Origin of the sequence: Nocardia sp. NPDC057353 (assembly GCF_042667085.1) — a bacterium.
Classification (GTDB): Bacteria; Actinomycetota; Actinomycetes; order Mycobacteriales; family Mycobacteriaceae; genus Nocardia.
The window spans coordinates 1-54225 of the sequence record NZ_JBHVAK010000028.1 but is presented as its reverse complement, the minus strand read 5'-3'; the positions used below and the strand labels follow the sequence as shown (position 1 = coordinate 54225).

Genomic DNA, 54225 nt, shown 5'->3' with positions numbered 1-54225 from the left:
GAAGAACGCCATCGACCGGGTGCGCACGCTCAAGGAGGAGCTGGAGACGCTGCGCGGCGAGTCCGAGCGGGCCGAGCGCGACGGCGACCTCGGCAAGGCCGCCGAGCTGCGCTACGGTCGCATCCCGGCGCTGGAGAAGCAGCTCGCCGAGGCCGAGCAGACCTCGGACGCGGGCGCGGGCGAGCTCATGCTCAAGGAGGAGGTCGGCCCGGACGACATCGCCGAGGTGGTCTCCGCGTGGACCGGCATCCCGGTCGGGAAGATGCTGGAGGGCGAGACCCAGAAGCTGCTCCGGATGGAGGACGAGCTCGGCAGGCGGGTGGTCGGCCAGGTCGAGGCGGTGCAGGCGGTCTCCGACGCGGTGCGCCGGGCCAGGGCCGGGGTCGCCGACCCGGACCGCCCCACCGGCTCGTTCATGTTCGTCGGCCCCACCGGCGTCGGCAAGACCGAGCTGGCGAAGGCGCTTGCGGACTTCCTGTTCGACGACGAGCGGGCCATGATCCGGATCGACATGAGCGAGTACAGCGAGAAGCACGCGGTGGCCAGGCTGGTCGGCGCTCCCCCCGGCTACGTCGGGTACGACCAGGGCGGCCAGCTCACCGAGGCGGTGCGCAGGCGGCCGTACACGGTGGTGCTCTTCGACGAGATCGAGAAGGCGCACCCGGACGTCTTCGACATCCTGCTGCAGGTGCTCGACGAGGGCAGGCTCACCGACGGCCAGGGCCGCACGGTCGACTTCCGCAACACCATCCTCATCCTCACCTCCAACCTGGGTGCGGGCGGGGACAAGGAGTTCGTCATGAACGCGGTGCGCTCCGCGTTCAAGCCGGAGTTCCTGAACCGGCTGGACGACGTGGTCATGTTCCACGCCCTGGACGAGGTGCAGCTGCAGCACATCGTCGACATCCAGCTGGAGCAGCTGCAGAAGCGGCTGGCCCAGCGCAGGCTCACCCTGGAGGTCACCGATTCCGCCCGCTTCTGGCTGGCGGTCCGCGGCTACGACCCGGCCTACGGCGCCCGCCCGCTGCGGCGGCTGATCCAGCAAGCCATCGGCGACACGCTGGCCAGGGAGCTGCTGGCCGGTGAGGTCGGCGACGGCGACACGGTCAAGGTGTCGGTCAGCCCGGACGGGGACGGACTCCTGGTCGGCCGCTGAGAACGACAGGGGCGCGGTGACCCATACGGGTGACCGCGCCCCTTCCAGTTCGTACCCTGTAAGCATGACGAACCCGAAGGACCCCTGGGGGCAGCGGCCGGATGACAGTCCGACCCAACACCTCGGTGCGCCGGGTGCGTCGGGCGCACCGCCAACGAACGTCTTCGGTGGCTCGGCGGGCGGGTACGGCGAATGGACGCCGCCGCCGCCCCCGGACGCCACCCGCGAATTCCCCTCGTACGACAGCCAGTGGGGCCCGTACGAGGGCACCGCGCAGCAGCCCTACCAGCAGCAACCGCCGCCGACGGCGGCATACGCCCAGCCGCAGCAGCAGAATTGGGGCAACCCGCCGCCGCCCGGCTACCCACCGCAGCCGCCGCAGGGCACCCCGCCGCCGCCCCGGCGCAACACCGGGCTGTGGATCGGCCTCGGCCTCGCCGTCGTGCTGCTGATCGGCGTGGTCGGCGTCTTCGCCGGGCTGTACTTCACCGGCGGCGACGACGATTCGACCGCGGCCGGGACCACGACGACCACCCGCCAGCCCGCGCGCACCACCGCGCCGCCGTCCGGCAACCAGACCACCCCGTCCTTCCCGGCGCTGCCGAGCGAGATCCCCGGGCTGCCCGGGCTGGAGGACCTGGGCAGCGCCATGGGCTCGATCACCGCGAACAACGGCGGCACCCTGACCCTGAGCACCCTGGACGGCAAGACCGTCACCGTGCGCACCGACGCCCGCACCCAGGTGATCTCGCTCGGCGTCACCACCGCCGCCGACCTGCCGGTCGGCGAGATGATCGTGGTGCAGGGCGACAAGGGCGCGGACGGCAACATCCTCGCCGAGATCATCATCAGCACCGGGCTTTCCGGGGGTGGCCGATGACCGCGCGGAGCACCGTTCCGGCCGCCACGAGCCGAGGGTGCGGGGCAATCACGGGATCGGCTGGTTAGGCTGTGCGGCGATGACGGAGATGTGGTTCGGGCTGGCGGCGATCGCCCTGGTGGGCGCGGTCGTCCTGCTGTACTTCGACCGGGCGCAACGGCAGCGGACCGGTCACGCGCGCCAGGTGTGGGCCAAGGCCCAGGGGTACACCTACGTATCGGTGGAGCCTGCGCTCCCTTCGACCTGGCGCCGCGGGGCGCTGGCCAAGCTCGGCTACCTCTCCGCGGTCGACGTGGTCTCCGGTATCCGCAAGGGCGAGAAGTTCGTGCTCTTCGACCTGGAGGACTCGGCGACGCTGATCGCGGTGCGCAGGCAGATCGGCTCGGACATCGACGTGGACATGCGGCTCAAGACCGCGTCCCCGCCGAAGGACGCCGACCTGGAGCTGCTCGGCGCCATCGGCGACCGGGTGGTCTTCGCGACCAACCCCGAGATCGCCAGGCACGCCGTCGATCAGCGGATGGTCGCGTTCATCGAGTCGCTACCGGACACCGTGCAGATGCTGTGGAGCGAGGGGAACTGGACCCTCGGCATGCTCTCCATCGGCACCGGCTCGCGCGACTGGGAGAGCTCGATCGACGCGGTCCTTCGCCTTTCCGGCCTGCTGCACGTGCTGCCGCCGGAGAGCGACACCTACGGCGAGGGTGATTTCGGCCGCACCGGCGGCCGGGCCAAGCCGCGGCGCGACGACGACGGCCCCGACGAGCCCGCCGGGAACCGGGATGCCGCAGGCGATTCCGACGACCGGCCGCGCGCCGAGGAGCGGCCGCAGGCCGAGCCCGGCGCCGAGCAGGCGCAGCGCAGGCCGAGCCTCGCGGTGGTGCCCGGCAAGCGGGACGAGCCGCGCCGCCAGGAGCGCCCGCCCGCCCGCGAGCAGGACGAGGACGGCGACGATCAGGGCGACCGCCCCGGCGGCCCCTTCCACCCCGGCTTCCGCCCGTACCAGGGGCCGGTGCCGCAGTAACCGGCGCCCCCGCCGGGCACGTATTCTGCATCCGAGGGTTGGTCCGTGGTCCGGCCGTGGCCGGATCGCGACGACAGCCGGGATCGTGGCTGCGCAGTCTCGACGGCTGCGCGCGCGTACCCGGAGACCGCGACCGGCGGACGCTCGTGCGACAGGCGCGCCGGATTTTTGTCCGACGCACGCGAAAGGACGCGAGACGAGATGATCGACCACGCCATCGAGACGGCTGCGCACCGCTCCGGCTCCGCCGACCGGGGTGAGCTGGCGCGCCTGGTGCGCGAGCTGGCCGTGGTGCACGGCCCGGTGACCCTGTCCTCCGGCAAGCACGCCGACTACTACGTCGACCTGCGCCGCGCCACGCTGCACCACCGGGCGGCGCCGCTGATCGGCAGCCTGCTGCGCGACCTGGTCGCGGATTGGGACTTCGAGGCCGTCGGCGGCCTCACCATGGGCGCCGACCCGGTCGCGCTCGCCGTCATGCACGCCCCGGGCCGCCCGATCAACGCCTTCGTGGTGCGCAAGGCCGCCAAGGAGCACGGCATGCAGCGCCGGATCGAGGGCCCCGACGTGGCGGGCCGCCGGGTGCTGGTCGTGGAGGACACGACGACCACCGGGAACTCCCCGCTCACCGCGGTGCGCGCACTGCGCGAGGCGGGCGCCGTCGTGGTCGGCGTCGCCACCGTCGTGGACCGGGAGACCGGCGCCGACCAGGTGATCGCCGCCGAGGGGCTGGAGTACCGGTCCATCCTCGGATTGGCCGATCTCGAGCTGGGATAGCCTGATGAGCGGTTTGTCCTGCGTTTCGAAGGGTCGTGTGAGTCACCCGTGGTGAGCATTGCTGTCAACAAGGGTCGAGAGAATGTGGCGATGCTCGGTATCGGTGCCTATCGACCCACCCGCCTCGTGAGCAACGACGAGGTCTGCGAGGTACTCGACTCCACCGACCAGTGGATCTTCGAGCGCAGCGGCATCCGCAACCGGCGCTGGATCAGCGGCGAGGAGACGGTGCGCACGATCGCCGTCGCCGCCGCCGAGCGGGCCATCGCGAGCAGCGGGATCGACCGCGCGGAGATCGGCACCGTCATCCTGGCGACCGGCACCTGGCCGTACAAGACCCCGCACGGGGCGCCCTCGATCGCCTACGACCTCGGCATCAACGGGGTGGCGGCGTTCGACCTGGAGAGCGGCTGCGGCGGCTTCTGCTACGGCCTCGGCGTCGGCGCCGACCTCATCCGGGCCGGTTCGGCGAAGTACGTGCTGCTCATCGGGGTCGAGACCATGTCGGTCGGGATGGACCCGCACGACCGGGGCACCGCCTTCATCTTCGGCGACGGCGCGGGCGCGGTGGTGATCGGCCCGAGCGAGGAGAACGGCATCTCGCCGACGGTCTGGGGCAGCGACGGCGAGAACGCGCTCGCCATCTCGCAGAACTACGACATCCTCGCCTACGAGGACCGCGCCGAGGAGCTGCAGGGCACCGACCCGGAGGCGGACCCGGTGGGCCGCATGGTGATCCGGATGGAGGGGCCGCGGGTCTTCCGCTGGGCCGCGGTGACGTTGCCGCGCGCGCTCTCCACCGCGCTCGAGGTCTCCGGGGTCTCCAAGGACGAGCTCGAGGTGTTCGTCCCGCACCAGGCCAATGCCAGGATCAACGAGCTCATGAAGAAGAACCTCGGGCTCGCCGACGAGATCCCGATGGCGAACGACATCGAGAACACCGGCAACACCTCGGCCGCCTCCATCCCGCTCGCCATCGAGGAGATGCTGGTGACCGGGAAGGCCAAGGGCGGCCAGACCGCGCTGCTGCTCGGCTTCGGCGCCGGGCTCAGCTACGCGGGCCAGGTGGTCACGCTGCCGCCCGCGCCCAAGGAGCCGAGCTTCTGATGCGGCCGTTCCGGGCCGGGTTCATCGCCGCCGCCGCGCTCACCGTCGCCGGTGCCGTCACCGGGCGCGAGCGCTGGCAGTGGGTGGGCAAGCCGCTGCTCATGCCGCTGCTCGCCGCCGACGTCGCGGTGGCAGGGAAGGCCATCGAGCCGGGCGAGCGCAGCGCGCTGCTCGCGGCGCTCGGCGCCGCCACCGTCGGCGACGTGCTGCTCATCGACCCGGACGACGACCGCAGGCTGGTCGCGGGCGCCTCGGCGTTCGGGGTCATGCAGGGCTGCTACGCCGCGCTGTGGTGGCGCCGCGGGGCCCGCCCGACCGCCGCCGTCGCGGTGCCGCGGCTGCTGGCCTGGGCCGGCGCCGCCGGGCTGCTGCGGGCGCAGGCGCCCGCGGTGGCGGCGCCGCTCACCGGGTACGGCCTCGCGCTCGGCGCGGCCGGGGTGCTCGCCTCCGACCCCGACCTGGCGCCGAACTCGCCCACCGTGGCCGGGGTGGTGCTGCCGGACGCGGACCCGCGCAGCAGGCTCGGGCTCGGCGCGCTGCTCTTCACCGTCTCGGACGGGCTGATCGTGCTGCGCAGGCTGCTGCTGCGCGGCGAGCGCTCGCGGCGGCTCGCCGAGGGCACCATCCTGGCGACCTACGCGGCGGCCCAGTACCTGCTCGCCGACCCGGCCGCGCACGCGCCGCGCTCACCCGCGTAGCCGGAGCACCGCGAGCACCCTGCGGTGGTGCGTGTCCGAGGGCGGCAGGTCCAGCTTGGTGAAGATATTGCCGATGTGCTTCTCCACCGCCCGCTCGGTCACGTGCAGCGCGGCGGCGATGGCGGCATTGCTCAGCCCCTGGGCCATCCGCTCCAGCACCTCGCGCTCGCGCGGGGTGAGCCGGTCGAGGCCGCCGCGGCCCGCGTTCATCAGCTGGCTCACCACCTCCGGGTCGAGCGCGGTGCCGCCCGCCGCCACCCTGGCGAGTGCGTCCACGAACTCGCCGACATCGGCGACCCGGTCCTTGAGCAGGTACCCGACCCCCGCCGCGCCCGCCGCGAGCAGCTCGGTGGCGTAGCGGGTCTCGATCCACTGCGAGAACACCAGCACGCCGGTGTCCGGGTGCCCGCGGCGCAGTTCGAGCGCGGCGAGCAGCCCTTCGTCGGTGAAGGTGGGCGGCATGCGGATGTCGACCACCGCCACGTCGGGGCGGTGCTCGGTGACGGCGGTGATCAGCGCCTTCGCATCGCCCGCCATGGCGACGACCTCGTGGCCGTGGTCGGCGAGCAGGGCGGCGAGGCCGTCGCGCAGGATCGCGGAGTCCTCCGCGATCACCACCCGCAGCGGGGTGCTCACGGCAGCTTCGCCGGTGGAACGGTCGCGGTTCGCGACCGCTCGGCCCGCTCGGCGGCGCGTGCAGGCCGGGACCTGCCGCTCACTCCGGCACCGCCACGGGCAGCGTCACCGTGACCACGGTCGGCCCGCCCTCGGGGCTCAGCACCGTGAGCTCGCCGTCCACCGAGCGCGCCCGGGCCGCGAGCCCGGCCAACCCGCCGATCGGCTGCTCGGTGACCACCGGCGGCAGCACCCCGCCGCGCCCGGCGTCCCGGACGAGCAATTCGAGCGTCTCCGCGTCGCCGCACACCTCCACCGCCGCCGCCCCTGCCCCCGAGTGCTTCACCACGTTGGTGAGCAGCTCCGCCACCGAGAAGTAGGCGATCGCCTCGATCGAAGGACTCGGCCGCACCGGAAGCGCGCACGCCAGCTCGACCGGCACCGCGCACCGCGCGGCCAGCGTCTCCAGCGCCGCCTCCAGCCCGAGCTCCAGTGCGGGCGGGTGGATCCCGCGTACCAGCTCGCGCAGCTCCACCAGCGCCTCCTTGGTCCCGGCGTGCGCCGCGGTGACCAGGTCGCGGGCATCGCCGCCGGACGCCAGCCGCTGCTCGGCGCGGCCCAGTTCCATGGCGATGGTCACCAGCCGCGCCTGCGTCCCGTCGTGCAGGTCACGCTCGAGCCTGCGCAGCGTCACCGTCGAATCGTCGACCGCGGCGCGCCGCTTCGCGGCCAGCTCGGCCACCGCCCGATCCCGCCCGGTCGGCGCGAGCAGCCCGCGCACCAGCAGCCCGTGCAGCAGCGCGGTCCCCCGGAGCAGCCACGGCGCCGCGAAGCAGCAGAGCACGCCGAGCGCGCCGAAGAGCAGCACCCGCGGCCACGAGTCCACGTAGTACTCGCCGAACTGGATGAACGAGCGGTGCTCGACCCCGTTCGCGTCCACATTGACCGGGTCGGCGAGCAGCCAGATCAGCGGCGTCAGCGCGAAGAGCACCGCCAACCCCACCGCGAGCAGCACGTTCCAGCCCACCACCGTGCCGAGCGCCACCTGCAGCAGCAGGAAGAGCAGCGCCCGCCACGACGTCCGGTCGCCGAACGCCCCCGCGAGGAACCCGAGCGGCCCCGGCCTCGGCGCGAATGGCGGCGGCTCCGGCACCGCCACCCCGAGCAGCGCCCGCGCCAGCACGCGGTACCCCCGCGCCCACACCCGCCCGCCGAGCAGCAGCAGCGCCACCAGCGGGACCCCGACCAGCAGCACCGTCATCGGCAGCCCGATCCCGTACCCGACCAGCAGGTACAGCCCGGCCAGCCCGCCGAGCGGCACCGCGAGCACGACGAAGGCCAGTTCCCGCCAGGTACGGGCGCGGAAGGGGGCGAGCAGGAGGGCGCGGGCCGGGTTCTCGGTCATGGGTTCCATGCTCGCCCGCCGCGCACCCCGCGGGCGAGGAGGCGAGCCGCCGTCTTCCCGGTGTAGCCAGCACCACCCCGTACGATCTGCGCATGACCTACCCTCCGCCCGGGTATCAGCAGCCCTACTTCCAGCCGCCGGACCACCCGCAGGCCACCACCATCGTCATCCTCGGCGTGCTCGGCCTGGTGCTCTGCCAGCTCCTCGGCCCGGTCGCCTTCGTCATGGGCGGCAGGGCACTCAAGGAGATCGACAACTCCGGCGGCGCCATCGGCGGCCGCAGCACCGTCCTCGCCGGCTACATCTGCGGCATCATCGCCACGGTCATCGTGGTCATCGCCATCCTCGTCGTGATCGCCGCCGTCCTCATCGCCCTCGTGGCCGGAACCTCAACCACCTCGACGTACTAGCATGTCCGGGTGCCAGACCCCGAGACGCCCGAGCAGGTGGGACCCACCGAGTGGGGGGAGCATCCGCACGGGTTGGGGCCGTGGCGGGCGGAGTACGGGAGCGAGCCGCCGGACGATCCGCGGCTGGACCCGGAGCTGCTGGCGACCGGCGACCGGCGCAATGTGGTGGATGCGTACCGGTACTGGCGGCGGGAGGCGATCGTCGCCGACATCGACGCGCGCCGACACCCGTTCCACGTGGCGATCGAGAACTTCGGCCACGACGCGAACATCGGCACCGTGGTGCGCACCGCCAACGCCTTCGCCGCCGCCGCGGTGCACATCGTCGGCAGGCGCCGCTGGAATCGCCGCGGCGCCATGGTGACCGACCGCTACCAGCACCTGGAGCACCACGAGAGCACCGCCGAGCTCGCGGCCTACGCCGAACGCACCGGCCTGCGACTGGTCGCGGTGGACAACGTCCCCGGCGCGGTCCCGCTGGAGACCGCCGCGCTCCCGCGCGACTGCCTGCTGCTCTTCGGCCAGGAGGGCCCCGGCGTCACCGACTCCGCGAAGGCGGCGGCCGCGCTGACCGTCTCGATCGCCCAGTTCGGCTCCACCAGGAGCATCAACGCGGGCGTCGCGGCGGGCATCGCCATGCACACCTGGATCCGCCAGCACGCCGACCCCGCCACCGCCTGGTGAGCCCCGCCGGACCCGACCGGATCGGCGGGGATTGCGCAGCGCCTCCGCGCCCCCACCTGGCACCATGGAGGGCATGACCTCGCGGAGCGGCCGCCCCCAGTCCGAATCGAGCGGCGCTGCCACCCCCGCGCTGTGGTCCGAGCGCGCGGACATGGCCGAGTCGGCGATCCTCTCCAGGCACCTGCGGTCGGTCTGGGTGCTGCCGCGCACCGCGCTCGGCGTGGTCGGCTGGCCCGCGACCCGGCGCGAGCGCGCCTTCTTCAACTGGCACTACTGGTGGCAGGCGCACCTGATCGACTGCGCGGTGGACGCCGCCAACCGGGTCCCGACCCCGGCCCGCCGCCGCCGGGTCGCCGCGCTGGCCCGCAGCCACCGCCTGCGCAACCTCACCGGCTGGACCAACAAGTACTACGACGACATGGCCTGGCTCGCCATCGCCCTGGAGCGCGCCGAGCGCACCCAGGACCTGCCCGCCCGCCGCGCCCTCCGCGCCCTGGAGAAGGCGCTCTACGACGCCTGGGACCCGGCCCGCGGCGGCGGCCTGCCCTGGCGCATCGGCTCCGACTTCTACAACGCCCCCGCCAACGGCCCGGCCGCCATCGCGCTGGCCAGGCTCGGCTACAAAGCCCGCGCGCAGGAGATGTCGGACTGGCTCGACGCCACGCTCCGCGACCGGGAGTCCGGGCTCATCCTGGACGGCATCCACCTGCCCTCCGGCGAGATCGAGCGCCCCATCTTCAGCTACTGCCAGGGCGTCGTCCTCGGCCTGGACGCCGAGCTCGCCGCGCACACCGGCGACCGGCGGCACCTGGACCGGGTGCACCGGCTGCTCGCCGCGGTCCGGCACGCCATGTCGACGAACGACGTGATCAACGGCGGCGGCGGTGGCGACGGCGGGCTCTTCAACGGCATCCTGGCGCGCTACCTCGCGGTGGTCGCGGTGGTCCTGCCGGGCGACGACCGCGAGCAGGAAGAGGACCGCAGGACGGCCGCCGCGCTGGTCACCGCCTCGGCCGAGGCGGCGTGGGCGAACCGGCTCGAGGTCGAGGGCGAGCCGCTCTTCGGCAACGACTGGAGCAAGCCCGCCCGGCTGCCCGGCACCAGCGGCGGCGCGGGCCGCTTCACCGCGGGCGGCTCGGTCACCGCCTCCGCCGTCCCGGAGCGCGACCTGGCGGTCCAGCTCTCCGGCTGGATGCTCATGGAGGCGGCGTACCAGGTCGCCGCCGCCGGGCTCTAGCGCTCCCTGACCGCCTGCATCGGCATGGTGTCCAGGTCGTAGTCCTCGATCGGCCGCGCCATCTCCTGCCGGTACTGCCGGACGCCGAAGACCGTGCCGAGCACCAGCGCCAGCACCAGCCCGACCACGACCACCGGGAGCAGCCACGGCAGCCGCTGCAGGAAGCCGCCCGCGTAGTAGCCGATCAGCAGCAGCACCGGCGCCCAGATGATGGCGCCGAGGGTGCTGGCGATCGTGTACTTGCGGTGGTCCATCCCGGCCGCGCCCGCCACCATCGGGCAGAGCGTGCGCACCCAGGGGATCCAGCGGGCGACGAGCACCGCGAAGAAGCCGTGCTTGCGGAGCAGGTCGCCGACGCGCTGCAAATTCTTGGCATTGATGTAGCGGCCGTTCTTCCTGGCCACCATGTGGTGCCCGGTGCGCCTGCCGATCACGTACCCGACCTGGTTGCCCGCGATGGCGGCCACCATCGCCCCGCCGGAGAGCGCCCACACGTGCGCCTCGCCCGAGGCGTGCGACGCCATCACGATCCCCGCGGTGACCAGCATGGAGTCACCGGGCAGGAAGAGCCCGAGCAGGACCGCGCACTCCAGGAAGACGAAGGTGAGGACGACCGTCCACACCACGGCCGGACCGGCCGAGACGAGCGGGTCGAAGGTGCCTGCCGCCAGAAATTGCTGCACTCCGGACACCTGCTAGCGAATCCGCTCGACCGGTGGGCGGGAACACGTCCCCGCGCCCCGAGTTCCCATTGTGCCGAGAGCCACCAGCGAAATCACCTTGACAACAGTACCGGTTTCCCGGAGTTTCGCTCGCGCAGCGGCGGCACCTCCGCTGCCGGGCGCGAACCTGCCCTGGCCTAGGGTGGTACGCGACATATGTGTCTCTTTCGCCGCACTCAGCCAGTGCCGCTCAACACGGAGGTCTCACCAGTGCCTATCGCGACTCCGGAGGTCTACGCCGAGATGCTCGGCCGGGCCAAGGCGAACTCCTTCGCATTCCCCGCCATCAACTGCACGTCGTCGGAGACGATCAACGCCGCCATCAAGGGCTTCGCGGACGCGGGCAGCGACGGCATCATCCAGTTCTCGACCGGCGGCGCGGAATTCGGCTCCGGCCTCGGCGTCAAGGACATGGTGACCGGCGCGGTGGCGCTGGCGGAGTTCGCGCACGTGGTGGCCGCGCGGTACGACGTGACCATCGCGCTGCACACCGACCACTGCCCGAAGGACAAGCTGGACGGCTTCGTCCGGCCGCTGATCGCGATCTCCCAGGAGCGCGTCAACGCCGGGCAGCACCCGCTCTTCCAGTCGCACATGTGGGACGGCTCCGCGGTGCCGATCGACGAGAACCTGGAGATCGCCCAGGAATTGCTGAAGGCGACCGCCGCGGCCAATATCATTCTCGAGGTCGAGATCGGCGTTGTCGGCGGCGAGGAGGACGGCGTCGAGGCCGAGATCAACGACAAGCTCTACACCACCCCCGAGGACTTCGAGAAGACCATCGCGGCGCTCGGCGCGGGCGAGAACGGCAAGTACCTGCTCGCCGCCACCTTCGGCAACGTGCACGGCGTCTACAAGCCGGGCAACGTGAAGCTGCGCCCCGAGGTGCTGGCCGAGGGGCAGAAGGTGGCCGCCGCCAAGCTCGGCCTCGGCGCCGACGCGCAGCCCTTCGACTTCGTCTTCCACGGCGGCTCCGGCTCGCTCAAGTCCGAGATCGACGCGGCGCTGAACTACGGCGTGGTCAAGATGAACGTCGACACCGACACCCAGTACGCCTTCACCCGCCCGGTGGCGGGCCACATGTTCGCCAACTACGACGGCGTGCTGAAGATCGACGGCGAGGTCGGCAACAAGAAGACCTACGACCCGCGCAGCTACCTGAAGAAGGCGGAGACCTCGATGGCGGCGCGCGTGGTCGAGGCGTGCAATGATCTGAAGTCCGCGGGGAAGTCGATCAGCGCCTGACCCCTGACTCCACACGAGGGCTTGAGCACATGAGTCTCGATGTGCGCGTGCTCGGGTCCGTCGAACTGCTCGTCGGCGGTGCGCCGGTGGCGTTCGGCGGGCCCAAGCCACGGGCCTTGCTCGCCGCACTGGCGGTGAACCGGCGACGGGCCGTCTCGTCGTCGGCGCTCGCCGAGATGGTGTGGAACGAGGACCCGCCGGACTCCTACTCCGCCAGCCTGCAGGTCTTCGTCTCCAATCTGCGCAAGGCGCTGCGCAACTCCGGCATCGACCCGGCGCTCGTCCTGCGCACCGAGGCCTCCGGCTACCGGCTGGAGGTGCCGGAGGAGGCCTGCGACCTCGGCCGCTTCCAGGCGGCGCGGGAGGCGGGCGCGCGGGCCGCCGAGGCCGGGGACCACGCGGGCGCCGCCCAGCACTACGCCGCCGCGCTGCGCGAGTGGCGCGGCCGGGCACTGGCCGACCTGGCCGGGCTGCAGTTCGCGGACAGCTTCGCCACCGCCATGGAGGAGGAGCGGCTACTCGCCGCCTCGGCCCGGTTCGACGCCGAGATCGCCTGCGGCCGCGCCTCGTCGGTGATCGGCGAGCTGGTCGCGGTGACGAACGAGCACCCGCTGCGCGAGCCGCTCTGGGGCCAACTCATCACCGCGCTCTACCTCGCGGGCCGCCAGGCCGACGCGCTGGACGCCTGCCGCCGGGTGCGCACCGTGCTCGCCGACGAACTCGGCATCGACCCCGGCCCCGCGCTCATCGAACTGGAGCAGCGGGTGCTGCGCCAGGAGCCGCTGCACGCGGGCGAGGCCAGGCGCCCCGACCAGCTCGCCGCGGCGATGACCGAGACGGTCACCGAGACCCCGCGCACCGTGCGCAGCGGGCAGCTCCGGCTCGCCGACGGCCGCGCGGTGGTGATCCCGCCGAGCGGCATCCGGATCGGCCGGATGACCGACAACGACCTGGTCCTGGACGACCCCAAGGCCAGCCGCTACCACGCCGCGATCACCCCGACCAGGGCCGGGCTGCTGATCAAGGACCTGAACTCGGCGAACGGCGTCTTCATCAACGAGGAGGCGATCGACGAGGGCACGCCGCTGGCCGACGGCGACCGCATCCGGATCGGCAGCACCGTGCTGAGCTTCCACGCCGACCGCTGAGCCGCCGAACTCAGCCGAGCCGGACCTCGGCGACCGCGCGGCCGAAGAGCTTGCGCCCCTCCGAGGTCCCGGAGAGCAGCAGCGTCGCGGCGCGCCGCTCCGGATCCAGTGACTTGACCCGGCCGCCGAACTCGACCGTCGCGGGCGCCGTCGTGTGCACCGGGACGAACCCGGAGAACCGCACGCTGAACTTCTCGATGGCGGTCGGGTCGCCCAGCCACTCGGTCAGGTAGCCCGCGGCCAGCCCCATGGTGAGCAGGCCGTGCGCCACCACCGTCGGCAGCCCGGCCAGCCTGGCCGCGTGCTCGCTGAAGTGGATCGGGTTGGGGTCGCCCGCTACGCCCGCGTAGTTCGCCAGGTCGCCCCTGGTGAGCCGGGCGGTGCCGACCGGAAGCTCGTCGCCCTTGGCCAGCGCCGCGAAATCCGGTGCGGTGCGGGGCGCCCGCGCCCGCCGCGGCGGGTTGGCCGGGGCCGGGCCGGGGCCGAGCGGGATCAGCACGTCGCTCTCCAGGAGCGAAGCGGCCTGGTCCTGCGGGCGCGAGTGCATGACGATGTTCTCCACCGCCGCCACCAGGTCGGGGTCGACCTCGGCGCCCCGGCGCGCCACGATCGTGGTGGTGCCGGAGACCGCGACCTCGTCCCGCTCGTTGATCAGCGCGAAGCGCACGTTGATGAAGTCGTTGTCGCCGAAGTTGCGGATCGAATCGATCAGCAGCTCGCTGGCGACCGAGTCGCCCGCCAGCACCGGGCGGTGGATCTCGAAGACCTGGTCGGTCTGCAGGATCTGCGAGATGTCGTACTCGGTGAGCACCGAGTCGAGCAGCGCGCGGGTGGCCGCGAGGCCGATCACCGAGGAGAAGGTGGGCGGGGCCAGCACCCGGTCGTAGCCGAGCGCCGCCGCGTCCGCCTCCCGATGGTGGGCGCCGTGGCCGTTCTGCACCGCCCGCGCGAACTCCCTGATCTTCTCGCGCCCCACCTCGTAGCGGTCCCTGACCCGGAACCGCTGACCAGTGAGCGTCTGTGTCTGCGCCACGTCCTCAACTCCCGAAAGCGTCGTCGTCTGATCGCGCATGATGCGGAAATGCTACTGGCGTGAACGGACGACGACCGCCCGGGGTTCAGGAGGCGCCGGTGGGCGGCTCGCAGACCTTCCAGCCCGCGTCGGTGCGCTGCAGGTCGAAGGTGCGCTCGGTCTTGGTGTTCGGGTCCGAGCGGATGAACACCGTGGCCTGGGCCAGCGCGGTGCCGTCGGTGACCCGCACCGCGTCCACCTTCTCCACCACCGGGATGCTCCCCGACTGCTGCGAGACCTCGTGCACGCCGGCGAAATCGGCTTCGGAGATGCCCTGGTAGTAGTCGTGCAGCGCGCCGCAGGTGGAGTCGCGCAGCCCGGCCAGGTCGCCCTGGTCCAGCGCCGAGGTGTACTGCGAGATCGCCGCCCTGACCTGGGTCTCCGGCGAGTCCCCTCCGCCGCCCGCCAGCGCCGCGATCACCGCGACCAGCGCGACGATCACCACCACCGCCGCGCCGCCGATCAGCAGCAGCTTCTTCGAGCCGCCCTGCTGCGCGGCGGGCTGCGGCTGCGGCTGCGGCTCGATCCGCTGCGGCGGGGCGATCGGGCGCTGCTGCTGCTGGGCCGGGCGGGTCGGCTGGATGTCCGCGGGGGAGGGGGCCGAGGCAACCTGGCGCGGCTCGGCCGGGCGCTGCGGGTCCGACGGGCGGGTCTCCTCGACCTGGTTGGGCCCGGTCGGCCGCTGCGCCCCCGCCTGCTTCGGCCCCGGCGCCGGACGCGGGGTGCTCGGCGGCTTGCTCAGCGGGACCGCGCCGGGAACCCGGTCGGTGCGCTGGATCCGCTGCGTCACCCCGTCCGGGTCGCCCTGCTGCTGCACCGCGAACGCCTGGGTCGGCGCGTCCGCGTCCCCCGGCGCCGGGACGGTGCGCATGGCCACGGTCTCGTCGGCGGAGTTGTCCGCCTGCTCCGGGCGAGCGATCTTCTCGGTCCGGTCAGCGGACCCCTGCGCCGCAGCAGCGCCACCCGCCGCCTGCGCCCCCACGCCACCCCCGGCCCCCTGAGGCGAGCCGCCCCCGGACCCCTGCGACGGTTTGGGTCCGCCGGGTCCCTGGGCAGGCCGGCTGCCGCCCGGCCCCTGCGGTGGCTGGCCGCCACCCGGCGCCTGCGGTGACTGTGCGCCACTTGATGCCTGCGGTGGCTTGGCGCCACTCGGCGCCTGGGGTGGCTGGCCGCCCCCCGGTCCCTGCGGTGACTGTGCGCCACTTGATGCCTGCGGTGGCTTGGCGCCACTCGGCGCCTGGGGTGGCTGGCCGCCACCCGGCGCCTGCGAAGGCTTGGATGCAGCAGGCGCCTGCGGGGGCTTGGATCCGGCTGGGTCCTGCGGTGCCTTGGTTCCAGTCGGCGCCTGCGGCGGCTGGGTACTGCCCCGCCCCTGGGGAGACCCGGTGCCCTGCGGCGCTTTCACGCCCCCGGCCTGTGCAGGCTGTTCCCCACCCGGCCGCTGGGCTGCGCCGACAGCCGGACCCTGCGGCGGCTTCGAGTCAACAGGTGCCTGTGCCGCACCGGCTCCACCCGCGCCTTGCGGCCCGGGTCCGCCGGGTACCTCCGGCGGTCGACCACCAGCCGGTCCCTGGGGCGAGCCGCCACCAGGCGCCTGCGGTGCCGCGGCGCCACTCGGTGCCTGCGGCGGTTCACCACTGCCCGGCCCCCGGGCAGACCCGGCGCTCTGCGGTGGCTTGACGCCGTCGGGCGCCTGCGGCGCTGGGGTGCCACTGGGCGCCGCGGCAGTCCCGGCTTGCCCCGGACCCTGCGGAGCCTCGCCCCCCGGCTTCGCACCCTCCGGCGCACTGCCCACCGAACCCCCGGTGCCCGGCTGAGCGCCGCCCGCCCCATCACCGGCCGCCTTCTGCCCAGCCACACCCTGCGCCGCCCCGCCGCTCGTTTCCGCCCCGGCAGCACCCGAGGAACCCCCCTGCTCGGCAGAACCCGAATCCCTCTGCTGCGCAGGAGAAGCCGCTAAATCCACCTTCTCGGTGACCGCATCACCCCCCTGAGCGGGAATAGCCTCTGTCGGCGCGGAATCTCCGGACACCGGGTTCGTCTCGTCGTTCGGGTGGGACACCTACTACCCCTCGTTCCAGGCCGGGTCTTCTCAGTTGCGCGCCAGCCTATCGAGCATTTCCGGGAGCGGTGCACAATGTCCCCATGACCTCGTTCGGTGATCTGCTCGGCCCGCAGCCGGTCCTGCTTCCGGAACTCCACGACGCGGAGGACGCGCTGGACGGCGGCGCCGACCCGGTGGTCGTCGCGGCCGCGCACCCGTCGGCCTCGATCGCCTGGGCGCACCTGGCCGAGGCGGCGCTGGACCGGGCGGGCGACGGCGCGGTGAACCACGACGTGGTCGCCGCCTACGCCTTCGCCCGCACCGGCTACCACCGCGGCCTCGACCTGCTGCGCCGCAACGGCTGGAAGGGCTTCGGCCCGGTCCCGTGGAGCCACGAGCCGAACCGCGGCTTCCTGCGCAGCGTCGGCGCGCTGGCCAAGGCGGCACGGGCGGTCGGCGAGAGCGACGAGTACGCGCGCTGCCTCGACCTGCTCGAGGACTGCGACCCGAGGGCGGCCGCCGAGCTCGGCCTGGACTGACCCGCCGGTGGCGGCGACGCGCGATCGGGTCAGGGCGGCGGGGAAGAGCGGCGCGGACCGCTTCCGCAGCTCCGCGGAGCGGCTGCGCAACTCGGCGCTGCCGATCCTGCAGTGCTCGGTCGGCGCCGCGCTGGCCTGGTTCATCGCGCACACCGTGATCGGCCACCCGCAGCCGTTCTTCGCCCCGACGGCGGCGGTGGTCTCGATCGGCATCTCGTTCGGCGCCAGGGTGCGCCGCTCGGTGGAGCTGGTGGTCGGCGTCGCGGTCGGCATCGGCATCGGCGACGTCTTCATCTCCCAGGTCGGGACCGGGGTCTGGCAGATCGCGCTGGTGGTGGCGGTCGCCATGGCACTGGCGATCTTCCTGGACGGCGGCTCGATCATCTCGATCCAGGCCGCGGGCTCGGCCGTGCTGGTGGCGACGCTGCTGCCGCCCGCCTCCGGCGGCGACCTCTCCCGAATGATCGACGCCCTGGTCGGCGGGTTGGTCGGGGTGCTCGTGGTGGCGGCGATCCCGCTGCACCCGGTGCGCCGCGCCCGCAACCACGCCGCCGACGTCCTCGCCGTCACCCGCGACGCGCTCCTGCAGGGCGCCGAGGGGCTGCTGGAGCAGGACCCGGAGAAACTGAGCACCGCGCTCGCCGCCATGCGCGCCACCCAGCCGCAGATCGACGCGCTGCGCTCCACCCTGGAGGGTGGGAGGGAGATCAGCCGCATCTCCCCGCTCTACTGGAACTCCCGCGCCCGGCTGGAGCGGGTCGGCGCCACCGCCGACCCGCTGGACAACGCGGTGCGCAATGTCCGCGTCCTGCTGCGCCGCTCGCTCACCCTGATCCGGGACGACGAGATCCTGGACCAGCGGCTGATCGACGCCGTCGAGCAGCTCGGCCACGCCGTCGAGGTCGTGCGCCGGATGATGCTCGCCGACCCGGGCGAGCAGCCCGACCAGGCCGAGGCCGCGCGGGTGCTGCGCACCATCGCCAAGGCCGCCCGCCCGGAGCTGGTCGCGGGCGCCGGGCTGTCAGCGCACGTGGTGTTCGCGCAGCTCAGGTCGGCCGTCGTCGACCTCATGCAGGTCTGCGGGGTGAAGCGGATCTCGGCCATCGCGCTGCTGCCGCCGACGGTGGAGAACCCGTACGTGCGCCCCGCGGAGTGATCGAGTAGTCCGCTACTCGCGCTTCGGCGGCGCCGAATCCCTAACGTTCTGGTCGGGCCGAGCCACGAGGGGTGCGCGGCCCGATACTTCGGTCGGCGGGGCCGCGCTCCCACCTCGGTGGGATCCCGCCGGCCGAACAGGGTCGCCCGGCTCCTCCCCGGTGAGCCGGGCGACCCGCCCTCAGGTCCAGAACCGCGTGAGGTAGCCGCCGTAGCGGGACCAGGTGTCCGGCACGCCGGAGAGTTCGAAGAGCCAGTACACGGCGTCGAAGAAGACCGCGTTCACCGCGGGCGTGAAGAGCAGCGCGAAGACCAGCAGCATGCCGAACGGCTCGAACTGCTCCAGCCCGCGCCGGGTGCGGTAGCTCAGCGAGGGCTTGAGCACCCCGTACCCGTCCAGCCCCGGAATCGGCAGGCTGTTCAGCACCGTCGCGGTGACCTGCAGGAACGCCAGGAAGCTCAGCCCGAACCAGAACGCCGCGTGCGCGCCCGAGCTGCCGAAGACCCGGACGATCACGAGCAGCAGCACCGCGAACACCAGGTTCACCAGCGGCCCCGCCGCCGAGATCAGCCGCTGCACGCTCTTCGACGCGAAGTCGGTGCGCACGTAGACCGCGCCGCCCGGCAGCCCGATCCCGCCGAGCGCGATGAACACGATCGGCAGCCCGATGGAGAGCAGCGGGTGGCTGTACCTGAGCGGGTTCAGCGTCAGGTAGCCGCGGATCTCGACCTCCCGGTCGCCCGCCCGCCATGCGGCGTAGGCGTGCGCGAACTCGTGCACGCACAGCGTCACCACCCAGCCCGCCACCACCAGCGTGAAAACCCCGGCCTTGGCCTGCACGGAGTCCAGCTCGGCGGTCCACGCCAGCACCCCGCCGCCGATCGCGACCGCGAGGACGAGCAGGAAGATCGGGCTCGGGCGGACCGCGCGCCGCGCCGTCGGCAGGCTCATCGCACCAGCAGCCACGGCTCGTGGTGCCGGTAGAAGCTCGCGCGCTTGACCACCCGGTCGCTCGCGATGCCGTCCCTGGTCACCACCGCGCCCGGCGTGCCGAGCTGCGCGGCCCTGCCCTCCAGCCAGCGCCGCCGCCGGAAGCGGCGCCGCACGCAGGCCCGCACCCCCGGCTCCGCCAGCGCGGGCGAGACCAGCAGCGCCGGGACCGTGCCGGTGAAGAGCCGCTGCTCGTCCACGTAGACCTCGCCCTCCAGCGCCGCGCCCTCCGGGCCGGTGAGCGTGGCGCGCCCGACCAGCACGGTGCCGGTGTCGTCCCGGATCAGCGGCGTCTCGCCTGCCCTTCCCTCCAGCGCGCGCTTGGCCGCGGCATTGCCGGTGCCGGTTTGGTAGGCGCGAGAGCCGTAGGTCTTCTCCACCGGCACGTAGCCGATCTCGACGTGTAACCGCTCGGTCCGCATGAGGTGCGTGAGCACCGCGGCCAGCGCCGCGTCGGCGCCGAGCACGATCAGCCGGGGCTGGCTGTCCGCGGCGAGCACCGGGAGCAGCCCGTCCACCACCGAAGTGGCCGGGACCGAATCGGTTTGGGTGGTCGGCTGGGAGGCGAGCGCGATCGGGACGGGCGCGTCCGCGCAACGGAGAACGTGGGTACTCACCCTGCCGCACACCTTCCTCGGTCCGAACGCCCTGGCTGCGCTCCGCCCGCCGCGACCGGCCGTTCGTCGGTCCGCACCGTGCGAGCTTAGCCGCGCGCGGCACAGCGTGGAGAACAGCGGTTCCGGGCCGCGCGGGGTCGGTCGGCTAGACTGTCCTCCCGGCCACCGCCCCAGTACGGCAGGTAGCTGCAGCACAGCGGGTGCTGCGCCTCGAACCGTAGGAGTCAGCACCATGCCGGCAATCGTCCTGATCGGCGCCCAGTGGGGCGACGAGGGAAAGGGCAAAGCGACCGATCTGCTCGGTGAGCGGTTGCAGTGGGTGGTCCGGTACCAGGGCGGCAACAACGCAGGCCACACCGTTGTACTTCCGAACGGTGACAAGTTCGCGCTGCACCTCATCCCGTCCGGCATCCTGACCCCCGGCGTCACCAATGTGATCGGCAACGGGGTCGTGGTCGATCCCGGCGTGCTGCTCGACGAGCTGGCCGGGCTGGAAGAGCGCGACGTCGACACCACCGGCCTGCTGCTCTCGGCCGACGCGCACCTGATCATGCCGTACCACGTCGCCATCGACAAAGTGACCGAACGCTTCCTCGGCAACAAGAAGATCGGCACCACCGGCCGCGGCATCGGCCCCTGCTACCAGGACAAGGTCGCGCGCGTCGGCGTCCGGGTGGCGGACGTGCTGGACGAGAAGATCCTCACCCAGAAGGTCGAGGCCGCACTGGAATTCAAGAACCAGGTGCTGGTCAAGATCTACAACCGCCGCGCGCTCGACCCGCAGCAGGTGGTCGACGAGGTCCTCGCCAAGGCCGCGGGCTTCACACACCGCATCGCCGACACCAGGCTGCAGCTGAACGAGGCGCTGGAGCGCGGCGAGACCGTGCTGCTCGAGGGCTCGCAGGGCACCCTGCTCGACGTCGACCACGGCACCTACCCCTACGTCACCTCGTCCAACCCCACCGCGGGCGGCGCCGCCGTCGGCGCGGGCATCGGCCCCAACCGCATCGACACGGTGCTCGGCATCCTCAAGTGCTACACCACCCGCGTCGGGTCAGGCCCCTTCCCGACCGAGCTCTTCGACCAGTACGGCGAGTTCCTCGCCAAGCAGGGCGGCGAGGTCGGCGTCACCACCGGCCGCGCCCGCCGCTGCGGCTGGTTCGACGCCGTGATCGCCCGCTACGCCACCCGCGTCAACGGCATCACCGACTACTTCCTCACCAAGCTCGACGTCCTCTCCAGCCTGGAGCGCGTCCCGATCTGCGTCGCCTACGAGGTCGACGGCGAGCGGGTCGAGCAGATGCCGACCACCCAGACCGGGTTCCACCACGCCAAGCCGATCTTCGAGGAGATGCCCGGTTGGTGGGAGGACATCTCGCACGCCCGCACCTTCGAGGAGCTGCCCGCGAACGCGCAGGCCTACGTGCTCCGGCTGGAGGAGCTGTCCGGGGCGCGGATCTCGTGCATCGGGGTCGGGCCGGGGCGGGATCAGACGATCGTTAGGCACGACGTCCTGAGCTGATCTCCGTTGCACTTGTATGTGTAGCGGCCTACGCTGGTCCCATACCGCTACGGAAGGGGGCCGACAGTGGAAGCGCTACAGCGGGACGATCGTGCCACGGTGACGGTTGGGCAGCGCGAGGTGGAGCAAGCCCGCGAACTCAACGCTTTCCTGGCGGATCGGAAACCGAACGAGGCCGTCGTGACCGTGGGCGTCGGCGCCGATCAGCACCTCGAACTGCCGCCGGAGCTGACCGAGATCGTGCTCACGCTGGTCGAGTTGGTCGGCCGGGGATCAACGGTAACCGTCGGCAGCATCCCCACCGCGATCACCACGACGGTGGCGGCGAACATGTTGCGCATGTCACGGCCTTCTCTGATGAAACTCGTCCGTGCGGAACAGATCCCCTCCCACAAGGTCGGATCGCATACCCGGCTCTTCACCAGGGATGTGCTGGCCTTCCGCCGACAGCAGTTGGAGCACCAGAGCGAGGCATTCGATGAGCTGCGCGCTCTCGAGGAGGAGTGGGGCGTCGTCGACTGAGTTCGGCTGCACCCAGCGGACGGTCCCCTACGATGGGCCGAGTGGGGGATGGTCGATTTCAGCGGGTTCTTGTCGACGCCAATGTGCTGTACTCGCGCACTTTGCGGGACTGGCTCAGTCTGCTGTATCTCCGGGGTGGGAATGGGATGTTCCAGATCTTCTGGACCGAGGACGTCATGGCCGAAATGCTCTATCGGCGGCGCAGGAAGAACCCATTCCTCTCGGAGGAACAGATTGGCGGAACCCGGCGCGCGATCGCGCGAACGTTCGGGCCGGAGAGCGTGATCACCGGATACAAAATCGACGAGACCGTTCCGTACCCGGACGTATTCGACGCGCACGTGCACGCCGCTGCCGTCCACGGCAGGATCGACAAAGTGGTGACCGGTGACCTGACGGGATTCGCCTTCGCGGGCCTCGACGACCTGCCGTACGAGGTCTACAGCGCGGACGACTTCTTCGAACTCGTCGACGACTCCGCACCGCACCTGGTGCGGCAGGTCATGGAGGAACAGCTGCGCTACTGGGTGCCGCGCAAAGGCAAATCGCTACCTGAAGCGCTGCGCGCGGCATCGGCTCCCCGGTTCGGAGAGCGAATCCGCGTCTATCTACAGGCCACAGACCTGGGGAGGGTTCTCGGTCCCGGAACTTAACGCTACGGTGTATGCCCACGCAGGAGGGAGGGGACACGATCGTATCGCTACGAACAGCCGGTCGGTGGACGCTTCCATTGCTGGCATCCGCGGTGCTTCTGCTCGGCTGCGGCGCACAGCAAGACACCGTCACGGTGACGTCCGAACCCCCGACCTCGACCGAATCGGTCCATGACCGCAACCTCCGCATCCGGGAACAGCTGCTGCAGCTCGGCTGCACCACCAATTCCTGCCTGCAGACCTACTTCGCCTGCCAGGACGGCACCCTCACCGGCGACCCCTGCCTGTTCTACCGGGAGCACCCACTGCCGTGACCCCGGCATCCGCGAAGAAGGTCCGTCGAGGGTTGGCGTTGTTACTCGGCCTGTGCCTACTGGCCGGGTTCGGGTTGTACGCGAGCAGTCGGGCGATGGATTACGTGCTCGACCAGATGACGGTGCCCGACGTGAAAGAGTCGACCAGCCCAGAATTCGTGCGCGAAGCGCTGGCATACGGAGATTGGGTTCTCCCGGCCGATGCCACCGTTCTACGCGCCGAGCGCGAGATCGTCCGCGATCGGAACTATCGGATCGCCGTGCGAACGTCACCCGCAGGCTTGGCTTTCATGCTCCGGCAATCCCGATTCCCCTACGCTCTGGATCCCTGCACACCATCCTGCTCCCTCGACAGGGAAGCGGTGGGACAGGAAGCCTGGTTCACCTCGTCGTCGGGAAGGGTGATGATCCGCGAGATCACCGTCTACGGACGAGACGAGAACACCCGGATCGTCCACATCGAATTCCGCGGCGTCTAGAACAGCGTCGGCTCCCCGAACCCCGACGTCCGTTCGATAGCCAGCATCCGCTGCTTCGTATTGATCCCACCCGGCGCCGAAAACCCGTGCAGCGCATGATCGGCGGCAAGCACGCGATGGCACGGAATGATCAGCGGAATCGGATTACGCCCCATCGCCCGCCCCACGGCCTGCGCCCCGCGCGGCGCCCCCGCCAGGGCGGCGACCTCCCCGTACCCGATGGTCCGCCCCGGCCCCACCTCCCGGATGATCCGATAGATTTCCCGATGGAACTGCGGAACCCCGGCCAGATCCAGCGCGATCCAGCGCAGGTCGTCCAACTCCCCGGCGAGATGGCCGCGAACAGCGGCGACCGCGGCCGCAATCGCCCCGGCCGGAGCCTCGCTCAGCGGCGGCGCACCGTCCCGCTCGGTGAACCGGGCCCGCAACCGCTCCGGATCGGACTCCGGCAGCGCGAACCCGGTCACCGCGTCGCCGCGCCAGCTGAGCGCACACGCACCCAGCTCGGTCTCGAAGACGACGGTCGGCATGCCCCCAGTCTGCCGGTACGCACCGACACGTTCGGCGCGGACCGGCCCGACGAAAATCAGGCCACTTCCCGGCGAGTGGACCTTTCGGTTCCCTGATCCGGCGCCTCGGCAGAACTGGACTGGTTCGTCTCCTCCCTGGCTCGAAGGGCGGCCAGATCGGCCAGCTGCCGGTGCATGTCGTAGGAGGACGGCCCGGGATCGTCGCCGGGGAAGGGGCGGAATCGCCCCGGGTACCAGGGCGGTTCGCCGTCCCGAGGCGCGTAGTAGTAGGCCAGCAGGCCGAAGGTGGTCAGGGCGAAAAGCGTGATCAGTGCGGTCATAGGAATGAGAATCCGCCAACTGGACTTGCCGATACATAGCCACTTACCGAATACTGGACTTTATGGCGACACGAGTGATCGGTGCGGCGAGCCTCACCCGCGACCTGGGCAACTGGCGCAGTGCGGGCGACGACGCGGAGGGGAAGCGCGGCTCCCGCCCCGCCTACCTGGCCCTGGCCGAGGGCATCCGGCTGCTCATCCACGACGGCCGCGCCCCGCTCGGCGTCGCGCTGCCCAGCGAACGTGACCTGGCGACCACGCTCGGCGTCAGCCGCACCACCATCACCTCGACGTACGCGCTGCTCCGCGAGCACGGCTACCTGATAAGCAGGCAGGGCTCGCGCAGCACCGTCGCGCTCCCCGCGGCGGTCCAGCACGACGGCAGCAAACCGTCACGCAGCATCCTCGCCATGATGACCCAGCCGGAGCTGCCCACCATCGACCTCACCTACGCCGCCATGACCGCCCCGCCGGAGATGCGCGAGGCCTACGCCGCCGCCCTGGACGGCATCCCGTCCTTCCTCGGCACCCACGGCATGGACCCGGTCGGCGTGCTCGCGCTCCGCGAGGCCATCGCCCGCCGCTACACCGAGCGCGGCCTGCCCACCGGCCCCGACCAGATCCTGGTCACGCTCGGCGCCCAGCACGGCCTGCGCCTGCTGCTCAACGTCCTCACCTCGCCCGCGGCCCGCGTCCTCATCGATCACCCCACCTACCCCAACGGCATCGAGGCCATCCGCGACGTCGGTGCCCGCCCCGTCCCGGTTCCGCTCCGCCCCGACGAGCCGGGCAAGGCCTGGGACCTCGACGGCATCCGCAGCGCCGCCAGGCAAACCGCCGCCACCCTCGCCTACCTGGTCCCCGACTTCAACAACCCCACCGGCCTGCGGATGGATGCCGAGGATCGCGCCGAACTCGCCGCCATCGCCCGCGAAACCCGCATGACCGTCGTCGTCGACGAATCCATGGGCGAGCTCGACCTCAGCGATTCCGAACCCCCGCCGCCCGCAGCGGCTTTCGCGAAGGGATCGGAGATCATCACCATCGGCTCGGCCTCGAAATCCTTCTGGGGCGGCCTGCGCGTCGGCTGGATCCGCACCAACCAGGCGCTCATCACCAAGCTGCTCGGCATCCGCTCCACCGTCGACCTCGGCACCCCCGTCATGGACCAGCTCGCCCTGGTCCACCTCCTCGGCATCTCCGACACCCTGCTCGACCGGCGCCGAAGCCACCTCCGCGCCCAGCGGGCGGCGCTGCTGGAGGCGATCGCCGAGGAGCTCCCGGACTGGAAGGTGGCGCCGAGCACCGGCGGCATGTCGGTCTGGGCCCAGCTCCCCGCGCCCGTTTCCACGGCACTGGCGGCGACCGCGCCCAACCACGGCGTGCTGCTGACGGCCGGTCCGCGGTTCGGTGTGCAGGGCGCGTTCGAGCGTTTCCTGCGGTTGCCCTACACCCATCAGGAAGCGGACCTGCGCTTGGCGGTGAAGTCGATCGCCAGCGCCTACGAAGCCCTCACGCCCCGCGCGGCTGACCCTCTTCAGCCGCTTACCTATTGATGCTTCGGGGACTACCAGTCCGTCCACCAGGGGCGCAGCACGACAAAAATGAACACCAGGAGTCCGAGCACCAGTGCAAAAAGGGCACACATGGTCACTCGTACTCGAATGCTTGTGGATTGGACAGGAACGCGAGTGCCGCGAGCAGTGGACCGCACGTCGGCTCGTGGTCGTGCAGGCGCAGGATCAACAGTGCTGTGTGCTCACTGAGCTGAACCGGATCCTGATCGCAGTCGTACCGACGCCGATCACTGGCGGCCATGTACACCACCGGGCGTAGTGGCCCACTTCGCGAGGGCGTCAGCGGTGCGAACAAGCAGATCGAGTGGCGGCCGTTCGACCTCGCCCTTCGGGTACGCATGGGCAGCCGGAATCCGCTGCGGTAGTTGATGCATGAGTGACCCCCTGAGTGGATTTCCCCTGATGGAGGTCAATGCTGCGCGCATCGCCGAAAGTAGGCCACGGCGCGTGGACCGCACCTACGATGCGTTTATGCGCAGACATCGCCTGATCGACGCTCGGAAGGCGACCGGCAAGACCCAGGAACAGATCGCCACCGAGGTCGAAGTGGACCGGACAACGCTCGGCCGATGGGAACGGAACGAGGGAACACCGCATCCAGCGCAACGCGCGAAGTACGCTGACGCGCTCGGTATCACCATGGATGAGCTATCGGCGATGTTGAGCAGCGTGCCATCGGTCGAAGGTGAGGTGCCGGAGTGGTTGTCGACGTACCTCGGCATGGAGCAATCCGCTACCACGATCCGGACTCACGAGCCCAGAGCGGTCTACGGACTGCTCCAAATACCGAGCTACGTCGAAGGGTTAGTGAGCCGGATCGGCGTATCCGGTGTCTCCGACACGTACGTCCAGCAAGCTGTCGATCAGCGACTGCATCGACAGAAGCGAGTGCGATCGGGCGAACTCGAACTCGATGTCATCATGCCGGAGTCGGCGCTACGGCTCAGGGTCGGCACGCCGGCCGTCATGGTCGAGCAATTGCGTTGCCTCGCAGAGCTATCAGAGCTGCCGAACGTCACGGTCAGAATCACTACCTACGATGCTGGGCAGTACGAGGCGAGACGGCTGAACTGCTTCTCGATCATGACCCACCCCTGGGGCTCGCCGAGGGTGCACTTCGAAAGCTACGCAGGCGGGCGATTCATCACCGAAGCCGAAGAAGTGGGATACTTCGCAAGCGCGTTCGATCATGGGGCGAAGGTCGCTCTGAACCCGAAGGAGTCGCGCAAGTTCGTTCTCGAGCTGGCAGAAGAATGGGAGACCCGGAGAAGTGGATGACCTCAATGCGCTCGATTGGCATGTGTCGAGCTTCACCGACAACGGCACCTGCGTAGAGGTCGCCGGCACCCCGAGCACTGTCTACGTACGCAATAGCAACGCTCGCGAGGCAGGGGCGGTCGCATTCACCCGTGCCGAATGGAGTGCGTTCCTGAAGGGTGCCGCTGCAGGAGAATTCGATCAGTTCGGCTGAGCCGGTGCCGGCAGGGCAACGCCCCCGGTGAATTCTGCCGGGGGCGGGCGCTGACCTCAGTTGGTCACCGCCTCACCAAGGCCAGGTCCCACTGCCCGTGCGGATCCTCCCAGACTGCGACCACATCACCGAGCGGACCATCCTGCCCGGGAGCCTCCTCGAGCCGATCGAGTTCGGCCCCCTCTTCGATCTCCTCGATCCACCGCAGCGCATCCGCCTCGGTCCCGTCGGTGACGAGGTGCAGGTACCCGACGCGCCAGTCGCCGTTCGGCGCGGTGAGATCGCGACCCAGGACATACTCACCGTCCACGAGGAACCAGCTCGTGCTCGCATCGACCCGCAGCGCGAGATCGTCGTGGAACACCAGGAACGGATTCTCGAAGATCAGCTTCCCGCTGAGGACATCCGGTGCGATCCACTCGCCGAGCCGATCCAACTCGGTCTCCTGGATGAAATTGCCCGACGCGTAGAGCGCGTACGTATTCGCCTGTGCCACAGCGGGAACAATAACCGGTGGCGCGGACAACTCTGCGCCACCGGGGAAATCTAGTCCGCCCAGACCTTGTCGATCGGCGTCGCCTCGGTGGGCGGCGCGCTCGGCACCTCGGGCGGGGTCCGGGAGAAGCGCGGGGCGGGTGCGTGCTGCACCACGCCGTCGATGTCGACCAGGCTGTTCCGCGCCACCAGGTGCGGGTTCTGCTCGGCCTCGGTGAAGGTGAGCACCGGGCTGGTGCAGGCGTCGGTGCCCTCGAAGACCGCGGCCCACTCGTCTCTGGTCTTGGTCTTGAACTTCTCGGTGAAGAGCTTCCGCAGCTCGTCCTGCGCGTTCGGGTCGATCTGGTGCGGGAGGCCGGCGGGGTCGATCTCCAGGCCCTTCAGCAGCTCGGCGTAGAACTGCGGCTCGATGGCGCCGACGGCCATGTACTTGCCGTCGGAGGTCTCGTAGGTGTCGTAGAACGCCATGCCGGTGTCGAGCAGGTTGGTGCCGCGCTCCTCGGACCAGAGCCCGACGCCGCGCATGCCCCACATCATGTGTGAGAGCGAGATCGCGCCGTCCACCATGGCCGCGTCGATGACCTGGCCCTTGCCCGAGCTCTGCCGCTCGACCAGCGCGGCCAGGATGCCGAAGACCAGGTACATCGAGCCGCCGCCGAAGTCGCCGGCCAGGTTCAGCGGCGGCACCGGGCGCTCGCCCTTGCGGCCGATGGCGTGCAGCACGCCGGTGATGGAGATGTAGTTGATGTCGTGGCCGGCGCGGTCGGCGAGCGGGCCGTGCTGGCCCCAGCCGGTCATCCGGCCGTAGACCAGGCGCGGGTTGCGGGCCAGGACCTCGTCCGGGCCGAGGCCCATGCGCTCGGTGACTCCGGGGCGGAAGCCTTCGATCAGCACGTCGGCCTTCTCGACCAGGTCGAGCACCTTCGCGATATCGGCCGGGTCCTTGAGGTTGGCCTCCACGATGGTGCGGCCGCGCCACTGCGGGCGCTCCATGTGCCCGGGCAGCTGATTGGGGCGCTGCACGCGCACCACGTCGGCGCCGAGGTCGGCGAGCAGCAGTGCCGCGTGCGGGCCGGGGCCGATCCCGGCCAGTTCGATGACCTTGATGCCCGCGAGCGGGCCCTGCTTGCCGGTGGTTTCTGTGCTCACGCCCTACCTCGGTTCGTCGTCGCAGCTGTGCGTATTGACAGTAGGACAACAAGGGGTTGGAGGTCTATGCGCCCCTGTCGGGGTGGTGCGGTCACACCTTCCGGACGAGCACCGTTGGCGGCAGCAGCCGCTCCAGGTCATCGACGTCCGAGGTGAGGACGGTGACGAAACCCGGCTGGTTGATCGCCACCACCGCCAGCGCGGCGTCGATCGCGTACTTGTGCCCGTGCAGCCCGGCGGCGCCGAGCAGTTCGCGTGCGGCCCGCGCCTCGTCCTTGCCGATCGTGGCGACCCGCATGCGGGAGACCACCCAGTTCCACCGTGCCGACGGGGTGCGCGGGTCGTGCGCCTCGATGAGCGTCATCGGGGAGGTGATGACGTCGACGCGGCCTTCGCGCGCATTGGTCAGCCGGGCCAGCATGGCGCGGTCGCCGCGGACGGCCAGAGCCAGTGCTTCGCTGTCGAGGACGAAGGTCTGCGGTACCGCCTGTGGTCGGCGGGCGGGGGTCACGCGGCGCCCTGGCCGCCATGGGCTGCCCGGCGGCGCAGGTGCTCGGCGTGCAGGTCGTCGAGTTCGCGGTCGGCTACCGCGGCTTCCTCGGCGGTGACGGCTCCGTGTTCCTGCTCCAGCCAGTCCGCCAGCTCGCCGATGAGGTCGCGATCCCGTTGCGCGCGAACCGCTTCGGTGATGTATGCCGAAAGGCCGCGTTCGGCGATCTCCGTGCGGACCTCTTCCAGGAGCTCCTCCGGGATGGTGACGGTGATCTTCCTCGTGGCCATACTTATTACCATACTCCGGTAGGTACTGCGTTCGACCCGGACATCGGCGACAATGCGTCCGTGAGCGTATGGGGCGAGGTCCTTGTCGGCCTGGTGATCCTGGTCGGCCTGATCGGCATCATCGTGCCGATCCTGCCGGGCGTGATCCTGATCTTCGGCGCGATCGCCGTCTGGGCGTTCCTGACCGGCGGGGCGACGGCGTGGACGATCCTGGCGATAGCCGGTGTGCTGCTGGTGATCTCGGGGGTCGTGAAGTACACGTGGCCGGGGAAGAACATCAAGGCGGCCGGGGTGCCGAACCGGACGTTGCTGATCGGGGCGGTGCTCGGCATCGTCGGGTTCTTCGTGGTGCCGGTGATCGGGCTGGTGCTGGGGTTCGTGCTCGGCGTCTACCTGTCGGAGCTGCAGCGGCTGCCGGACGGGGAGCAGGCGCGCAGGTCGACCGGGCACGCGCTGAAGGGCGTCGGGCTGTCGATTCTGATCGAGCTGTTCGGGGCGCTGCTCGCTACCGGGGTGTGGCTGATCGGGGCGGTCGTGGCCTGACGCGGCCACCCGATCGGTGATCGGGGAGCCGGTTACTCGATCACCGGTAGCGGGAGTGTGGCGTTGGGGTCGAGCCGGGGGAGCTGGTCGCGGCGCAGCGGCAGGGTGGGCGGGTCCTCGGGGGCGGCGCGCCAGCGGCCGGGGCGGGGGTCGGAGCCCGCGGGGCGGTGCCGGGCGGGGAGTTTGTAGAAGGCGCGGGCGTTGTTCTCCAGGACCGCGTGCATGTCGGTGCCGACGACGTCGCAGAGCAGGTCGACGTCGGAGTCGCGGAAGGGGCGGCCCGCGCGGGTGCCAGGCAGGTCGGTGCCGAACATGAGGGCCTGCGGGTTCACGGCGTGGATGCGGCGCAGGGTGTCGGGGACGCGCATCTGGACGCGGCCGAAGCCGGTGGCCTTCACGCGGGCGCCGCGGTCGACCAGGTCGAGCAGGTACGGCACGGCTTCGGCGGACATGCCGAGGTGGTCGACGGAGAGCGCGGGCAGCTTGGTGACGACGGGCTGCAGCGAGGCGAGCATCGAGCCGTCGATGTAGAGCTCGACGTGCCAGCCCGCGATGTCGTGCGCGCGCACCGCCTGCTGGGTGAGCTGGGTGATGTCGCCCGCCGCGCGCTTCAGGTTGAAGCGCAGCGCCCGCACGCCGATCTTGTTCAGCTCCTGGATCTCCTCGTCGGAGGCGTCCAGGTCAAGCCGGGTAACCCCGACCCACCCGGTGCCGAGCTCGGCGAGCGCGGCCTTCAGGTAGCTCTGGTCGGTTCCCTGGAACGACCCGCTGACCACGGCGCCGCCGCTGATGTCGAAGCGCCGCATGCGCTTTCGGTAATCGGCGACGGTGTAGGCGGAGGGCAGGTGTCCCTCGTTCTCGGCCAGCGGGAACCGCGGGTCGAAGATGTGGACGTGGGCATCGAACACGTGTACAGAATGCCTCGAGGTGGGTGCGGCTGTCGCCTGCCGGACTCCTACGTTCCGGCAGGCGACGCGCGCTAGACCTTGTTCGGCTCGCTGGCGCGCAGCATGTCCTCGCGCTCCACGACCTTGACCCGCTCGCGGCCCTCGGGCTCGCCCAGCGAGCGCTCGTGCGCGTCCAGGCGGTACCAGCCCTGCCAGGTGGTGTAGGGCACGCCCTTGCCCTCGAGGAACTCGATCACGGCCTCGGGGTGGGGGTTCTCGGCGCGCGGGAAGTCCTTGCTGTCGTCCAGCAGGCAGGCGACGGTCTCGTTGGCATCGCCCTTGGTGTGGCCGATCAGCCCGACCGGGCCGCGCTTGATCCAGCCGGTCACGTAGGTGCCGGGCAGGTAGCGGGCCTTGCCGTCGGCGTTCTCGTCGATCAGGACGCGGCCCGCCTCGTTCGGCACGGTGCCCGCCTGGTCGTCGAAGGGCAGCTGGGTGATGTTCTGCGACAGGTACCCCACCGCGCGGTACACGGCCTGCACCTCCCAGTCGCGGTACTCGCCGGTGCCCTTGACGTTGCCGGTGCCGTCCAGCTGGGTGCGCTCGGTGCGCAGCCCGACGACCTTGCCGTCGGCGTCGCCGACCACCTCGGTCGGCGCCTCGAAGAAGTGCAGGAAGAGCTTGTGCGGCCGGTTGCCCTGGTCGCGGATGGCCCACTGCTCGAGCGTGTTGGCGACCATGTCGACCTGCTTGGAGTGGCGGCGCGCGGCCTCGGAGCCCTCGTCGTAGTCGATGTCCTCGGGGTCGACGATGACCTCGATGGTCGGCGAGTGGTCAAGCTCGCGCAGCTCCAGCGGGGTGAACTTGGCCTGCGCGGGGCCGCGGCGGCCGAAGACGTGCACCTCGACGGCCTTGTTCTGCTTGAGCCCCTCGTAGACGTTCGGCGGGATCTCGGTCGGCAGCAGCTCGTCGCCGGTCTTGGCGAGCACGCGGGCGATGTCCAGCGCGACGTTGCCGACGCCGAGCACCGCGACCTTCTCGGCCTCCAGCGGCCAGGTGCGCGGGACATCGGGGTGGCCGTCGTACCAGGAGACGAAGTCGGCGGCGCCGTAGGAGCCGTCCAGGTCGATGCCGGGGATGGTGAGCGCGCGGTCGGCGTTGGCGCCGGTGGAGAAGATGACGGCGTCGTAGAAGCGGCGCAGGTCGTCCAGGGTGATGTCGGTGCCGTAGTCGATATTGCCGAGCAGCCGCACCTGCTCCTTGTCCAGCACCTTGTGCAGCGCGGTGATGATGCCCTTGATGCGCGGGTGGTCGGGCGCGACGCCGTAGCGGATCAGCCCGAACGGCGCGGGCATCCGCTCGTAGAGATCGATGGAGACGTCCGCGTCGGACTTCATCAGCGCGTCGGCGGCATAGATCCCGGCCGGGCCTGCACCCACGATCGCAATGCGGAGCGGCCGAGCCGCCTCACTCTGTTCGGTCATGTTCACGCGCACCTTCGGTCGATACGTTCATCTGGCGTCTACTTAGCCCAGGCTAACCTGAGATCGGTACGGGACCGCGCTCCGATTCTCTCCGGAGCATCGGAAGGCGGCTCCGGCACGAGTCGCAAGCTCCCATTCTATCGGCCCTGCTCCACGCGGGCCGCGACCCGGGTGGGCAGCGCGTATCCTGCCGGGGCCGGTGCGCCGACGGCCCAGGTCATCGGTGATCATCGAGGGATGAGCGAGCAGCAGCCCAACGATCCGGAGCCGGAAGTCCGCTCGATCGTCCCGTTCGTGGCGGCCGGGGTGGTCGCGGTGCTGGTCCTGGTGGGGATCGTGCTCGCCGGGGTGCTGTCGCCGGTTGAGAAAAATGTCACAGAGGCGGACAAGATGTCGGCCGCGGTGCGCAACTACGCGGATGCCCGCGGCCGCACCGACGCGGTCCCCCCGCCCGGCACCGCCTGCGATGGCTTCGACGAGGCCGCCTCGCCGCTGGCCGAGCAGCTCGGCGGGCCGGAGACGCGCACCGAGATCGAGGTCGGGGCACTGGCGAACCCGGTGGTCGAGGGCGACCGTGGCCGGATCACGGTGACCACCCGGGTGAACGGCAGGGAGGCCACCGCGACCTGGACCCTGACCAGGGACGGCGACCGCTGGCTGGTCTGCGGATGACGCGCCCGGACGCGGGGAAACTCGTGTTGACAGCGGCCGCCGCGCCGGGGCAATCTCGGTTCGCAAGGTCATGAGAACCAGCGTCAAGCCCCGGCTCGGCTGGTCGGCAACCCTCCTCCGCGGCGGGGTGCTCCGGGTGACGACCTGGCCGTATGCGGCGTTCCCATGCGGCAAGCGTGGATTCACAGGAGGTTCGACATGAGTTATGCCGGTGACATCACCCCCAAGCAGGCGTGGGAGCTGTTGCGCGACAATCCGTCCGCCGTGCTGGTCGACGTGCGCACCGAGGCCGAGTGGCGCTTCGTCGGCGTGCCGGACACCACCGAGCTGGAGCGCCCGACCGCGCTGATCGAGTGGGTGGACGGCACCGGCTCGCCCAACCCGGCCTTCCTGGAGCAGCTGCAGCGCGCGCTCGACGGGCGTGACCCGGAGGCGCCGGTGGTGTTCCTGTGTCGCTCCGGCCAGCGCTCGGCGAACGCCGCCGGGCTGGCGACCGGCGCCGGAATCGCCCCCTCCTACAACGTGATCGACGGCTTCGAGGGCCCGATCGACGGCGCGGGCCACCGCGGCTCCGCCGGTTGGCGCGCCGACGGCCTGCCCTGGCGGCAGTCGTGATCACCGGCGGCGCCTTCGACCGGCCGCTGCCGGAGAACGTCGGCCCGGCCACGCTCGGCGTGCGCGGCGGGCTGCGCCGCTCCGGCTTCGAGGAGACCTCCGAGGCGCTCTACCTCACCTCGGGCTTCGTCTACGAGAGCGCCGAGGCGGCCGAGGCCGCCTTCACCGGCGATGTCGAGCACTTCGTCTACTCCCGCTACGGCAACCCGACGGTCGCCGTCTTCGAGGAGCGGATGCGGCTGATCGACGGCGCCGAGGCGTGCTTCGCCACCGCCAGCGGCATGGCGGCGGTCTTCACCGCGCTCGGCGCGCTGCTGAAGGCCGGTGACCGGCTGGTCGCCGCGCGCAGCCTCTTCGGCTCCTGCTTCGTGGTGGCGAACGAGATCCTGCCGCGCTGGGGCGTGCAGACGGTCTTCGTCGACGGTGAGGACCTGGACCAGTGGGAGCAGGCGCTCTCGGTGCCGACCCAGGCGGTCTTCTTCGAGACCCCGGCCAACCCCATGCAGAACCTGGTGGACGTGCGGCGGGTCAGCGAGCTCGCGCACGCCGCGGGCGCGAAGGTGGTGCTGGACAATGTCTTCGCCACCCCGCTGCTGCAGCGCAGCCTGGAGCTCGGCGCCGACGTGGTGGTCTACTCCGGCACCAAGCACATCGACGGCCAGGGCCGGGTGCTCGGCGGCGCCATCCTGGGCGAGCGCGAGTACATCGACGGCCCGGTGAAGACGCTCATGCGGCACACCGGCCCCGCGCTCAGCCCGTTCAACGCCTGGACTCTGCTCAAGGGGTTGGAGACCATGCCGCTGCGCGTTCGGCACTCCACCGCGGCGGCGCTCGAGGTCGCCCGCTTCCTGGAGGGCCACCCGGCGGTGGGCTGGGTGCGCTACCCCTTCCTGGAGTCGCACCCGCAGCACGAGCTGGCCACCACCCAGATGAGCGGCGGCGGCACGGTGGTTACCTTCGAGTTGGCCGCCCCCGACGGCGAGGGCAAGAAGCGCGCCTTCGAGGTGCTGAACCGGCTGCGCGTCATCGACATCTCGAACAACCTCGGCGACGCCAAGACGCTGATCACGCACCCGGCCACCACCACGCACCGGGCCATGGGCGCGGAGGGGCGGGCCGGGATCGGGCTCACCGACGGCGTCGTTCGCATCTCGGTCGGCCTGGAGGATGTCGAGGACCTGATCGCGGACCTGGACCACGCGCTCGGCTGAGCTATTGACAGCATCCTGTCATGTTTGACAGGATGCTGTCATGACTTCGGAACCTCGCATCGTGTACACGGCGGTCTACGACACCCTGGCCGACTGGGAGGTCGGGGCCGCCATCGCGTACCTCAACAACCCCGAGCTGCAGCGCGAACCCGGCTCGCTCGTGGTGCGCACGGTCGGTCGCGGCACCGAGCCGGTGACCACCGGCGGCGGCATGCGCATCCTGCCCGACGTCGATCTGAGCGCGGTCGACCTCGACCGGGCGGCCGCGCTCATCCTGCCCGGGGCCGCGCTCTGGGATCAGGGCGACGAGTTGGCGGCCTTCGCCGAGCTGGCCCGCGGGTTCCTCGACGCCGGGCGGCCGGTCGCGGCCATCTGCGGCGCTACCTTCGGGCTCGCCAAGGCCGGGCTGCTCGATACCAGGGCGCACACCAGCAACGACCCCGGCTACCTGGCGTCCAGCGGCTACGCGGGCGCCGCGCGCTACCGCGACGAGCCGGCGGTCACCGACGGCAATGTCGTCACCGCGACCTCGCTGGCGCCCTTCCACTTCGCGCACCAGCTCTTCGCGGTGCTCGACGTCTACGAGCCGCAGGTGCTGGACGCCTGGTTCCGGCTCTTCGCCGAGCGCGACCCGAGCGCGTACGCGGTGCTCGCGGAGCACGGCGCGTGACCGAGCAGGAACTCTTCAGCACCGCCGCCATCACCTCGTTCGCGCTGAACGGCCGCTTCCTCGCGGTCGCCGAGAAGCTCGCCGCCCCCGCCGGGCTCACCGCCGCCTGGTGGCAGGTGCTCGGCGCGGTGCTGCGCGAACCGCTCCCCGTCGCGGGCATCGCCAGGGCCATGGGGATCACCAGGCAGAGCGTGCAGCGCATCGCCGACCTGCTGGTCGAGAAGGGGCTCGCCGAGTACCGGGAGAACCCGGCGCACCGCCGCGCCAAACTGGTCGCCGTCACCGACGAAGGCCTGGCGGCGGTGCGCCGGATCGACCCGCAGCACGCGCAGGTGGCGCACCGGCTCGCCGCTGAGCTCGGTGCCGAGCGGTTCGCCGAGATCGTCGCCGCGCTCACCGAACTCGCGGCGACGATGGACCGGCTGGAGCTGGATTCCTAGCCCAGCTTGCGCAGCCGCGGCGCGAGGTCGCGCTGGAAGAGGTCGAGGAAGCGGCGCTGGTCGTGGCCGGGGGCGTGGAAGACCAGGTGGTTCAGGCCCGCGTCGAGGTAGGGCTTGATCTGCTCGACGGCCTCGTCGGGGTCGCTGGCCACGATCCAGCGCTTGGCGATCTGCTCGATCGGCAGCGCGTCGGCGGCGGCCTCCATCTCGATCGGGTCGGTGATGGAGTGCTTCTGCTCGGGGGTGAGCGAGAGCGGGGCCCAGAAGCGGGTGTTCTCCAGCGCCAGTTCGGGATCGGTGTCGTAGGAGATCTTGATCTCGATCATCTTGTCGATGGGGTCGAGGTCGCGCTCGGCCTTGGCCGCGCCCTCGGCGACGGCGGGCAGCAGCTTGTCGGTGTAGAGCTCCATGCCCTTGCCCGAGGTGCAGATGAACCCGTCGCCCGCGCGGCCCGCGTACCTGGCCACGACCGGGCCGCCCGCGGCGATGTAGACGGGGATGCCGCCCTCGGGGACGTCGTAGATGGAGGCGCCGACGGTGTGGTAGTACTCGCCGTCGTAGTCGACCCGGTCACCGGTCCAGAGCGCGCGCATGAGCGCGACCGACTCGCGCAGGCGGGCGAAGCGCTCCTTGAACTCGGGCCACTCGCCCTTGTAGCCGGTGGCGATCTCGTTCAGCGCCTCGCCGGTGCCGACGCCGAGCATGACCCGGCCCGGGTAGAGCACGCCCATGGTGGCGAAGGCCTGGGCGATCACCGCGGGGTTGTAGCGGAAGGTGGGGGTGAGCACCGAGGTGCCGAGCTGGATCCGCTTGGTGCGTTCGCCGACCGCGGCCATCCAGGCCAGCGAGAAGGGGGCGTGGCCGCCCTTGTGCCGCCAGGGCTGGAAGTGATCGCTGACGGTCGCGCTGTCGAGGCCGTGCTCCTCGGCGAGGACGGCGATCTCCACCAGTTCCCGCGGTCCGAACTGCTCCGCCGAGGCCTTGTACCCGAGCTTGAGGTCTGCCATGTGCGCCACTCCTGTCGCCACGTTGCCGCGGGCACTTCGTGCCGGGCGCCCGCCTGCATCGACCATAGAGGAGCGGGGTTACCCGGTGCCGGGCGCGGGGTCGGGCAGCGCGCCGGGCGCGGGGTTGCGCGGTGCGCCGGGCGCTGGGTTCGGCAGCGCGCCGGGCGCGAGGTCGAGCGGCGTGCCGACTGCGGGGTCGCGCAGCAGCGGGTGCCGCGTGTATTCCGCGGGGACGGCGGTGATGGGCGGGTCCGGTTCGACGTCGGTGCGGCGACGAGCGACCGCGCGCACGTAGCCGAGGTGGGCGCCGCGGTCGGCCTCGAGGGCGGCGATCTCGACGGCGTTCTCCGGGTTCACCGCGTACTGCCAGTCCAGCCAGCGCTGCCAGCCCTCCGGCATGGCGTCGGCCAGCTCGGCCTCGAGCAGGCCACTGCGCTCCCAGTGCGCGTGCCACCACTCCGGCGTGTGCAGGCAGGCCAGCGCGGGCTCCCACCAGGCGGCGAGGTGGTCGGGGACCGGCCACCCCGGGTCGGCGGTGAGTCCGGCGCCCGCGATGCCGAGCTGGCCGCCGGGGCGCAGGAAGCGGGTCAGGTACTGGGCGTACAGGTCGTCGGTGCCGTAGTAGACGAAGGAGTCGATGCTGAGCACGGCGTCGAAGAAGCCGGGGGCGAAGGGCAGCGCGCGGGCGTCGGCGTGCAGCGCGTAGACCGCGTCGGCGACGCCCGCGTCCCGGAAGCGCCGCGTCCGCTCGGCCGCGTCGAACCACAGGTCGACCGCCCACACCTCGACGCCGAACTCGGTGTGCAGGAACACCGACGAGGCGCCGCGGCCGCAGCCCAGGTCGAGCACCCGCATGCCGGGCCGCAGCTCGACCGCCTCGGCGAGCCACTCGGTGAGCCACAGCGGGTTGGCGCCGCCGCTCACCGCGGCGCGCAGCCAGTCCGGGTGGTAGCGCGCCGAGCGCGGGAAGCGGGGGTGCGTCGGGTCGGTCATCGCCGGGGCTCCTGTGCGTCGGCCGGACGGCAGAGCGCGCGTTCGGCGGTGGTGGTGATGCGCTCGATCGCGGCCTCGACATCGAGGCCGCGGCCGGTGAGCAGGTGGTCGAGGGCGTCGAAGCCGGTGAGCGCCCACAGCACGTCGGCGGCCCATTCGGCGCTGACATCCGCGCGCAGCACGCCGCCATCGGCCAGCCGTTTCGCCAGGTGCTCGACGCCTGCGCGGCGGTCATCCTCCATGTGCCGCACGGCATCTCCGGCCGAGGCGGGGTCGAGCCGGTCCATGGCGTGCAGCACCCGGTAGATCTCCAGGTCGCGGCTCTTCATCCGGGAGGCGGCGGCGATCGCGGCGCGCAGGTGTGCGCGCGGCTCGACGTCGGTGACGGCGGCGCTCAGCTCGCCGAGCCCGGTGCGCTCCCAGAGGTCGCGCACGAAGGCGTCGAAGAGCCCGGCGCGGGAGCCGAAGTCGGCGTAGATCGTGGTCCTGGAGACCGCGGCGAGCTTGGCCACCCGGTCCAGGCTCACCGGCTCGGCCGGTGCCTCGCGCAGCCGCTGCGCCACGGCGTCCAGGATCCGGCGCCTGGTCTGCTCGGCGTTCTCCGCCCGTGCCACCTGTTCGTACTTGCGTGTGCCCACGTCGTCATCATCGCACATTTGGCTTGACAATCTGTCCGTTCGAATTCACTATTCGACTGTACATCATGTTCGGTGAATAGTGCCGTTGACATTCCTGCCGCCGGAACCGATTCACCTCCGCACCCCCTTCGATCAGCGAGGACCCCGAATGACCCGCACCACCGACCCCCGCGCGCTCTGCCTGCGCAGCATCGAGATCATGGCGACCGGCGTCGAGGCCGACTTCCACGCCGTCGTGCACCCCGAGGCCGTCAACCGCGAGGCGAAGGACGAACCGCCCGCCTGCCGCGTGCCCGGCCCGGCCGGGTTCCACGCCACCGCGCTGTGGCTCCGCGCCGCCTACTCCGACCTGCACTGGGAGGTGCACGACACGGTGGTCGACGGCGACCTCGTCGTCGTGCACGCCACCATGTCCGGGCGGCACACCGGCCCCTTCGTCACCTACACCGCCGAGGGTGGGGTGGAGCAGGCCTTCCCGCCCACCGGGCTGACCTTCGCCACCACCCAGACGCACTGGTTCCGGGTTACCGACGGCCTCGTCCGCGAGCACTGGGCCAACCGCGACGACCTCGGCACCGCCAAGCAGCTCGCCTGGGTGCCGCCCACCCCGGCGTATCTGTTCCGGATGGCCAGGGCCACCAGGGCGGCGCGGCGCGCGGAAAGGACGAACGCGCGATAATTGCTCCGTGATGGCCAACGACGAACCGATCCTGTCCTACCTGACCGACATGGACGGTGTCCTGGTGCACGAGGACCACCTCATCCCGGGCGCGGACACCTTCCTGCGCGAGCTCGGGGAGAACGAGATCCCGTTCCTCGTGCTCACCAACAACTCGATCCGCACGCCGCGCGACCTGCAGGCGCGGCTGCGGCACTCGGGGCTGGACATCCCGCAGGAGGCGATCTGGACCTCGGCGCTGGCCACCGCGACCTTCCTGGACGACCAGCGCCCGAACGGCACCGCCTACGTGGTCGGCGAGTCCGGGCTGACCACGGCGCTGCACGAGATCGGCTACGTGCTCACCGACAGCGACCCGGACTACGTGGTGCTCGGCGAGACCCGCACCTACTCCTTCGAGGCGATCACCACCGCGATTCGCCTGGTGGAGCGGGGTGCGCGCTTCATCGCGACGAACCCGGACGCCACCGGCCCCTCGCGCGACGGCGTGCTCCCCGCGACCGGGTCGGTGGCGGCGCTGATCACGCGGGCCACCGGCCGCGACCCGTACTACGTCGGCAAGCCGAACCCGCTCATGATGCGCTCGGCGCTGCGCAGGCTCGGCGCGCACTCGCAGTCGACGGTCATGATCGGCGACCGGATGGACACCGACGTGATCTCCGGGCTGGAGGCGGGGATGCGCACCATCCTGGTGACCTCGGGGATCTCCACCGTCGCGTCGGTGGGGGCGTACCCGTACCGGCCCACCGCGGTCATCGACTCGGTGGCCGATCTGGTGGGCCGGACCCGCACCCCCTTCGACGAATGACACCGTTCGCGGTGCGGTTGCCGACAGTTCAGGTCCGCGCCGCTCGCACCCGGCGTTCCGTCCGGTTCCTTCACTAAGCTCGTGCGCATGGCCGACCACGATCCGTCCACCGTCTACATCGCCTCCCCGGAGGGCGACACCGGGAAATCGACGGTGGCGCTCGGGGTGCTGCAGATGCTGTGCGCCACCGCGGCCAGGGTCGGCGTCTTCCGCCCGATCACCCGCTCCGCGACCGAGCCTGACTACATCCTGGAGCTGCTGCTGGAGCACAGCACCGCGGACATCGACTACGCGCAGGCGGTCGGCGTCACCTACGACCAGGTGCACGCCGACCCGGACTCCGCGATCAGCGAGATCGTCATGCGGTTCCACGAGGTCGCCGCGGTCTGCGACGCGGTGGTGGTGGTCGGTAGCGACTACACCGACGTGGCCAGCCCGAGCGAGCTGCGCTTCAATGCGCGGATCGCGGTGAATCTCGGTGCGCCGGTGCTGCTCGTCGTGCGCGGTGCAGGCCGCAGCCCGGACGAGGTGCGGCAGCTGGTCGAGCTGTGCAGCAGCGAGCTGCAGGCCGAGCACGCGCAGTCGGTCGCCATCGTGGCGAACCGCTGCGACCCGGACGAGCTGGGCGAGATCCGCGCCGCGCTCGCCGGTTTCGAGGTCCCGAGCTGGACGCTGCCCGAGGTGCCGCTGCTGATCGCGCCGACCATGGCCGAGCTGTGCACGGCGCTCGGCGGCGAGCTGTGGAGCGGCGACCCGGAGCTGCTGAACCGCGAGGCGCTGAGGGTGATGGTGGGCGGCATGACCGCCGAGCACATCCTGGAGCGGCTCACCGAGGGCGTGGTGGTGATCGCGCCGGGCGACCGCTCGGACGTGCTGCTCGGTGTGGTGGCCGCGCACGAGGCCGACGGCTTCCCGTCGCTGGCCGGGATCATCATGAACGGCGGCATGCTGCCGCACCCGGCCATCTCCCGGCTGATCACCGGGCTGCGCCCGCGGCTGCCCATCCTGACCACGCAGCTCGGCACCTACGACGCGGCGGGCGCGGCGCACGGCACCCGCGGGCGCATGTCGTCCGGGAACTCGCGCAAGGTGGACACCGCGCTCGCCCTGATGGAGGAGCACGTCGACGCCGCCGAGCTGCTGGCCCGGATCGAGCTGCCGCGCACCGAGATCGTGACCCCGCAGATGTTCGAGTACCAGCTCATCGAGCGGGCGCGGGCCGACCGCAAGCGCATCGTGCTGCCCGAGGGCACCGACGACCGCATCCTGCGCGCGGCGGGCCGGGTGCTGCAGCGCCGGATCGCGGACCTGGTGATCCTCGGCGACGAGCAGAAGATCAGGGCCCGCGCCGCCGAGCTCAATGTCGACATCTCCGCCGCGGAGGTGCTCGACCCGCTCGGCTCCGAGCACCTGGAGCGCTTCGCCGAGATCTACACCGAACTGCGCAAACACAAGGGCATGACGCTGGAGCGGGCCCGCGAGACCGTCACCGATATCTCCTATTTCGGCACCATGATGGTGTACGAGGGGATCGCGGACGGCATGGTCTCCGGTGCCGCGCACACCACCGCGCACACCATCCGGCCCTCGCTGGAGATCGTGAAGACGGTGCCGGGGGTCTCCACGGTGTCCAGCGTTTTCCTCATGTGCCTGGCCGACCGGGTGCTCGCCTACGGCGACTGCGCGGTGGTCCCGGACCCGAGCTCCGAGCAGCTCGCCGACATCGCCGTCTCCTCGGCCGCCACCGCGCAGCGCTTCGGCATCGAGCCGCGGGTCGCCATGCTCTCCTACTCCACCGGCGAATCCGGCAGCGGCGCCGACGTGGACAAGGTGCGGATCGGCACCGACCTGGTGCGCGAGCGCGCCCCCGAACTCCCGGTCGAGGGGCCGATCCAGTACGACGCGGCGATCGAGCCGACGGTGGCCGACGCCAAGCTGCCGGATTCCCAGGTGGCGGGACGGGCAACGGTTTTCGTGTTCCCCGACCTGAATACGGGCAACAACACCTACAAGGCCGTGCAGCGCAGCGCGGGCGCGGTCGCCATCGGCCCGGTGCTGCAGGGGCTGAACAAGCCGGTGAACGACCTGTCCAGGGGCGCGCTGGTGGCCGACATCGTGAACACGGTGGCGATCACCGCCATCCAGGCACAGGGATAGGTGGGAGTGCGATGTCGACGGTCCTGGTCCTGAACTCGGGTTCCTCGTCGCTGAAATACCAGCTGCTGCACCCGGAGTCCGGCGAGGTGCTCGCCTCCGGGCTGGTCGAGCGGATCGGCGAGGGCGACGGGCGGGTCGAGCACCGCGCCGGGGACCGGCGGGTCGAGCGCGCGGCGGCGATCCCGGACCACGAGGCCGGGCTGAAGGTGGCCTTCGACCTGTTCGCCGAGACCGGGCAGGACCTGGCGGCGGCCGGGTTGACCGCGGTCGGGCACCGGGTGGTGCACGGGGGCGAGGTGTTCTACCGGCCGACGCTGGTCGACGACGCGGTGCTCGGCACCATCTCGGAGCTGGCCGAGCTGGCGCCGCTGCACAACCCGGCCAACCGCACCGGGATCGAGAGCGCGCGCAGGCTGCTGCCCGAGGTGCCGCAGGTCGCCGTGTTCGACACCGCCTTCTTCCACGGGCTGCCCGCCGCCGCGCGGACGTACGCGCTGGATACGGCCACGGCCGAGCGGTTCGGGATTCGGCGCTACGGGTTTCACGGGACGTCGCACGAGTACGTCTCCGGGCAGGTGGCGCTGCTGCTCGGGCGGGAGCCCGCGGAGCTGAACCAGATCGTCTTCCACCTGGGGAACGGGGCGTCGGCCGCGGCCATCCGCGGGGGCCGCGCGGTGGACACGACCATGGGGCTGACGCCGCTGGAGGGGCTGGTCATGGGCACCCGCGGCGGGGACATCGACCCCGGGGTGCTCACCCACCTGCTGCGCAACGGGCTCGGGGTGGACGAGGTGGACCGGCTGCTGAATCGGGAGTCCGGGTTGAAGGGGCTCGCCGGGGTGAACGACTTCCGGGAGCTGCGCAAGCTGGTCGAGGCCGATGACGCCGCGGCGCGGCTGGCCTACGACGTGTACGTGCACCGGCTGCGGCGGTACCTCGGGGCGTACCTGGTTGAACTCGGCGCGGTGCAGGCGATCACGTTCACCGCCGGGGTCGGGGAGAACGATCCGGGGGTGCGGGCGGATGCGCTGGCCGGGTTGGAGCGGTACGGGATCGCGGTCGATCCGGAGCGGAACATCGCCTCCGAGCGCGGGGCGCGGGTGATCTCGCCGGAGGGGGCGGAGGTGGCGGTGCTCGTCGTGCCGACCAACGAGGAGTTGGCGATCGCCCGCGCCGCGGTCGCCGTGGTGACGGGGTAGGGCGGCATCCGCCCCGGTCGCGGGGGCGTGCGGCAACCGCCATCAGTCGTCGGTGGACCGGCGCGGTTCAGAACCAGGTCTTGGCGCGGACGGTGTTCGCCAGGTCGACCAGGGCGTAGCGGTGGGTGCGGGTGGGGGCGGCGCGGGCGAGGGAGCGCAGCTCGGCCTCGGTGGCGTCGCGGAGGGCGCGCTCGGTGAAGGGGGCGCCGAAGAGGGTGTCGCGCTCCGGGGTGTTCCCGGCCTGCAGCCAGGTGAGGGCGGCGCCGAGCACCAGGACTCGGAGCTGGGTGGCGCGGGGTTCGCCCTCCGGCAGCGCCTGCACCCTGGCGGCGGCGTGCTGCAGGGTGCTCTCGTCCAGGTCGGCGGGCGGGTGCGCGGTGAGCAGCAGGACCACCGCGGTGGTGCGGGCGGTGGCGTAGTGCCGCGAGGTCGGCGGGACCTCGTCCATGGCGCGCACCGCCTCCGCCGTCCGGCCGCGCGCCGACCACTGCCTGGCCAGGCCGAAGGCGGCGCTCACCACGGCGCGGTCGGTGCGCCAGACGGTCTCGTAGTAGCGGCGGGCGAGCGCGGCGAATTCTCGGTGCTCGGTCGCGCCGGGCGATTCCGGCGGGTCGGCGGTACTCGCCGCGGGCGAAGTCGGCACGGCGGTGTTCGCCGCGGGCGGCTGCCCGGCCTGCGCGGCGGATGCGGCGGGTGTGGCCTGCGCGGCGGATGCGGCGGGTGTGGCCTGCGCGGGCGCGGCGGGTGTGGCCTGTGCGGCGGGTGTGGCCTGCGCGGCCGGTGCGGCCTGTGCGACGGGTGCGGCGGTGCGGGTGAGCAGCTCGGCGGTGGCGGCGAGGGCGAGTTTGGGGGCGATCTCACCGGGGAGCAGGCCGTAGACCTGGTCGAAATCGCGGTAGGCGGCGGTGTGTTCGCGGTCGAGGAGCTGCGCGACGCCGTGGAACCAGGGGATCCGCCAGTCCTCCTCGCCCCCGAGCCGGGCGAGCGCCTCGCGAGCACGGGCCGCCTCCCCGCGGTCCAGCCAGACCTTCACCTCGGCCAGGGTGAGCTCCAACTCGATGGTCTCCGGGGCGTTCTCCGGGTCGGCGGCGGCACGCTCGCGGGCGTCCCGCAGCGCGCGGACGGTCTCCTCCGGGTCCGGGTGCACGGTGGCGGCGAGCAGCGGGGCGGAGGGGTCGGCGGGGTCGAGCAGCGGGACCGGGAGCGCGGCCGCGATCTCGGCGGCGTCCAACGTCTCCGTCCTGGCGATGCCGTCCAGGTAGGCGTCGGTGCGGCGGACGGTGCCCTCGGTGCCGAAGGCGGCGCGCGGCGGGCTGAAGACCGTGGAGAGTTGGGGGTGCTCGGCGCCGGTGTCGAGCGCGAGGATCTCCCGCAGCACGCCGGTCAGCTGCGCCGCCATCGTCCGCGCGGAGGGGAAGCGGTGCTCCGGCTCGGGGGCGGTGGCGCAGCGCAGCAGGCGGTCGAAGGACGGGTAGCGCCGCAGCACCTCGTGCTCGTCCGGGTCCGGGATGCCGTCCTGGTAGCGGCCGCCCTCGGTGCGCAGCCGCAGGGTGAGCACGGCCAGCGTGCGGCCGACGGTGTAGATGTCGGAGGCGACGGTCGGGCCGGTCTCGGCGATCTCCGGGGCCTGGAAGCCCTTGGTGCCGTACAGGTTCCCGTATGCCTCGATGGGGGCGACGGCGCCGAGGTCGATCAGCTTGACCTGGTCCTCGGTGATCATGATGTTGTCCGGCTTGAGGTCGTTGTAGGTGAGCCCGGTGGCGTGCAGGTGCTCCAGCGCGGGCAGGATCTCCAGCACGTAGGCGATGGCCTCGGCGACCGGCATCCGCTCCGGGCGCGGGCGGTCGTCCAGCACGTCGCGCAGCGAGCGGCCGCCGACGTACTCCATGACGATGTAGCCGATGCGCTCGCCGCCCGCGGCGGTGTGCTCCACGAAGTTGTGGATCTTGACGATGCTCGGGTGCGCCACCTCGGCCAGGAAGCGGCGCTCGGCCATGGCGACCGCCTGTGCCTCGGCGTCGCCCGCGTGCAGCAGACCCTTGAGGACCACCCAGCGGTCGTCCACATTACGGTCCACCGCGAGGTAGATCCAGCCGAGGCCGCCGTGCGCGAGGCAGCCCTGGATCTCGTACTGGCCCGCGACCATGTCGCCGCGGTGCAGGGCGGGGCGGAAGTCGTAGCCTGCGCCACAGGTCGGGCAGGTGCCCGCGGTGCCGCCGTCCTGGCCCCGGCCGACCGGGGAGCCGCAGCGCCAGCAGAAGCGCTTGCCCTCGGCCACCACCGGGTCGTCGAGGACGGCGTCGAGCGGGTCGGCCGGGGGGACCGCCGGGATGGTGACCAGGCCGGCGCCGAGTTTCCGCACGGTCGGGCGGGTGCGCACGGTGCGGGTGCTTCGCCCCGACGCGGTGCGGCCGGAGACCGTTCCGGTCGGGACCAGCGCCCCGGTGGCGGGCCCCTCCGCCCGCTGCGTCCCGGGGGCGTCGTCGTCGCCGAACGACACGCGCTGGGTCTCCGGGCTCGCTTCGCCGGATCCCCTCTCGTCGGGGATGGGCACGCGCTGTGTCTCGGGCGCCGCGCCGGCGGGATCGACCTCGTTGCCGGTGAAGGGCACGCGCCGCGTCTCGGGGGACGCGCCGTCCGGGGGCGGGGCAGCGGGGGCGGGCATGGCGCTCAGTTCTGGTAGGTCGGAGCGGGCGGGGCGGGGGAGGGGCCGAGGACGGCGAGCCAGCGGCGGTGGATCGCGGTCCAGGTGCCGTCGGCGCGGATCCGCTCCAGCGTGGCGTTGACCGCGCGCACCAGGTCGTCGTCGCCCTTGGGGATGCCGATCCCGTACGGCTCGTCGGCGATGCCCGGCCCGACCACGTGCGTGTACGGGTCCTGTGCGGCCAACCCGGCCAGGATGGTGTCGTCGGTGCTCGCCGCGTCCACCTGCCGCTGTTGCAGCACGACCAGGCAGTCGGCCCAGGTGGGGACGGTGAGCACGGTGGCGGCGGGCTGCTGCAGCCGGATCCGGTCCAGCGAGGTGGTGCCGCGGACCACGCAGACCCGGCGCCCGGCCAGGTCGCCGATGCCGTTGATCCCGGAGTTCTTCAGCGCCAGCACCCGCTGCTGCGCCCGCAGGTACACGCTGGAGAAGGTGACGCTGCGCCGCCGCTCGCAGGTGATCGTCATGGTCTTGGCGACCAGGTCGACGGTGCGGTCGACCAGCGCGCGCTCCCGGTCCGCGGAGCCGAGGCTGCGGAACTCGATGGCGTTCGGGTCGCCGAGCAGGTCGCGCGCGATCTCCCGCGCGATGTCGGCGTCGAAGCCGACGATGCTGCCGGAGACCGGATCACGGAAGCTCAGCAGGTTGCTGCCCGCGTCGAGCCCGACGATCAGCCTGCCGCGGGCGCGGATGGCGTCCACCGCGGGGCCGCTGAGCGCGCCGGTCGGGCGCAGGCTCGCGGTCGGGTCGCCGCAGTCGGCGGCGGCGGGGCTCGGCGGCGGGGCGCCCGGCGTGATCGGCACCGCCTGGGCGGGCAGCGGCGGGTCGGTGTACTCGGCGGTGCGGCTGATCACCGCGGGCGCGGTGGGCTGCGCGCACCCGACGACGGTGCTCAGCGCGAGCAGGAGCAGCAGCGGGATCGTCGCCCTCATCGGTACTCCCGCAGCCGCGGCCAGAGCCCGAGCACGACGCAGACCGCCGCGAGGACGCCGAGCAGGTACGCGCCGGGCGCGAGCAGGTTCAGCGCCCGCAGCGCCGTCCCGGCCTCGCCGCGCAGCCGGTCCCTGGTCTCGGTGACGGCCTGCTCCAGCGCGGTGTCGAGCGCCTGCACCTGGGCCGCCGAGTCGTCCTGGCCCGGCCCGGTCGCGACCACCGCGGCGCCGACCCAGTCGCCGCGGTTCAGCGTGTCGTTCATCCGCTGGTGCGCGGCCTGCCAGCGCGCCAGCGCGGTTCGGGCCGCGGCGATGTCGCCCGCGGCGGGCGCGTCCGGCGGGTAGCCGTCGAGCAGCTCCGCGAGCCGGGTGATCCCGGCCTCGTAGCTGCGGTCGTAGTCGCCGGTGGCGTCCCGGCGCACCAGCTTCACCGTCTCCGCGGCGCGCGCCTGCTGGACCAGGATCCGGCTCTCGGTGAGCCGCGATCCCGGGACCGCGCCCTGGTCGCGGCCGTGCACCATGGCCGCCGCGGAGATCGAGCCCGCGACCACGGTCCAGGCGAAGAGCCCGAGCAGCAGCACGCTGGCCGCGAGCAGCCCCGGGTTGAGCGTGCGGCGCCAGCGGTGCGCGATCTCCCGCTGTGCCCAGAGCAGCACCAGCAGCGCGCCGACGAGCAGCAGGATCGCCTTCCACGGTGGGCGCACGTGGTCGCGCTGGGCCTGCACCACCGCGGCCGAGCGGTGCTCGTGCAGGTCGCCCGCCATCGGCAGCAGCACGTTCTGCATCTGGTTGGAGGCTTCGCTGAGGTAGGCGGCGCCGACCGGGTAGCCGCTGCGGTTCGCGGTGCGCGCGGTCTCCACCAGGCCGGTGTAGACCGGAAGCCCGGTGGCGATCTCGGTGCGCAGCGTGGTGTCCGGGCCGTCCACCGGCTCGGCGCTGTGCCCGGAGCGGGCCACCAGCTCGGCGGCGGCCTCGCCGACCGCCTGGCTGTACCGGTCGCGTACCGGCTGCGGTTCGAGGCCGCCCGCGATGAAGGCGGTGCCCGCGGCGGCGTCGGCCACCGAGAGCGCGGTGTAGAGGCTGTGCGCGGAGTAGGCGTCCGGCTCGGCGTCGGCGAGCAGCGTGCGCAGCGCGTCCTGCCGCTCGGCCGCGACCTCTGAGGTGGTGAGCCCCGCGGTCAGGCAGACGAGCACCAGCAGCATCCCCATCGCGAGCAGCTTGCCGGGCGAGGAGGATACGAAGGCCCGCACGTCGGCATGCACCGGCGTCATCTCCACCTCCAGTCTCGGGTGAGCGGCTGCGCGCGTGTTCGGAGTTTATTGTGGTCGTACGGGAGCCGCGGCGCGGGCAACGCCCCCGGGTGGAGCGCTGCGGCCGGACGAGAGCGGGTTGTGCGGATGCGTGGTGACGGGGACGGCTGGACGCGCGGCCCGGACGGCCTGCAGCACTGGGGCCGCTTCGGCGCCGCGGGGCTGCTGCTGCGGGCGCCGCTGCCCGGCGGCGGCTCGGCGGTGTTGCTGCAGCACCGGGCGCTCTGGAGCCACCAGGGCGGCACCTGGGCGCTGCCCGGCGGCGCGCGGGACAGCCACGAGACGACGGTGCACGCGGCGGTCCGCGAGGCGGGGGAGGAGGCAGGCATCCGCCCGGACGACGTCCTGGTCCGCGCCGAGCGGGTGACCGCGGAGGCGGCCAGCGGCTGGACCTACACCACCGTCGTCGCGGACGCGCCGTCCACGCTCGCCCTCACCGGGAACCCGGAGAGCACCGAGCTGGCCTGGATCCCGGAGGACGAGGTCGCCGACCGCCCGCTGCACCCCGGCTTCGCGCTGGCCTGGCCCGGGCTGCGGGCCGCCCCGGCGTGGATCGACCCGACCTGCCTCGCCGCGGACGACCGGCTCGCCAAGGCGCTGCCGCGCACCCTCGATCTGGCCGACCGCGGCTTCGTCTGGCTGCACGCCGAGCCCGCGGGCCCCGGCGAATTCGCCAGGATCATCGACCCCGACCCCGAGGCGCGTAACACCGACACCGACGCCGCGGCGCGGGAAGCCGACCCCGGCGCCGCGGCGCGGGAAGCCGACCCCGGCGCAGTGGCGCGGGAAGCCGCAGCCGCGGCCGGAGCCGCGCCGGGCACGCCCACAGCCGTCTTCGCGCTCACCCGCTGCCAGGTGCTCTCCTGACCGCACGGCTCAGGCGTTCGCCAGCAGCGCGGACTTGAGCGCGCGGGCGGCGGCCTCCGGGTCGGCGGCCTCGGTGATCGCGCGGACCACGACCACCCTGGACGCGCCCGCGGCGAGTACCTCGGGCAGCCGCTCGGCGTCGATCCCGCCGATCGCGAACCAGGGCCGGGTCGGCGCGGCCGCGGCGGTGGCGCCGACCAGCTCCAGCCCCGCGGCCTGCCTGCCCGGCTTGGTCGGGGTGGTCCAGACCGGGCCGGTGCAGAAGTAGTCGATGTGCTCGTCCAGCGCGGCCACCCTGGCCTGGTCGCGGTCGTGGGTGGAGCGGCCGAGCACCACGTCCGGGCCGAGGATCTTGCGGGCGTACCAGGGCGGCAGGTCGTCCTGGCCCAGGTGCAGCACGTCGGCGCCCGCGGCCAGCGCGACATCGGCGCGGTCGTTCACCGCGAGCAGCGCGCCGTGCCTGCGGGCGGCGGCCTTCAGCTCGGCCAGCGCGCCCAGCTCCTGCTTCGCCTCCAGCGGGCCGAACTCCGCCTCGCCCGGCGAGCCCTTGTCCCGCAGCTGGATGATGTCGACCCCGCCCGCCAGCGCGGCGTCGGCGAAGCTCGCCAGGTCGCCGCGCTCGCGGCGGGCGTCGGTGCAGAGGTAGAGCCGGGCGGTGCCGAGCCGGTCCCGGGGCGGAACGGGCCGGGCTGGGGTGAGCGGCGGAACCGGGTGGCCGGGTTGCATGGATAAGGACGGTAGTCACCGCGCTCCCGCCCGTCGACTCGGTACCGCCCGCCGGGCGGGCCGTCGGCGGGCGGGCGGTGCTCCCCGCGCTACCGTGGATACCGACAAGGAGGCAGGTGGAGCGGATGCGGACTCTGGCCGTCGTCGGCGGCGGGGCCATCGGGCTGGCCGTGGCGTGGCAGGCCGCCGAGGCCGGGTGGTCCGTCACCCTCTTCGACCCGGAGGTCGCCGCGGGCGCCTCCTGGGTGGCGGGCGGCATGCTCGCCCCGCTCTCCGAGGGCTGGCCCGGCGAGGAGCGGGTGCTCGGCTTCGGCGCCGCCGCGCTCGCGCGCTGGCCCGGCTTCGCCGAGCGGCTCACCGCGCGCACCGGCATCCCGCTCTTCGTCGCCGAGCAGACGCTGACCGTCGCGCTGGACCGGGCCGACGCCGCCGACCTGCGCACGGTCGCCGACTTCGGCGCCGAGCACGGCCACGAGCTGCGGCTGCTGGACCGCGCCGGGGTCAGGGAGCGGGAGCAGGGGTTGGCCCGCACGGTGCGCGCCGGGCTGCTCACCGACGAGCCCGCGATCGACAACCGGGCGCTGGTCACCGCGCTGCGCGCCGCCGCCGAGCTGGCCGAGGTCCGGGTGCACGCCGACCGGGTCGACGACCTCGCCGCGCTCGACGCCGACCGGGTGGTGCTCGCCGCGGGCGCCGCCTCCGCCCGGCTCTGGCCTGGGCTGCCGGTGCGGCCGGTGAAGGGTGAGATCCTGCGGCTGCGGCACCGGCCGGGTGCCGCGCCCGCGCCGGGCCGGGTGGTCCGGGCCAGGGTGCACGGGCGGGCGCTCTACCTGGTGCCGCGCGGCGACGGGATCGTGGTCGGCGCCACCCAGTACGAGGCGGGCTTCGACACCGCCGTCACCGTCGGCGGGGTGCGCGACCTGATCGCCGACGCCGAGGCGGTCTTCCCGGCCATCGCCGAGTACGAGTTCGCCGAGGCGAGCGCCGGTTCCCGGCCGGGCAGCCCGGACAACCTGCCGCTGATCGGCGCGCTGGACGACCGGGTGCTCGCGGCCACCGGGCACGGCCGCAACGGCATGCTCGCGGTGCCGCTCACCGCCGACGCGGTGCTCGCGCTGCTGGCGGGCGACGCGCTGCCCGAGGCCGCGGTCGCCGAACCGGGGCGGTTCCGCGCCGGAACCGCGGCGGGCAGCGCCCCCGTAGGCCGGGCGCCACGCGCCGGGGAGCTTGCCACCGCCGGTGCGGCGCCACGCACCCCAGGGCCGAGCGGCGCAGCCGGGACGCCGCACACCCGAGAGCCGGTGCCCGCGGTCGCCGATCGGCCCGGCCGCGGGTCACCGACAGACACAGGAGGAATCGGATGACGACATCCATCCCGATCGGAGTCACCGTGAACGGCGCCGATCACGAGTTCGCCGAGCCGCTCTCGGTGCGCGAGCTGCTGGACCGGCTGGAGCTCCCGACGCAGGGGGTCGCGCTCGCCGTCGACGGCGCGGTCTTCCCCAAGTCGCGCTGGGACGAGCCGGTCGGCCGCGGCTGGTCCATCGAGGTGCTGACGGCGGTCCAGGGTGGCTGAGCTCGCCACGCCGGAGGCCACCGCGGTCCAAGCCGCCGAGTTCGAGCCGCTCCGGATCGCGGACCGGGAGTTCGACTCCAGGCTGGTCATGGGCACCGGCGGCGCGGAGAACCTGACCGTGCTGGAGGAGGCGCTGCTCGCCTCCGGCACCGAACTCACCACGGTCGCCATGCGCCGGATCGATGCCGCGGGCGGTACCGGCGTGCTCGACCTGCTCAAGCGGCTCGGCATCGCCCCGCTGCCGAACACCGCGGGCTGCCGCACCGCCGCCGAGGCGGTGCTCACCGCGCAGCTCGCCGCCGAGGCGCTGGAGACCGACTGGGTGAAGCTGGAGGTGGTCGCCGACGAGCGCACCCTGCTGCCGGACCCGGTCGAGCTGCTCAGCGCCGCCGAGCAGCTGGTCGACGCGGGCTTCACCGTGCTGCCCTACACCAGCGACGACCCGATCCTGGCGCGCAGGCTGGAGGAGGCGGGGTGCGCCGCGGTCATGCCGCTGGGCTCGCCGATCGGCACCGGCCTCGGCATCGGCAACCCGCACAACATCGAGATGATCGTGGCCGGGGCCGGAGTGCCGGTGATCCTGGACGCCGGGATCGGCACCGCCAGCGACGCCGCGCTCGCCATGGAGCTCGGCTGCTCCGCGGTGCTGCTCGCCACCGCCGTCACCAGGGCCCGCAAACCGGCGCTGATGGCCGCCGCCATGGCCGACGCGGTGCGCGCCGGGCACGCCGCCCGGCTGGCCGGGCGCATCCCCAAGCGGTTCTGGGCGCAGGCCTCCTCCCCCGAGCTGTAGTCGGGGGGCGGGTCCTCCGCGAGGATGACGCGCCTCGCGACTTGCTGCCGACGCGCGGAGCGCCCCGGATGCGGAATGCTTGGCCGCATGATCGAACTGAAGGGCCTGACCAAGCGGTACGGCCAGACGGTCGCGGTGCGGGATCTGACGTTCACCGTCCGGCCAGGGCAGGTGACCGGGTTCCTCGGGCCGAACGGTGCGGGCAAGTCGACCACCATGCGCATGATCCTCGGCCTCGACACCCCCACCTCCGGGACCGCGCTGGTCAAGGGCGTGCCGTACCGGCAGCTGAAGAATCCGCTCCGCACCGTCGGCGCGCTCCTGGACGCCAAGTGGGTGCACCCGAACCGCTCCGCGCGGGCGCACCTGCACTGGATGGCCGCCTCCAACGGCATCGGCAAGGACCGGGTCGAGGAGGTGCTGCGGCTGGTCGGCCTCTCCGAGGTGGCGAACAAGGCCGCGGGCGGCTTCTCGCTCGGCATGTCGCAGCGGCTCGGGCTGGCGGGCGCGCTGCTCGGCGACCCGGAGGTGCTGCTCTTCGACGAGCCGGTGAACGGCCTCGACCCGGAGGGCATCCTCTGGATCCGCCGCTTCATGCAGCGGCTGGCGGGCGAGGGCCGCACCGTGCTGGTCTCCAGCCACCTGCTCTCGGAGATGGCGCAGACCGCCGACCACCTGGTGGTGATCGGGCGCGGTGAGCTCATCTCGAACTCCACCACCCAGGAGTTCATCGAGCGCGCCTCGGAGGCGACCGTCCGGGTGCGCAGCCCGCAGCTGGACCAGCTGCGCAGCCTGCTCACCTCGGCGGGGATGACGGTGCGCGAGGACGGCGCCGCGCAGGACGGCCCCGCGCTCGTGGTCGCCGGGGTCACCAGCGATGCCGTCGGCACGCTGGCCGGGGAGAACGCCATCACCCTCCTGGAGCTGGCGCCGCAGCGCGCCTCGCTGGAGGACGCCTTCATGCGGATGACCGGTGGCGCGGTCGAATACCACGGCAGCGGCATCGAACAGGTGATGGGAGGTGCGCTCTGATGGGCGTGCTGGCAGCGGAACGGATCAAGCTCACCTCGACCAGGTCGCCGTGGTGGTGCTCGGCGGTGATCGTCGCGCTCGGGATCGGCCTCGCGGCGCTTTTCGCGCTGGTGGTGCGGAGCTCGGCGGGCGACCCGGAGGCGGGGATGCCCGCGCTCGACGTCGGCTTCGCGACCTCGGGGGTGACCGGCTTCGGGGTGATGGTGCTGATGATCCTGGCGGCGCTCACCGTCACCAGCGAGTACCGCTTCGGCGTCATCAGGACCACCTTCCAGGCGGTGCCGAACCGGTACAGCGTGCTGCTCACCAAGGCCGGGCTGGTCGGGGTGTACGGCGCGGTGCTGAGCACCCTGGTCGCCTTCGGCGCGGTCGCGGTGGCCAAGGTGATCGGCGGCCCCGAGGCCACCGTCGCGCTGACTTTCGAAGGCCAGTGGCGGGCGATCTACGGCATCCCGATCTACGCCTTCCTCGCGGTGGTGCTCGCCGTCGGCGTCGGGGTGCTGGTGCGGCAGTCGGCCGCGGCGATCTCGCTGATCGTGCTCTGGTCGCTGCTTCTGGAGCCGCTCTTGAGCGCGTTCGGCAGCTTCGGGCGTACTGTGGGACCCTTCCTGCCCTTCAACAACATCAACCGGTTCCTGAGCGTCGCCGAGTTCGGCGGCGACTGGCACTGGGGCGTGTGGGGCAGCCTGCTCTACTTCACCGTCTTCGTCGCGGTGGTCTTCGGCGCGGCCCTGGTGTGGGCCGACCGCAGGGACGCCTGAACCGCGAACATTCGGTTACTCCCCGGACGGGGGGTAACTTCGGACTACCCGAGCCGACGTCCCTCGCCGCTCGGGTGCGGCGGCGGCCTCGCGAGAGGTTGCTGCCCCGCATCGGCCGCCACTGCCCGGCGGTCGTTGGCACCGGCCCGGTGTGGCACCAGCCACACCGGGCCGGGTGCGTGC

The 54225-nt window shown here is 72.1% G+C and carries 59 protein-coding genes, 1 pseudogene and 1 riboswitch (1 of these 61 only partly in view); of the genes and pseudogenes, 37 read left to right on the top strand and 23 right to left on the bottom strand.

The window, feature by feature from the left end; all coding sequences use genetic code 11:
* The 6 genes from clpB to ACFUUZ_RS16780 form a co-directional block, all read left to right on the top strand.
* Positions 1-1156, top strand: partial view of an ATP-dependent chaperone ClpB gene (gene clpB / locus ACFUUZ_RS16805; protein ID WP_378697029.1) — the 3' end only. Its footprint begins 1397 nt before the window's first position; 1156 of the gene's 2553 nt are visible here — the last part of the coding sequence; the start codon falls outside the window, past its left edge; the stop codon is at positions 1154-1156.
* Between the two features lie 64 nt (positions 1157-1220).
* A complete protein-coding gene (locus ACFUUZ_RS16800; RefSeq protein WP_378697027.1) occupies positions 1221-2036 on the top strand; it encodes a DUF5666 domain-containing protein in 816 nt (271 codons plus the stop codon).
* A 79-nt stretch (positions 2037-2115) separates the two neighbouring features.
* Positions 2116-3060 (top strand): hypothetical protein, encoded by a 945-nt coding sequence (locus ACFUUZ_RS16795; protein WP_378697025.1) that lies wholly within the window; start codon positions 2116-2118, stop codon positions 3058-3060.
* A 201-nt stretch (positions 3061-3261) separates the two neighbouring features.
* Positions 3262-3837, top strand: coding sequence for an orotate phosphoribosyltransferase (gene pyrE, locus ACFUUZ_RS16790; RefSeq protein ID WP_378697023.1), 576 nt, complete (start codon positions 3262-3264; stop codon positions 3835-3837).
* Positions 3838-3885: 48 nt separating this feature from the next.
* On the top strand, positions 3886-4944 hold the full coding sequence (locus ACFUUZ_RS16785; RefSeq protein WP_378697021.1) for a beta-ketoacyl-ACP synthase 3: 1059 nt from the start codon (positions 3886-3888) through the stop codon (positions 4942-4944).
* Complete coding sequence (locus ACFUUZ_RS16780) at positions 4944-5642, top strand: lysoplasmalogenase family protein (protein ID WP_378697018.1); 699 nt, start codon at positions 4944-4946, stop codon at positions 5640-5642. Before ACFUUZ_RS16785 ends, ACFUUZ_RS16780 begins: the two co-directional genes overlap by 1 nt.
* On the opposite strand, the gene ACFUUZ_RS16775 is transcribed toward ACFUUZ_RS16780, so the two are convergent.
* A complete protein-coding gene (locus ACFUUZ_RS16775) occupies positions 5631-6266 on the bottom strand; it encodes a response regulator (RefSeq protein ID WP_378697067.1) in 636 nt (211 codons plus the stop codon). The two genes, ACFUUZ_RS16780 and ACFUUZ_RS16775, sit on opposite strands and share 12 nt — an antisense overlap.
* A gap of 91 nt (positions 6267-6357) precedes the next feature.
* Complete coding sequence (locus ACFUUZ_RS16770; protein WP_378697016.1) at positions 6358-7662, bottom strand: sensor histidine kinase; 1305 nt, start codon at positions 7660-7662, stop codon at positions 6358-6360.
* Positions 7663-7754: 92 nt separating this feature from the next.
* Between ACFUUZ_RS16770 and ACFUUZ_RS16765 the strand changes: the two genes are divergently transcribed.
* The 3 genes from ACFUUZ_RS16765 (at position 7755) to ACFUUZ_RS16755 (ending at position 9993) form a co-directional block, all read left to right on the top strand.
* Entirely contained in the window at positions 7755-8072 is a 318-nt protein-coding gene (locus ACFUUZ_RS16765) for a DUF4190 domain-containing protein (protein WP_378697014.1), read from the top strand.
* 9 nt (positions 8073-8081) lie between these two features.
* A complete protein-coding gene (locus ACFUUZ_RS16760) occupies positions 8082-8756 on the top strand; it encodes a TrmH family RNA methyltransferase (RefSeq protein ID WP_378697012.1) in 675 nt (224 codons plus the stop codon).
* Positions 8757-8907: 151 nt separating this feature from the next.
* A complete protein-coding gene (locus tag ACFUUZ_RS16755; protein ID WP_378697065.1) occupies positions 8908-9993 on the top strand; it encodes a glycoside hydrolase family 76 protein in 1086 nt (361 codons plus the stop codon).
* On the opposite strand, the gene ACFUUZ_RS16750 is transcribed toward ACFUUZ_RS16755, so the two are convergent.
* Positions 9990-10685, bottom strand: coding sequence for a DedA family protein (locus ACFUUZ_RS16750; protein WP_378697010.1), 696 nt, complete (start codon positions 10683-10685; stop codon positions 9990-9992). The two genes, ACFUUZ_RS16755 and ACFUUZ_RS16750, sit on opposite strands and share 4 nt — an antisense overlap.
* Positions 10686-10925: 240 nt before the next feature.
* Between ACFUUZ_RS16750 and fbaA the strand changes: the two genes are divergently transcribed.
* Positions 10926-11960, top strand: coding sequence for a class II fructose-bisphosphate aldolase (gene fbaA / locus ACFUUZ_RS16745; protein WP_378697008.1), 1035 nt, complete (start codon positions 10926-10928; stop codon positions 11958-11960).
* A gap of 29 nt (positions 11961-11989) precedes the next feature.
* Positions 11990-13108, top strand: a complete 1119-nt coding sequence (locus ACFUUZ_RS16740) for a BTAD domain-containing putative transcriptional regulator (protein ID WP_378697006.1) — start codon at positions 11990-11992, stop codon at positions 13106-13108.
* 10 nt (positions 13109-13118) lie between these two features.
* Here the strand turns inward: ACFUUZ_RS16740 and ACFUUZ_RS16735 are convergent, their stop codons facing one another.
* On the bottom strand, positions 13119-14141 hold the full coding sequence (locus ACFUUZ_RS16735; RefSeq protein WP_378697004.1) for a fused (3R)-hydroxyacyl-ACP dehydratase subunits HadA/HadB: 1023 nt from the start codon (positions 14139-14141) through the stop codon (positions 13119-13121).
* Positions 14142-14226: 85 nt separating this feature from the next.
* Positions 14227-15162 carry a hypothetical protein gene (locus tag ACFUUZ_RS16730; protein WP_378697002.1) on the bottom strand — a complete coding sequence of 312 codons (936 nt, stop codon included), beginning with the start codon at positions 15160-15162 and terminating at the stop codon, positions 14227-14229.
* 1163 nt (positions 15163-16325) lie between these two features.
* On the opposite strand from ACFUUZ_RS16730, the gene ACFUUZ_RS16725 reads away from it, so the two are divergent.
* Complete coding sequence (locus ACFUUZ_RS16725) at positions 16326-16763, top strand: DUF3151 domain-containing protein (protein ID WP_378697000.1); 438 nt, start codon at positions 16326-16328, stop codon at positions 16761-16763.
* Between the two features lie 7 nt (positions 16764-16770).
* Positions 16771-17919, top strand: coding sequence for an aromatic acid exporter family protein (locus tag ACFUUZ_RS16720; protein ID WP_378696998.1), 1149 nt, complete (start codon positions 16771-16773; stop codon positions 17917-17919).
* 180 nt (positions 17920-18099) lie between these two features.
* Here ACFUUZ_RS16720 and ACFUUZ_RS16715 read toward each other — a convergent pair whose 3' ends face one another.
* Both ACFUUZ_RS16715 and ACFUUZ_RS16710 read right to left on the bottom strand, forming a co-directional pair.
* Positions 18100-18870 (bottom strand): site-2 protease family protein, encoded by a 771-nt coding sequence (locus ACFUUZ_RS16715; RefSeq protein ID WP_378696996.1) that lies wholly within the window; start codon positions 18868-18870, stop codon positions 18100-18102.
* Positions 18867-19526: a hypothetical protein gene (locus ACFUUZ_RS16710; protein ID WP_378696994.1), complete on the bottom strand. Its 660-nt coding sequence runs from the start codon at positions 19524-19526 to the stop codon at positions 18867-18869. Before ACFUUZ_RS16710 ends, ACFUUZ_RS16715 begins: the two co-directional genes overlap by 4 nt.
* A 232-nt stretch (positions 19527-19758) precedes the next feature.
* Here ACFUUZ_RS16710 and ACFUUZ_RS16705 point away from each other — a divergent pair, with 232 nt between their 5' ends.
* The 5 genes from ACFUUZ_RS16705 (at position 19759) to ACFUUZ_RS16685 (ending at position 23016) form a co-directional block, all read left to right on the top strand.
* Positions 19759-21048: an adenylosuccinate synthase gene (locus ACFUUZ_RS16705; protein WP_378696992.1), complete on the top strand. Its 1290-nt coding sequence runs from the start codon at positions 19759-19761 to the stop codon at positions 21046-21048.
* 99 nt (positions 21049-21147) lie between these two features.
* Positions 21148-21570, top strand: a complete 423-nt coding sequence (locus ACFUUZ_RS16700) for a helix-turn-helix domain-containing protein (RefSeq protein ID WP_378696990.1) — start codon at positions 21148-21150, stop codon at positions 21568-21570.
* A gap of 32 nt (positions 21571-21602) precedes the next feature.
* Positions 21603-22223, top strand: coding sequence for a PIN domain-containing protein (locus ACFUUZ_RS16695; RefSeq protein WP_378696988.1), 621 nt, complete (start codon positions 21603-21605; stop codon positions 22221-22223).
* A gap of 134 nt (positions 22224-22357) precedes the next feature.
* Positions 22358-22537 carry a hypothetical protein gene (locus ACFUUZ_RS16690; protein WP_378696986.1) on the top strand — a complete coding sequence of 60 codons (180 nt, stop codon included), beginning with the start codon at positions 22358-22360 and terminating at the stop codon, positions 22535-22537.
* A 95-nt stretch (positions 22538-22632) separates the two neighbouring features.
* Positions 22633-23016 carry a hypothetical protein gene (locus ACFUUZ_RS16685; protein ID WP_378696984.1) on the top strand — a complete coding sequence of 128 codons (384 nt, stop codon included), beginning with the start codon at positions 22633-22635 and terminating at the stop codon, positions 23014-23016.
* Here ACFUUZ_RS16685 and ACFUUZ_RS16680 read toward each other — a convergent pair.
* Positions 23013-23546 (bottom strand): methylated-DNA--[protein]-cysteine S-methyltransferase, encoded by a 534-nt coding sequence (locus tag ACFUUZ_RS16680; protein WP_378696982.1) that lies wholly within the window; start codon positions 23544-23546, stop codon positions 23013-23015. The genes ACFUUZ_RS16685 and ACFUUZ_RS16680 overlap by 4 nt on opposite strands.
* A 56-nt stretch (positions 23547-23602) precedes the next feature.
* On the bottom strand, positions 23603-23866 hold the full coding sequence (locus ACFUUZ_RS16675) for a hypothetical protein (RefSeq protein WP_378696980.1): 264 nt from the start codon (positions 23864-23866) through the stop codon (positions 23603-23605).
* A gap of 62 nt (positions 23867-23928) precedes the next feature.
* Here ACFUUZ_RS16675 and ACFUUZ_RS16670 point away from each other — a divergent pair, with 62 nt between their 5' ends.
* A complete protein-coding gene (locus ACFUUZ_RS16670; RefSeq protein ID WP_378696978.1) occupies positions 23929-25422 on the top strand; it encodes a PLP-dependent aminotransferase family protein in 1494 nt (497 codons plus the stop codon).
* Positions 25423-25516: 94 nt separating this feature from the next.
* Here ACFUUZ_RS16670 and ACFUUZ_RS16665 read toward each other — a convergent pair whose 3' ends face one another.
* The gene (locus ACFUUZ_RS16665; RefSeq protein ID WP_378696976.1) at positions 25517-25684 is read right to left on the bottom strand and encodes a hypothetical protein; all 168 of its coding nucleotides are present in this window, start codon (positions 25682-25684) and stop codon (positions 25517-25519) included.
* A gap of 131 nt (positions 25685-25815) precedes the next feature.
* Between ACFUUZ_RS16665 and ACFUUZ_RS16660 the strand changes: the two genes are divergently transcribed.
* Together ACFUUZ_RS16660 and ACFUUZ_RS16655 are read left to right on the top strand one after the other, a co-directional pair.
* The gene (locus ACFUUZ_RS16660) at positions 25816-26721 is read left to right on the top strand and encodes a Scr1 family TA system antitoxin-like transcriptional regulator (RefSeq protein WP_378696974.1); all 906 of its coding nucleotides are present in this window, start codon (positions 25816-25818) and stop codon (positions 26719-26721) included.
* Positions 26714-26914, top strand: a complete 201-nt coding sequence (locus ACFUUZ_RS16655) for a DUF397 domain-containing protein (protein ID WP_378696972.1) — start codon at positions 26714-26716, stop codon at positions 26912-26914. Before ACFUUZ_RS16660 ends, ACFUUZ_RS16655 begins: the two co-directional genes overlap by 8 nt.
* A 64-nt stretch (positions 26915-26978) precedes the next feature.
* On the opposite strand, the gene ACFUUZ_RS16650 is transcribed toward ACFUUZ_RS16655, so the two are convergent.
* From ACFUUZ_RS16650 to ACFUUZ_RS16635, 4 genes are all read right to left on the bottom strand, one after another.
* Positions 26979-27410 carry a hypothetical protein gene (locus ACFUUZ_RS16650; protein ID WP_378696970.1) on the bottom strand — a complete coding sequence of 144 codons (432 nt, stop codon included), beginning with the start codon at positions 27408-27410 and terminating at the stop codon, positions 26979-26981.
* A 50-nt stretch (positions 27411-27460) separates the two neighbouring features.
* Complete coding sequence (locus ACFUUZ_RS16645) at positions 27461-28558, bottom strand: CaiB/BaiF CoA transferase family protein (protein WP_378696968.1); 1098 nt, start codon at positions 28556-28558, stop codon at positions 27461-27463.
* Positions 28559-28649: 91 nt separating this feature from the next.
* Positions 28650-29069, bottom strand: coding sequence for a DNA-binding protein (locus ACFUUZ_RS16640; RefSeq protein ID WP_378696966.1), 420 nt, complete (start codon positions 29067-29069; stop codon positions 28650-28652).
* Positions 29066-29338 (bottom strand): hypothetical protein, encoded by a 273-nt coding sequence (locus ACFUUZ_RS16635; RefSeq protein ID WP_378696964.1) that lies wholly within the window; start codon positions 29336-29338, stop codon positions 29066-29068. Before ACFUUZ_RS16635 ends, ACFUUZ_RS16640 begins: the two co-directional genes overlap by 4 nt.
* A gap of 60 nt (positions 29339-29398) precedes the next feature.
* On the opposite strand from ACFUUZ_RS16635, the gene ACFUUZ_RS16630 reads away from it, so the two are divergent.
* Positions 29399-29881 (top strand): DUF456 domain-containing protein, encoded by a 483-nt coding sequence (locus ACFUUZ_RS16630; protein ID WP_378696962.1) that lies wholly within the window; start codon positions 29399-29401, stop codon positions 29879-29881.
* A 32-nt stretch (positions 29882-29913) separates the two neighbouring features.
* Here the strand turns inward: ACFUUZ_RS16630 and ACFUUZ_RS16625 are convergent, their stop codons facing one another.
* Complete coding sequence (locus ACFUUZ_RS16625; RefSeq protein WP_378696960.1) at positions 29914-30789, bottom strand: amidohydrolase family protein; 876 nt, start codon at positions 30787-30789, stop codon at positions 29914-29916.
* Between the two features lie 71 nt (positions 30790-30860).
* A complete protein-coding gene (locus tag ACFUUZ_RS16620) occupies positions 30861-32252 on the bottom strand; it encodes an FAD-dependent oxidoreductase (protein WP_378696958.1) in 1392 nt (463 codons plus the stop codon).
* Positions 32253-32489: 237 nt separating this feature from the next.
* Here ACFUUZ_RS16620 and ACFUUZ_RS16615 point away from each other — a divergent pair, with 237 nt between their 5' ends.
* The 5 genes from ACFUUZ_RS16615 to ACFUUZ_RS16595 all read left to right on the top strand — a co-directional run bounded on the left by ACFUUZ_RS16615 (position 32490) and on the right by ACFUUZ_RS16595 (position 35860).
* The gene (locus ACFUUZ_RS16615) at positions 32490-32924 is read left to right on the top strand and encodes a hypothetical protein (RefSeq protein WP_378696956.1); all 435 of its coding nucleotides are present in this window, start codon (positions 32490-32492) and stop codon (positions 32922-32924) included.
* 66 nt (positions 32925-32990) lie between these two features.
* A riboswitch (SAM riboswitch) is annotated at positions 32991-33107 on the top strand.
* Positions 33108-33122: 15 nt separating this feature from the next.
* Positions 33123-33539 (top strand): rhodanese-like domain-containing protein, encoded by a 417-nt coding sequence (locus ACFUUZ_RS16610; RefSeq protein ID WP_378696954.1) that lies wholly within the window; start codon positions 33123-33125, stop codon positions 33537-33539.
* Complete coding sequence (locus tag ACFUUZ_RS16605) at positions 33536-34750, top strand: O-succinylhomoserine sulfhydrylase (RefSeq protein WP_378696953.1); 1215 nt, start codon at positions 33536-33538, stop codon at positions 34748-34750. Before ACFUUZ_RS16610 ends, ACFUUZ_RS16605 begins: the two co-directional genes overlap by 4 nt.
* Before the next feature lie 40 nt (positions 34751-34790).
* Positions 34791-35420: a DJ-1/PfpI family protein gene (locus tag ACFUUZ_RS16600; protein WP_378696951.1), complete on the top strand. Its 630-nt coding sequence runs from the start codon at positions 34791-34793 to the stop codon at positions 35418-35420.
* Positions 35417-35860 carry a MarR family winged helix-turn-helix transcriptional regulator gene (locus ACFUUZ_RS16595; protein WP_378696949.1) on the top strand — a complete coding sequence of 148 codons (444 nt, stop codon included), beginning with the start codon at positions 35417-35419 and terminating at the stop codon, positions 35858-35860. Before ACFUUZ_RS16600 ends, ACFUUZ_RS16595 begins: the two co-directional genes overlap by 4 nt.
* Here ACFUUZ_RS16595 and fgd read toward each other — a convergent pair.
* The 3 genes from fgd to ACFUUZ_RS16580 all read right to left on the bottom strand — a co-directional run bounded on the left by fgd (position 35857) and on the right by ACFUUZ_RS16580 (position 38498).
* A complete protein-coding gene (gene fgd, locus ACFUUZ_RS16590) occupies positions 35857-36867 on the bottom strand; it encodes a glucose-6-phosphate dehydrogenase (coenzyme-F420) (protein ID WP_378696947.1) in 1011 nt (336 codons plus the stop codon). The genes ACFUUZ_RS16595 and fgd overlap by 4 nt on opposite strands.
* A 78-nt stretch (positions 36868-36945) precedes the next feature.
* Entirely contained in the window at positions 36946-37860 is a 915-nt protein-coding gene (locus ACFUUZ_RS16585; RefSeq protein WP_378696945.1) for an SAM-dependent methyltransferase, read from the bottom strand.
* Positions 37857-38498, bottom strand: a complete 642-nt coding sequence (locus tag ACFUUZ_RS16580) for a TetR/AcrR family transcriptional regulator (RefSeq protein WP_378696943.1) — start codon at positions 38496-38498, stop codon at positions 37857-37859. Before ACFUUZ_RS16580 ends, ACFUUZ_RS16585 begins: the two co-directional genes overlap by 4 nt.
* Positions 38499-38646: 148 nt before the next feature.
* On the opposite strand from ACFUUZ_RS16580, the gene ACFUUZ_RS16575 reads away from it, so the two are divergent.
* The 4 genes from ACFUUZ_RS16575 (at position 38647) to ACFUUZ_RS16560 (ending at position 43341) form a co-directional block, all read left to right on the top strand.
* Positions 38647-39177: an ester cyclase gene (locus tag ACFUUZ_RS16575; protein WP_378696941.1), complete on the top strand. Its 531-nt coding sequence runs from the start codon at positions 38647-38649 to the stop codon at positions 39175-39177.
* 10 nt (positions 39178-39187) lie between these two features.
* Complete coding sequence (locus tag ACFUUZ_RS16570; protein ID WP_378696939.1) at positions 39188-39985, top strand: HAD-IIA family hydrolase; 798 nt, start codon at positions 39188-39190, stop codon at positions 39983-39985.
* A gap of 87 nt (positions 39986-40072) precedes the next feature.
* The gene (gene pta / locus ACFUUZ_RS16565; RefSeq protein ID WP_378696937.1) at positions 40073-42142 is read left to right on the top strand and encodes a phosphate acetyltransferase; all 2070 of its coding nucleotides are present in this window, start codon (positions 40073-40075) and stop codon (positions 42140-42142) included.
* Positions 42143-42153: 11 nt separating this feature from the next.
* Complete coding sequence (locus tag ACFUUZ_RS16560; RefSeq protein ID WP_378696935.1) at positions 42154-43341, top strand: acetate kinase; 1188 nt, start codon at positions 42154-42156, stop codon at positions 43339-43341.
* A 67-nt stretch (positions 43342-43408) separates the two neighbouring features.
* On the opposite strand, the gene ACFUUZ_RS16555 is transcribed toward ACFUUZ_RS16560, so the two are convergent.
* The 3 genes from ACFUUZ_RS16555 to ACFUUZ_RS16545 all read right to left on the bottom strand — a co-directional run bounded on the left by ACFUUZ_RS16555 (position 43409) and on the right by ACFUUZ_RS16545 (position 48248).
* Positions 43409-45895 carry a tetratricopeptide repeat protein gene (locus ACFUUZ_RS16555; RefSeq protein WP_378696933.1) on the bottom strand — a complete coding sequence of 829 codons (2487 nt, stop codon included), beginning with the start codon at positions 45893-45895 and terminating at the stop codon, positions 43409-43411.
* Positions 45896-46011: 116 nt separating this feature from the next.
* Positions 46012-46977 (bottom strand): glutamate ABC transporter substrate-binding protein, encoded by a 966-nt coding sequence (locus ACFUUZ_RS16550; RefSeq protein ID WP_378696931.1) that lies wholly within the window; start codon positions 46975-46977, stop codon positions 46012-46014.
* A complete protein-coding gene (locus ACFUUZ_RS16545) occupies positions 46974-48248 on the bottom strand; it encodes a hypothetical protein (protein WP_378696929.1) in 1275 nt (424 codons plus the stop codon). The genes ACFUUZ_RS16550 and ACFUUZ_RS16545 overlap by 4 nt, the downstream gene beginning before the upstream one ends.
* A gap of 126 nt (positions 48249-48374) precedes the next feature.
* Here ACFUUZ_RS16545 and ACFUUZ_RS16540 point away from each other — a divergent pair, with 126 nt between their 5' ends.
* Entirely contained in the window at positions 48375-49154 is a 780-nt protein-coding gene (locus tag ACFUUZ_RS16540; protein WP_378696928.1) for an NUDIX domain-containing protein, read from the top strand.
* A gap of 9 nt (positions 49155-49163) precedes the next feature.
* Here the strand turns inward: ACFUUZ_RS16540 and thiE are convergent, their stop codons facing one another.
* Complete coding sequence (thiE, locus tag ACFUUZ_RS16535) at positions 49164-49880, bottom strand: thiamine phosphate synthase (RefSeq protein ID WP_378696926.1); 717 nt, start codon at positions 49878-49880, stop codon at positions 49164-49166.
* Between the two features lie 125 nt (positions 49881-50005).
* On the opposite strand from thiE, the pseudogene thiO reads away from it, so the two are divergent.
* The 5 genes and pseudogenes from thiO to ACFUUZ_RS16510 form a co-directional block, all read left to right on the top strand.
* A pseudogene (thiO, locus tag ACFUUZ_RS16530) lies at positions 50006-51049 on the top strand (glycine oxidase ThiO); the annotation flags it as partial.
* 191 nt (positions 51050-51240) lie between these two features.
* Positions 51241-51456: a sulfur carrier protein ThiS gene (thiS, locus tag ACFUUZ_RS16525; protein WP_357017760.1), complete on the top strand. Its 216-nt coding sequence runs from the start codon at positions 51241-51243 to the stop codon at positions 51454-51456.
* Positions 51449-52249, top strand: a complete 801-nt coding sequence (locus ACFUUZ_RS16520) for a thiazole synthase (RefSeq protein WP_378696924.1) — start codon at positions 51449-51451, stop codon at positions 52247-52249. Before thiS ends, ACFUUZ_RS16520 begins: the two co-directional genes overlap by 8 nt.
* A gap of 87 nt (positions 52250-52336) precedes the next feature.
* Entirely contained in the window at positions 52337-53281 is a 945-nt protein-coding gene (locus tag ACFUUZ_RS16515; protein WP_378696922.1) for an ABC transporter ATP-binding protein, read from the top strand.
* A complete protein-coding gene (locus ACFUUZ_RS16510) occupies positions 53281-54042 on the top strand; it encodes an ABC transporter permease (RefSeq protein WP_378696920.1) in 762 nt (253 codons plus the stop codon). The genes ACFUUZ_RS16515 and ACFUUZ_RS16510 overlap by 1 nt, the downstream gene beginning before the upstream one ends.
* Positions 54043-54225 lie beyond the last annotated feature (183 nt).

Coding starts and splice junctions, on each gene's coding strand:
- pyrE (WP_378697023.1), top strand. CDS start 3,262: ATGATCGACCACGCCATCGAGACGGCTGCGCACCGCTCCGGCTCCGCC.
- ACFUUZ_RS16575 (WP_378696941.1), top strand. CDS start 38,647: ATGACCCGCACCACCGACCCCCGCGCGCTCTGCCTGCGCAGCATCGAG.
- fgd (WP_378696947.1), bottom strand. CDS start 36,867: ATGGCAGACCTCAAGCTCGGGTACAAGGCCTCGGCGGAGCAGTTCGGA.
- ACFUUZ_RS16620 (WP_378696958.1), bottom strand. CDS start 32,252: ATGACCGAACAGAGTGAGGCGGCTCGGCCGCTCCGCATTGCGATCGTG.
- ACFUUZ_RS16665 (WP_378696976.1), bottom strand. CDS start 25,684: ATGGCCGCCAGTGATCGGCGTCGGTACGACTGCGATCAGGATCCGGTT.
- ACFUUZ_RS16675 (WP_378696980.1), bottom strand. CDS start 23,866: ATGACCGCACTGATCACGCTTTTCGCCCTGACCACCTTCGGCCTGCTG.
- ACFUUZ_RS16615 (WP_378696956.1), top strand. CDS start 32,490: ATGAGCGAGCAGCAGCCCAACGATCCGGAGCCGGAAGTCCGCTCGATC.
- ACFUUZ_RS16715 (WP_378696996.1), bottom strand. CDS start 18,870: ATGAGCCTGCCGACGGCGCGGCGCGCGGTCCGCCCGAGCCCGATCTTC.
- ACFUUZ_RS16800 (WP_378697027.1), top strand. CDS start 1,221: ATGACGAACCCGAAGGACCCCTGGGGGCAGCGGCCGGATGACAGTCCG.
- ACFUUZ_RS16670 (WP_378696978.1), top strand. CDS start 23,929: ATGGCGACACGAGTGATCGGTGCGGCGAGCCTCACCCGCGACCTGGGC.
- ACFUUZ_RS16770 (WP_378697016.1), bottom strand. CDS start 7,662: ATGACCGAGAACCCGGCCCGCGCCCTCCTGCTCGCCCCCTTCCGCGCC.
- ACFUUZ_RS16545 (WP_378696929.1), bottom strand. CDS start 48,248: ATGACGCCGGTGCATGCCGACGTGCGGGCCTTCGTATCCTCCTCGCCC.
- ACFUUZ_RS16600 (WP_378696951.1), top strand. CDS start 34,791: ATGACTTCGGAACCTCGCATCGTGTACACGGCGGTCTACGACACCCTG.
- ACFUUZ_RS16680 (WP_378696982.1), bottom strand. CDS start 23,546: ATGCCGACCGTCGTCTTCGAGACCGAGCTGGGTGCGTGTGCGCTCAGC.
- ACFUUZ_RS16780 (WP_378697018.1), top strand. CDS start 4,944: ATGCGGCCGTTCCGGGCCGGGTTCATCGCCGCCGCCGCGCTCACCGTC.
- ACFUUZ_RS16755 (WP_378697065.1), top strand. CDS start 8,908: ATGGCCGAGTCGGCGATCCTCTCCAGGCACCTGCGGTCGGTCTGGGTG.
- ACFUUZ_RS16510 (WP_378696920.1), top strand. CDS start 53,281: ATGGGCGTGCTGGCAGCGGAACGGATCAAGCTCACCTCGACCAGGTCG.
- ACFUUZ_RS16695 (WP_378696988.1), top strand. CDS start 21,603: ATGGGCCGAGTGGGGGATGGTCGATTTCAGCGGGTTCTTGTCGACGCC.
- ACFUUZ_RS16515 (WP_378696922.1), top strand. CDS start 52,337: ATGATCGAACTGAAGGGCCTGACCAAGCGGTACGGCCAGACGGTCGCG.
- pta (WP_378696937.1), top strand. CDS start 40,073: ATGGCCGACCACGATCCGTCCACCGTCTACATCGCCTCCCCGGAGGGC.
- ACFUUZ_RS16705 (WP_378696992.1), top strand. CDS start 19,759: ATGCCGGCAATCGTCCTGATCGGCGCCCAGTGGGGCGACGAGGGAAAG.
- ACFUUZ_RS16635 (WP_378696964.1), bottom strand. CDS start 29,338: ATGGCCACGAGGAAGATCACCGTCACCATCCCGGAGGAGCTCCTGGAA.
- ACFUUZ_RS16560 (WP_378696935.1), top strand. CDS start 42,154: ATGTCGACGGTCCTGGTCCTGAACTCGGGTTCCTCGTCGCTGAAATAC.
- ACFUUZ_RS16660 (WP_378696974.1), top strand. CDS start 25,816: ATGAGTGACCCCCTGAGTGGATTTCCCCTGATGGAGGTCAATGCTGCG.
- ACFUUZ_RS16585 (WP_378696945.1), bottom strand. CDS start 37,860: ATGACCGACCCGACGCACCCCCGCTTCCCGCGCTCGGCGCGCTACCAC.
- ACFUUZ_RS16610 (WP_378696954.1), top strand. CDS start 33,123: ATGAGTTATGCCGGTGACATCACCCCCAAGCAGGCGTGGGAGCTGTTG.
- ACFUUZ_RS16725 (WP_378697000.1), top strand. CDS start 16,326: ATGACCTCGTTCGGTGATCTGCTCGGCCCGCAGCCGGTCCTGCTTCCG.
- thiE (WP_378696926.1), bottom strand. CDS start 49,880: ATGCAACCCGGCCACCCGGTTCCGCCGCTCACCCCAGCCCGGCCCGTT.
- ACFUUZ_RS16765 (WP_378697014.1), top strand. CDS start 7,755: ATGACCTACCCTCCGCCCGGGTATCAGCAGCCCTACTTCCAGCCGCCG.
- ACFUUZ_RS16740 (WP_378697006.1), top strand. CDS start 11,990: ATGAGTCTCGATGTGCGCGTGCTCGGGTCCGTCGAACTGCTCGTCGGC.
- ACFUUZ_RS16795 (WP_378697025.1), top strand. CDS start 2,116: ATGACGGAGATGTGGTTCGGGCTGGCGGCGATCGCCCTGGTGGGCGCG.
- ACFUUZ_RS16540 (WP_378696928.1), top strand. CDS start 48,375: ATGCGTGGTGACGGGGACGGCTGGACGCGCGGCCCGGACGGCCTGCAG.
- ACFUUZ_RS16570 (WP_378696939.1), top strand. CDS start 39,188: ATGGCCAACGACGAACCGATCCTGTCCTACCTGACCGACATGGACGGT.
- ACFUUZ_RS16550 (WP_378696931.1), bottom strand. CDS start 46,977: ATGAGGGCGACGATCCCGCTGCTGCTCCTGCTCGCGCTGAGCACCGTC.
- thiS (WP_357017760.1), top strand. CDS start 51,241: ATGACGACATCCATCCCGATCGGAGTCACCGTGAACGGCGCCGATCAC.
- ACFUUZ_RS16685 (WP_378696984.1), top strand. CDS start 22,633: ATGGATTACGTGCTCGACCAGATGACGGTGCCCGACGTGAAAGAGTCG.